The following is a 56,355-nucleotide window of genomic DNA, read 5'->3' as shown; positions in this document are numbered from 1 at the left end:
CAAGAATCAATGGCAGCCCGGATGGATCTGGTACGCTCGATGGATCCCTTGCCCTCCACACAGCGTGCGGAGAATTTAGCGAGCCAGGTCTGCATCTGCTCCATGGACTCGTACTGCCCGCGATCCCGCAGCATCTCCATCAGCTCCCCGCGGTCGAAATCCTGATAGACCTCCTCATGGATCAGGTATTTCTGCTGGTAGCGGCGGATGGGGGCCCGATTCAGCTGCTGCTCTGTGGCATAGCCGATGCAGAGGGTAACCACCGGTACCACGCCCGCCGGACAGCCCAAAGCGGCAGTGCGATCCTCAAAATGCTCCATGATATCTCCCAAATACACAGAGCTCAGGCCCAGAGTCTCTGCTGCCAATACCGCATTCTCAGCGGCGATGACTGTGTCAATTACGGCCAGCTGATACTCCCCCTCCTGGGGGCGGCGGTTGCTTTCTGTCATGCCGTCGAAGATGCGGCTCCAGCGGCGGTAATCCGCGCAGAACACCAGCACCATGGGCGCCCGCCGGATAGCAGGCTGTTTTGACAGCTTGGCCCGGATCTCCGGGTCAGAAACGGAAATGACGCTGTACATCATCATATTTTCCGTGGTGGGGGCGGCAAGAATCGCGTCATAGATGGCCTGGCGCTTTTCGGGCTCCACGTCCCGTTCAATAAAATCCCGGACGGATTTCCGATTCTTAATCAGCGCAAGGGCATTCGGATGCTCTTCATACATAGGGCTCTTTCCTCGCTTCGATTGATTTATAAATCGCCTGCCCCACCGGATGATACAGGCACAGGGCAAAAACGCTGTTGAGTCCAGTCTTTACCAGGTTATAGGGGATGATGTAGATCATGGAGGAGGATACCGCTGCAGGATCCATCCCATACTGCAGATGCAGGATGACGTAGTTCGCCGGGATCATAACCAGCGTGGCAGCCACAGCGCCCGCAAAGCAGCACAGGATCATCTGTACCTTTGAGGCAGACCGCAGCCTTCCCAGCAGAAACGTGGCGCAGCCCGCAAAGACGCAGGTAGCCAGCAGGTCGCTGAGGTGACCGTATGGGCTCCCTCCATGCACCAGAAAATACAAAATACACTTGACAATCGCACACTCCAGTGCTCCGGCGGGTCCCAGCAATAACCCGCATAGTAGGATGACGCCGCCGCTGGGTTCATATTTGAGATAAGTTGCCCCGGGGATGACGGAGATGCCAAAGCAAAGCATACACAGCATCGCGATGGATGCCAGCAGTGCAATGAACACCCTCCGCTTCAGCGGGGTGATTGGCAGCTTTTTCAAACCAAATGCCTCCTTTGTATAAAATTCCCCCGACGAAAAACAGCTCGCGGAGTTGATACCTTTTTAACACATTAAAAAATTTTTGTCAACACATGGAGGCATTGGTTTCTTATTTTTTAGAAAAGGCCTCCCCCTGAATTTGGTAAAGCTGCCGTTCCTTTGGCAGCCGGAGGTCGGCGGCATCAGTCTCCAGGAAGGAAGGTGCAAAGCCGCGCACCAGGACAGCGGGGATGCCTTCACTCCCCTGTCCCATGACCAGAGTTGCTGCGCCGGCGATTTCGTCCGCCACAGCCTCCTGCGTGCTGACCAGCTGTCGCCCGTCCCGATCAGCGGCTCCCGTATAACGACGGATAGGATCCAACCCGAAGCAGCCCACCGCCACACCGACAGTACCGCTGCGGAGAGCGCGGCCGTGGGTGTCGCAGATGACGACCGGGATCGGAAAGCCACACTGGGCAGTGAGGGATCTGCTGATATCTCTGGCTTGGGTGTCGCAGTCCTCCGGGAGCAGAACCACGGTGTCCCGTCCGCCGGCGTTAGAGGCGTCTACCCCGGCGTTGCAGCAGATCCAGCCGTCCCGGCGCTCTGCGATTAGAATCCCGCGGTCACAGGCATATACGGTGTCCGCGCAGGACAGGATCACCTCTGTCAAACGCGGGTCTTTCCCAACTCGTTCCGCAATTGCATAGGCCTGCTCGGAGGGGGTTACGGCAGATAAATTTCGAACCTGCCCAGCAGCCTTTGAAAGAATCTTATGGGTGACAACCAAAATATCCCCGGGCTGCGGAGTGACCTCGGAGACCGCCAGGGCATCCCAAAGAAGCTGCGGGAGACAGCAGCCTGTGGTCACATCGGGAATTCCCGACAATGGGTGAAACGAAAGCGTGTTCATGAAGCGCCGCTCCTTTAAAATAGATTTCCAACCAGTGGTTGGCGGATTCAAAAGCACAAATTTGTCTTAATTTCAAATATATTCCTGAAAATACAGGCAAAAATATCACCATTTTTGCGTCTATATTATAGAGTGTTTTTCTGCCTATTTCAATGACCTCCTTTTGTCCGGCAAAGAGCACTCTGTTTCCTTGTTCCTCATGGAAGCGGCGGGGCCCCGTCCTTGATGCGCGGTCTCAATTGAAGGTCCAGGTTTTCCGTGTTAGAATAAGCGGGACCGCTTCATATCTTTTTTAACTTTCACTGATTTTTCTGTTTCTGAAACATTTTTGATTCCCCAGTTGTATAGCATGCAGAACCGATAAGCTGCGATCCATTTGCAATACAGAAAGGAAGCAATTATGATGAAGAAGATTTTTTTAATGCTTTTGACCCTCTCCCTGACCTCCGCTTTGGCCGTTACGGCCCTGGCGGCTCCCATTGCCGCCCCCATTGCCGACGCAGAAAAGGCCGTCTCCACGGCAGCCGGCTCCTATACCGTTCAGGTAAACGGCAAGGACAGCGGCGCCGCGGCCTGCATCATGGTGCCTCTGCGCACCGTCGCTGAGTCCCTGGGCTTCACGGTGCAGTGGAACAACGGAACCGTTCTGGTAGATGATGGCGTCATGCACACGGAAATCGTCATCGGCAAGGACCTCTATACGGTTGTCACCAGTTCCGACAGCTTGGTCGGCATGAGCGCTCCCTTCTCCCTGGGCGTTCCCTCCTATGTGGCCGGCGGTGTGACCTATGTCCCTCTGGGGCTGTTTGACGCACTGCTGGGCAGCAAGGAAGGTACCGTCACCATCAACGGCGGCACCATTCAGATAGAGGCCGACCGCACCGCCGACAGCAACACAGAAATCCCCAACCCGTTCCAGAATTATGAAACTCTGGATACCGCCGCCCAGGCTGCCGGCTTTTCTCTGTCCGTACCCGAGACCGTACCCGGCTTCCAGCGGAGCGGCATCCAGGTGTTCAACAACGAGATGATCCAGGTCTTTTTCGGCAGCGGCGAGGATGAGATCCTGGTCCGCAAGGCCGCCGGCAGCGCGGACATCAGCGGCGATTACAACGTCTATGCCGAGACCGGCACTCTGACAGTGGGCCAGCTGGAGATCACTGTGAAGTGCAATGACGGCCTTGTCCACGTGGCCACCTGGACCGACGGCGGTTACAGCTACGCCGTGGACGCCAGCGCCGGTCTGAGCAAGGCCCCCTCTCCGCCCTGATTGCCGCCGTCCGCTGACGCACACCAGACCCCCCATTCCAATTTTAGGAGGAAGCATTTGTGGAGCTTCTTTTGATATCCCCTGTCTCCTGGCTCTGTTTTTTGCGGCGCCTTCTGCCGTCCGCCGGAATATTTCCGGCTGGTTCGCAGGAGAACGCCGCCCCCCGCTCCCCCGCTGAAACGGCCCGGGAGCGAAACCGGCAGGCAGAGCGGCTGTTGGATACCTACGGTAACCATATTCTGCGGCTGGCCTACTCCTATCTCCACAATTCGGGAGACGCGGAGGATGTCCTGCAGGATACGCTGATCCAGTTTTTAAAAGCGGAACCCATTTTTGAAAGCGGCATCCAGGAAAAAGCCTGGCTGCTGCGGGTGGCGGCCAATCTCAGCAAAAATCGCATCCGTTACAACAAGGTCCGGGATGCCGACCAGCTCCAAGAGACCCTCGCCGCCGAGGAACGGGCGGATCTCTCCTTTGTCTGGGAGGCTGTGAAATCTCTGCCCCAGCCCTATCGGGAGGTACTCCATCTCTTCTATTATGAGGGTTGTTCCAGCGCCGAGATTTCCTCCATCCTGGGGCTCAAGGAGGCCACTGTCCGCACCCATCTCCGACGGGGCCGGGCGCGGCTGAAGGACATTTTAAAGGAGGCCTATGATTTTGACGAATCCGTATGAGGAAATTATGGACCATATCCAGCTGACCCCGGAGATGCGCGCCCGGGTTCTGACACACATTGCGTCCACGGATCCAACTCCCCATCCCCGGGCAATCTGTTTCCCCGCCAAAAAGCTGTGGCTCTCCGCCGCATGTCTGGCCCTTCTGTTGGCCGGTGTCCGTTTTCTGCCGGGGACATGGGGGGGTCCCTCCGTGGACCAGCCGCAGCAGGTGATTCCGGACATTGTCACCTGCGACTCCGCAGAGGCCCTGTCCCAGGCAGTGGGTTTTTCCATTCAGGATATTGAAGCCCTTCCCTTCCAGCCGGAAACGCGCACATACACCGTCTACTGGAAGACGCTGGCGGAAATTTCCTACACCAGCAGCAGTGCTTCCGCCGACTACCGGAAGTCCCCCGGCAGCGAGGATAATTCCGGCGACTACACTGCCTATGCCGCTGAAACAGAGCTGGATGCAAACGGCTGCGCCGTCACATTGAAGGGCGACGGCGACACCTACGCGCTGGCCGTCTGGTCCGATGGGACCTACGCCTACTCCCTGCGCCTTTCCCCCGGTCTTTCAGCGGATGAATGGACACCCATTCTCTCCGAGCTTTGCGGAACGTAACCGTAGCCAATTGGGGGCATTCAAGGAGGCTTCCCTGGCTATATGTATTGTTTTGGATCAGGCAATTCCATTATTCAAGGACTTGTATCGGCCTTTCTGATCTGGGATACGGTTCGCCTTCAGCAGGAAATCGACATCCGTACCAAGCGGTATATCGCGGACGTATCCGTTCAACTGACAGACAGTATTAACAGCCTGCTCGATCATATCACTGTGGATTTAAAAACGTTGGGAGACACTTTGCTGCAGGCCACTATCCATGACCTGGAGACAATTCACGGGTATTTACAAGATAAGGCGTCCTTGCTCGGGTACTCCTCCTTTATTTTTGTGAGTCCTGATGGCAGCGTCTGCCAGTCGAACTCCGCAGTGGAGAACGTCCTCTCCCTGCCGGGAATTCAGGCATCCATGGCAGGTAAAAACGGCATCTCCTTCATGGGAGGACAAAATATTCTGTACAGCGTCGCCCTTTACCGAAGCGGTGAATTTGCCAGTGCTGGGCGGCATCCGGGACAAGGGCAATATGCAGTCTCTGATTCAGTCCGAAAGCTTCAGCGGCCAGAGTCTGACCTGTATTATCAATCAGTCGTAGCAGGTGGTTATCTCTCCAACGGACATTGCTCCCTTTCTGGAGCTTGACAGTATTTTCAAAGAAGATCCCACCAGCATGACCGTGCAGGATATTTTCCAAATGGAACGGGATATTGCAAATGGGAAGGCGGGACTTTTCCGATTTGACGGGGTCAGCGGGGACAATCTAATCCTCGCCTATAATCCGCTGGACAGCTATGGCTGGGTTTTGCTGACTCTGGTACCCAGCAATGTGGTCTCAGGAAAAATGGATCTTTATATTCGCGAGAGCTATCTGATTGTCGCCATTGTAATTGCATTATTGGGTTTCATTCTTGGATTGCTCTTTGCCTGTCTACTTTCCTATTCCCACAGAATGGAAAAGGCCGCTTTTGTGGACAGTGTGACAGGCGGGATGAACAACACTGCTTTTTGTCTCCGCTGTGAGGCCCTTCTGCCCCACGCTCCGCCAAACACCCATTCCATTATTTTGCTGAACATCAAAAAGTTCAAGCTGATTAATATGGACCTCAGCAGTGACATCGGCGATTTGGTCTTGAAGCGGCTGATGCATGTTCTTCAGGCACAAACGGCATGGATTGGCTTTGCTGGCCGTATGCATGCTGACATTTTTTATCTCTGCGTAAAAGAGACGGACCGAGACAGGCTTTTGGCGCTGGTTAAGGAGATTCAGCACGATGTGGCCACTGAGGTTCAGCAGGTCAGCCAGTACCGCAGTTCCCCGATGCCCTTCATTCTCCAGTCCGGCATTTACATTGTGGATGATCCCACCCCTAAAATCAGAGTCATGCAGGATCGGGCCAACGTCGCTTGTCAGAACGGCACCGAGGCGGAGGACGGTATCTGCAAGTTCTTTTAGGCGGATGTTCTCGTTCAGCTGGAGCGATAGCAGCTGCTGAACGGCAGCTTTGCAGCCTCCCTGGAGCAGCATCATTTTAAGGTTTATCTGCAGCCCAAAATCTGTCTGGCGGATGGTTGTGCCTGCGGTGCAGAGGCATTGGTTCGCTGGCAGCATCCGGAAAGGGGGCTAATTTGTCCGGACAAATTCATTTCGCTGTTTGAGAAAAATGGAAACATCTGCCGCTTGGATCTCTATGTGTTTGAGGAGGTCTGCAAACTGCTGCGGCGCAGAATGGATTCCGGACAGCTATTGTTTCCCATCTCGGTCAATCTCTCCCGGCAGCACTTCCAGGATCCCGATTTTCTAAATACCTATGAGGCTCTCGCCCGGCGGTATGGCATTCTCCGAGGGATAATTGAGCTGGAACTGACAGAGGCCGTCTTTTTCGATGACCGCGCCATTGAGAACGTCAAGCGGGAAATCAGGCGGATGCATGAGATGGGCTTTTCCTGCTTTCTGGATGACTTTGGATCCGGCTTCTCCTCCTTAGGGCTTTTGATGGAGTTTGATATTGACACCATCAAGCTGGACCGCAGGCTGACCAAAAATCTCTCCAATCAAAAGGCCCGCTGTGATATGGTACAGAGATACATCTATTCCAAGCCTTTGCCAATTCCGGCATTTGAGGAATGGATCCCGCAGCAAAACAAACTGCCGTAATAGCCGGCAGCTCTTGCCCTCCCCCATTGATAAAAAAGGCAGCTTCGCATATGCGAAGCTGCCTTTTTTATCAAATAAACGTGATTTGAAAGGACAACGGAAGTACAACCCGGCCGCAGCCGCATTAAACCGAAGGCGGTTCCTGCTCCATCCTTCTGGAGGATCTCCACCCCTGCCAAGCCGTACGCCATTGCAGCAGCCAGCTCGGCACCACATCCTTCGGGAAGAAGTAATTAATCCCCAGTGCCACCAAAACGCCTACCGCTGTATCCAGCGTGCGGTTCAGCGCATAGCTGATATAGGTATCCACCGGCGTGTTGAACAGTAAAATACACAGCACCACACCGCCCGGCTGTACACCGCCAACCCAGAAAATCTGGCAGAGCACAATCAGTAAAATGGTCCCAATAAATACCAGAAGGACCAGCAGCGGCGTATATCCTCCCTCTGGATAGAAGCACAGGTAAATGCGGAAGAGCACTATCCCTAAAAATCCCCCGATGGCCGTTCCAAATAGACGGTTTCCCCCGTTCAGGCGGGAATCCTCCATATCAGATCCCATCCCGAAAATGGCTCCAATACAAGCGAATGCAGGACTTCTTTCCCAATAGTAGTATATCAACGCACAAAGCGCGGCGGCTAACGCAGTTTTGATATTGCGCAGTCCAATGGTGGGACGGCGATGCATTGGCTTCCTTTCCATCAGTATAGGCTCCCCCGATTTTTTATTGAAAGTCCCGTTAAGAAAACGTTTGTGAATATTATATCATAGAAGCCCGTGAATGAAAAGCATCTTTCGCCATTTTTCTCGGTTTTTTGCAAAAATTCAAAAAAGTGCCGTATACCGGATGCATGTATCCTTTCTATCTTCTTCTATTTGCCCGCCTGAAAGCAGCCGGCAGCACTTTTCTGCAGGGGCGTCCGGCACAGTTGAACCAAAGTGAAACCGGCAGCTGTTTATGGTTTCCGGCAGATCGTTTTATCATATTATTTTAATATAACAGCAACATCAACTATGCACTTCCTTTTTCCCAAAAAAAGTGTATACTTGAACACCGTGGATAAAGAAATTTCTCGGAAAAGCGATTTGATCCGGGATCCGCGCATTCGGCTGCGGACAGTTTAAGCCTGAGATAGGAGAACATACCATGGAAAAGGATCTGACAGTGGGAGCCCCCCAAACCGTTCTTTGGAGATTTTGTCTGCCTCTGTTCGGCAGTATTGTCTTTCAGCAGCTGTATAATATTGCAGATAGTCTGGTGGCTGGAAAATTTGTAGGAGAAAACGCTCTGGCAGCTGTCGGCAACAGCTATGAGATTACGTTGATTTTTATCGCGTTTGCGTTTGGCTGCAATATCGGCTGCTCCGTCGTCGTGTCCCAGCTGTTCGGCGCCAAGAAGCTTGCCGACATGAAAACCTCCATCCATACCGCCCTGATTGCCTGTGCCGTCCTCTGTGCCGTTCTGATGGCAGCCGGGCTGCTGACCGGCGGACTGCTGCTGGAGGCCATCCATACCCCGCAGGAAGTCATGGAAGACTCCCTGCTGTATTTGAACATCTATGTCTACGGCCTGCCCTTTGTCTTTCTTTATAATGTCGCCACCGGCATTTTCTCTGCTCTGGGGGACTCCAAAACCCCGTTTCTCTTTTTGGCCTGCTCCTCCACCAGCAACATCGCCGTGGATATCCTGTTCGTCACGGTTTTCGACATGGGCGTAGCGGGCGTCGCCTGGGCAACCTTTTTGTGTCAGGGCATCAGCTGTCTGCTGGCTCTAACGGTGGTGTTTCTGCGGCTGCGGCGGATTGCCGCAGAGGGTCCTTCCCGGATGTTCTCTCTGCCTCTTTTGAAAAAGATTGCCACCGTGGCAGTCCCCAGCATTTTGCAGCAGAGCTTTATCTCCGTCGGCAACATTTTGATCCAGGGCGTCATCAACGGCTTTGGAACCGGCGTCATGGCTGGATACTCCGCATCAGTAAAGCTGAACAATCTGGTGGTCACTTCCTTCACAACGCTTGGAAACGGGATTTCCAACTACACTGCGCAAAATATCGGCGCCGGAAAACCCCATCGGATCAAGGCGGGATTCCGCGCCGGGCTGAAGCTGGTGTGGGTGCTGTGCATTCCTTTGGTACTGCTCTATCTGACTGCCGGCAGTTCCCTGGTCCGCTTTTTTATTGATACCCCCACCAAAACCGCTGTTCAGACGGGCACATTATTTCTGCGGATCCTCTCTCCCTTCTATTTTGTTGTCTCCGCCAAGCTGGTAGCCGATGGAGTTCTTCGGGGAGCCAGCCTCATGGGCCGCTTTATGGCCTCCACTTTTACGGATTTGATTCTGCGGGTGATCCTGGCCTATGGGCTCTCCGCGCTGCTGCAGTCCTCCATCGGCATCTGGCTGGCATGGCCCATCGGCTGGACAGTTTCCACCATGCTCTCCCTCCTCTTCTATTGCCGCGGCCCCTGGTCCGACGCCCGGGATGCAGACGATATCCCTGCTGCGGGAATGCAGCAGACTCATGATATTTAATCAAATGTCCGGCACTCCGTTTTTCGGAGTGCCGGACAGTTTACTCAGTTTTTTAATATTCCACAGACCCAGTATAAACCAGTTTGGCGTCGCCGGTAAGGGTAACCGCTTCGTCGGTGTAATTGACCACCAAATCGCCGCCGCGAACCTTCACTGTCACATCGCTGCCTTTTGTGCAAAGCCCATTGGCAACCGCGGCCACCACGGCCGCGCAGGCTCCGGTACCGCAGGCCAGTGTTTCGCCGCTGCCCCGCTCCCAGACCCGCATTTTAATGGTATTGGGATTTACCACCCGGATGAACTCCGTGTTGATGCGCTCCGGGAAACAGGATGCGTGTTCGAAGCTTGGACCCACCGCAGCCACATCCACGGCATCCACCCGTGGACAGAATACCACGCAGTGGGGGTTTCCCATGTCCACACAAGTGATGGACCAGACCCTTCCACCAATTTGAACCGGATAGTCCACCACCGTCTTTTCCGGAATATTCAGCTGCAGCGCTGTGGTATCCAGGGTCGCATATCCCATATCCACGCAGGCAGAGGTGACCTTTCCATTGGTGGTGTAGAGCCGGACGCGCTTCACGCCCTTATCTGTCTCAATGGTAAGGACGTCTTTTTTCATCAGGCCGTTGTCGTACAGGTACTTGCCCATGCACCGCAGGGCGTTGCCGGCCATGGTTCCCTCACTGCCGTCGCTGTTGAACATGCGCATTTTTGCATCGGCCTTTTGGGAGTACTCCATCAGCACAATGCCGTCAGCGCCGATGCCGTAATGCCGGTCGCAGAGGGTGATGCACAGGGATTCCGGACAGGTAATGGCCCCGTCGAAATTCTCCAGGAAGATATAGTCGTTTCCACAGGTCTGCATTTTGGAGAAGGACAGCTTCTGCCGCTCCGTCCGCAGATGGCAGATGTCAATCAGTTCCGTATTGGTCTGGTTATAGCGGGAGGCCAGAATATCCGTCAAGGCATTGGCCGTGTCCAGGGACGTCAGGCAGGGGATTCCAAGTTGGACGCAGCGGTGGTTCAGATGGATGAAGTCCCGGATGTAGCCGGGCTCCGTGGAACCAGTGAGTATCACATAGTCAATTTTGCCGGCCTCCAGCATCTGGAACACCCGGTTGTCCTGACCCAGCTTGCCCACCACCTCCACGTCGGTGCCCAGCTGGGAGATTTCATAGGCGGTGCGGTCGGTGGCGTAGAGCTTGTAGCCCATGTCATCCAGCTTCCGAGCAATCCCCACAATCTCCGGCTGATCCCGCCGGTTGACCGAGATCAGCACGCCGCCCCGGGTGGGCTTTTCCACCTTATAGCCTGCGGAAACCAAGCCCTTGAACATAGCCTCCTGCAGGTTTTTCCCAAGGCCCAGCACCTCGCCGGTGGATTTCATCTCCGGTGAGAGGGAAGCGTTGGCGTCGGTGATCTTCTCAAAGGAGAACACCGGAACCTTTACCGCCACATAGGGCGGCTGCTTGTAAAGGCCGGTTCCGTAGCCCAGGGATTTCAGACTCTGTCCCACCATGACCCGGGTGGCCAGATCCACCATGGGTACACCTGTGACCTTGGAAATATAGGGTACGGTACGGGAGGCCCGGGGGTTCACCTCGATAACGTACAGCTCTCCCTGGTAGATGAGGTACTGAATATTGATGAGACCCCGGGTACCCAGGGACAGCGCCAGCTTTTCGGAGCAGTCGATGATGACCTTCAGCATCTTGTCACCGATGGAGAAGGGCGGATACACGGCAATGGAGTCACCGGAGTGCACGCCGGTGCGCTCAATATGCTGCATGACGCCGGGAATCAGGACGTCGGTGCCGTCGGAGATGACATCCACCTCCAGCTCCTTGCCCATGAGGTATTGGTCCACCAGCACCGGATTTTCAATCTTTCCGGAGAGGATGACCTCCATATAGATGCGCACATCCTCGTCGTTGTGGGCAATGACCATGTTTTGGCCGCCGATGACATAGCTGGGGCGCAGCAGCACCGGATAGCCCAACTCATGGGCAGCATCCAGCGCCTCCTGCATGCCGGTGATGCCCCGGCCCTGGGGCCGCTTGATGGAGAACCGTTCCAGCAGCTCGTCAAACCGCTCCCGGTCTTCGGCCATGTCGATGGACTCGGCACTGGTACCCAGAATCTTCACCCCGTGGCTGTCCAGAAATTTGGTGAGCTTAATGGCCGTCTGGCCGCCGAAGGCCACCACCACGCCCACGGGCTTCTCCACGTCGATGATGTGCATGACATCCTCCGGGCACAGGGGCTCAAAGTACAGCCGGTCGGCGGTGTCGTAGTCTGTGGAGACGGTTTCGGGGTTGTTGTTGACGATGACCACCTCATAGCCCAGTTCCTTCAACGTCCAGACACAGTGGACGGAGGAGTAGTCAAACTCGATACCCTGGCCAATGCGGATGGGTCCGGAGCCCAGCACCATAATGACGGGCTTGCCGCTTCGGGGGAAGGTCCGGGATTCACAGAAGGAGTCAAAAGAGGAGTAGAAATAGGGCGTCTCGGCGTCGAACTCCGCGCCGCAGGTGTCCACCATTTTGTAGACGGCAGTCCTGGGCTTTCCAGGAAGCTTGTCCGCACCGGAGAGGCGCAGCAGCGTGTCGTCCGGATAGCCCAGGCGCTTGCCGGTTTCATAGCGCTCCGCTGTCAATCCGTCCTTCTCCAGCGCCTTTTCAAATTCCGCCAGCTTTTGAAGCTTGGCCAAAAACCAGCGGTCAATCTTTGTCAGATCAAAAATCTCGTCGATGGAGATACCAGTCTTCAGCGCCTCAAACACTGTGAAGAGCCGGTGGTCATCTACCCGGGCCAGCCGCTCCTGAACGGAGGCGTGATCCTCCGGATCCCGCCTGCGGTTCAGGCTGTCCTGGCTGATCTCCGCGCCGCGGACAGCCTTCATCAGAGCCATCTCAAAGCTGGGTCCGATGGCCATGACCTCTCCGGTGGCTTTCATCTGGGTGCCCAAGGTCCGGCTGGCGTCGGCGAACTTGTCAAAGGGCCACTTTGGCATCTTTACCACAATGTAGTCCAGTGTGGGCTCAAAGCAGGCGCAGGTCTTGCCGGTGATGTCGTTTTTAATCTCATCCAAGGTATAGCCCAAGGCAATTTTGGTGGTGATTTTGGCAATGGGATAGCCGGTGGCCTTGGAGGCCAGGGCGGAGGAGCGGGAAACCCGGGGGTTCACCTCGATGACCGCGTACTCAAAGCTTTCCGGATTCAGCGCCAGCTGGCAGTTGCAGCCGCCCACAATCCCCAGGTGCGTGATGATGTCCAAAGACGCCTTGCGGAGCATCTGGAACTCCTTGTCCGCCAAGGTCTGGGTGGGCGCCACCACGATGGAGTCTCCGGTATGGACGCCTACGGGGTCAAAGTTTTCCATGGAGCAGACGGCAATCACATTGCCCACGCTGTCCCGCATGGTCTCAAACTCAATTTCCTTCCAGCCGAAGATGGCCTTTTCCACCAGAATCTGCGTGATGGGAGAGGCGTCCAGCCCCGTCTGGGCGATGATCTTCAACTCTCCGGCGTCCTTGGCGGCGCCGCCGCCAGCACCGCCCAGCGTAAAGGCTGGACGGACAATGACCGGATAGCCGATGCGATCCGCCACAGCGAGGGCTTCCTCTATGGTCTCCGCAATGTCGGAGGCAATCACCGGCTGGCCAATTTCTGCCATAGCCTCCTTAAAGAGCTCCCGGTCCTCGGCCCGGGAGATGGCGGCAGCGTCAGTGCCCAGAAGGCGTACGCCGGCCTCCTGCAAAAACCCCTCCTGATCCAGCTGCATGGCCAGGGTCAGGCCGGTCTGGCCGCCCAGCCCCGCCAGAATGGAGTCGGGTTTCTCTTTTTTGATGATGCGCTTGATGGTCTCCACAGTCAGCGGTTCCAAATAAATTTCATCCGCCATGGCCTGGTCCGTCATGATGGTGGCGGGGTTGGAGTTGCAGAGGACAACCTCCACGCCGGCCTCCTTTAAAATCCGGCAGGCCTGGGCGCCGGCATAGTCAAACTCCGCCGCCTGGCCGATGACAATGGGGCCGGATCCAATGACCAGAACTTTTCGAATACTCTTATCCAATGGCATTACCGGTCACCGCCTTTCATAAATTCCAAAAACCGGTCAAAGAGGAAGGATGTATCCTTGGGACCAGTGCAGGCCTCCGGGTGGAACTGCACCGTGAACGCCCGCAGCTCCGGATAGTCGATACCCTCGCAGGTTCCGTCGTTGGCATTGGCGAACCGGACAACTCCTTTTTGAACCGTGCCGCTGTCCACCGCATAGCCGTGGTTCTGGCTGGTGATGTATGTCCGCACCCCCGCCAAATCCCGGACGGGCTGGTTGACACCCCGGTGGCCATACTTCAGCTTATAGGTGCTGCCGCCGGCAGCCAGCGCCGTCAACTGGTGTCCAAGGCAGATGCCGAACATGGGAACCTTTCCCAAAAGCTTTTGTATCTGGGCAATTTCAAATGTGTTCTCCGCCGGGTCGCCGGGGCCGTTGGAGAGCATGACTCCGTCCGGCTTTGCGGCCAGAATCTCCTCCGCAGCGGTGGAGGCCGGCAGTACCGTCACGGTGCAGCCCCGCTTCTGAAGCTCCCGGACGATGTTGCGCTTGGCACCGTAGTCAATGAGGGAGACTTTAAACCTCTCCCCCCCATCGGCCGGATGAACCGTGGGTTCCGCACAGGTGACGGCCTTCACCACGCCGGTGACTGCATAGGTCTCCACTGCCTCCAAATCTGCAGGCACCTCGTTGCAGATGCATGCGTTCATGACACCGTGCTCCCGAATGATACGGGTCAGTTCCCGGGTGTCCACGCCGTACAGGCCCGGCACATTCTGTTCTTTCAGGAAGGTGTCCAGATTACAGTCCGCGCGGAAGTTGGAGGGTGCGTCGCACTGCTCCCGGACCACATAGCCTTTCACGCAGCAGGCGCCTTCAAAGTCCTCCCGGATGATGCCGTAGTTGCCGATAAGCGGATAGGTCTGCAGGACAATCTGCCCCGCATAGCTGGGATCTGTCAATGTCTCAATATAGCCGCACATACCGGTGGTGAACACCAGCTCGCCAATGGTGTCTCTTTCCGCGCCAAAGCGGACGCCCTCAAACACCCGGCCGTCCTGCAACACCAAATATCCTTTTTTCATGATCTCCTCCCGCCGAAGACTCTGTATTTTTATACGTATTTATGTCATTATGATGGTTTTTTCCACAACAGTCAATCATTTCCTCTCAATTGGACTAGTAGAGTTTTCATGGTTCCAGAGATCTCTTTTTGTGCATTTCTTCAAAGGCCGACCTTTTTTCTCCTGCTGGGGTCCGCCAAGCACAAATTTTCCAGCTTTCCATTGCAAGACGGCACGAAGTCCCCTATAATGAAATTTATCAAACCGAGGGGGCCATGCCATGTCCAAGCGTCTGGATAAATTCACAAAACCCTTTCAGGGCAGCCGGATTCCCTTCCTTCTGGTTGAAGTCGTCACCGATGGAACGGGGCAGATGGTGGATTTGCTGTTCCGGTACGTCAATTTTCCCGCAGCTGTTCTCGTCGGCCTCCCAGCAGATACCCTGCAGGGTCAGCGTTTTACTCATCTATTTCCCGCGGACCGGCTGTCCGCACTTCGGCCATTTCAGGCAGTGGCTTTCTCCGGTTCCGCTGCCTTTTTTCCCTATACGACTCTGCTGGGGCATGAGATGACCATTACCTGCTATCAGCCAATGTACGGCCTGGTGGCCTGTATTTTGGACTCTCCCTGGGCAGAAAGCAGCCCGGCGGAGTCCGGAACAGCTCTGGTGGAAAATCTGCCCGGTGCGGTGGCCGTGCTGGAGCTGAGCCGCAGCGGGGTCCAGTTTCTCTCGTTCAACCAGCGTCTATGTAATCTCTGCCATTGGAGCAGAAAAGAGTTGCTGGACCGCTCGGCCGGCGATTTTGCATCCTTGGTGGCGCCGGCCGACTGGCCGGATTTGCTGCAGGAGCTGCTGGACGCCGGTCGGGATGGCCGGGACGCCAACCGCGATTTTCGGTTGCTGCGTGGGAGCGGAGACCCTCTCTGGGTCAATCTTCGGGCAAAGGTCCTGTCCGTCCGAAACGGAATCCGGACATTTTATGCCATTCTTTTGGATATCGATCAGCAGCGAAGAGCCCAGCTGCGGTTTGCTGAAACGCTCCGGCAGCTGGAAACTGCGCGTCAGCAGTTGAGTCAGCTGTTTGACAGTCTGCCGGTTGGCTGCTGCCTGCTTCAGGTACCTTTCGGGGACGGCAGCGCCGTGCCGCTGCACGTCAGCCGCGGCCTTTCTGAGTTGTTTGGATATTCCGCGCAGGAGTTTCTGCAGGATCTTACCGCAGATCCCCTGGGGCGGATTTACCCGGCGGATCGGGAGGCGTTATCGGCGGAGGCGCGCCAAGCCCGTGAAACCGGTGCGCCCCTGCAGTCTGTTTGCCGGGCCTATTCAAAAGCCGGCAGCATTCTTTGGATTTCCATCAAGGTGGTCTGGCAGCCTCAGCCGGACGGCAGCACGCTGCTGTATATCGCCTGCTCTGATGTCACCCGGGAAAAAGAGGCTGAGCTGGATCTCCAGATTCAATCCCGTCTGTGCGGGCTGCTGCTGGAACATTCCCGCACCGTCAGCTTTAACTATGATCTGAAGACCGATACTGCCTATCTGGATTTCTTCGCCGGGGGACGGCGAAGCACCCGTACCGTTCACGGATATTTGGATGACTTGAAAACCTCTGCCTTTGTCCACCCGGAGGACCGGCGAGCGCTGGCTGCCTCCGTGCGCCGCGCCGTGAACCGGCCCGGCACCGAAACGCTGGAGTACCGCGGAGATTATGACGGCAGCGGTTGGCGGTGGTACCAGATCTCCTGGGAAAGCCTTTTTGACGGGCGCGGCGACGTATACCGCCTGCTGGGCAAGGCAGAGGATATCACTTCCCACAAGGCTGCAGAGGTTCGTTTCCGGAATCTGATTCAGCATCAAAAACGGCTGTCTAAGCAAGCGCTTCTCTCTTTTCGGCTGGACCTTTCTGCCAATCAAATGATGGACTGCCATGCCAGGAGTTCCCGTTTGAATGCCGCGTTCTCCGGAAGTGCGGCGGATGTGTGCCTATGCAGCATTGCCTCCCGCCTCCCTGTCCCAGCAGAGCGGGAGCAGTTTCAAGCGCTTTTTCAGCGGGACGCTCTTTTGAACGCCTTCCGCTGCGGAACCATTCACTTTGGTCAGGAGCACCTTTTCGCGCCGGAAGGTACCGGCCGTATCTGGGCCCGGACTATGCTGGATCTGGCGGAGGATCCCGTCTCCCTGCATCTGACGGCTTTCTGCTGTATTCTGGATGTCGATGAGAGCTGTCAGCAATCCATGCTTTTGCAGACGCTTCTCCAACGGGATTATGAATTTGTGTTGACGGTGGATGTTGCCAGCGGCCGCTGCCGTGCCCATGGCAGAAATCGTGAAACCCTGCCGTCCAGCAGTACATACCGAGGCCTGCTGGCCACTTATATCTGTGCGCAGACCCCCTCGCGGGAACGAGCCGCTATTCGAAAAGCCATGCGCCTGGAAACCGTAACGGCCGCCTTGGAGAACACGGAATGCTATCAATACCAGTGCGCCCCAGAGTCAGAATCCGGGCAGCGGGCAAGCTGTCTGCGCTGGTCCTGGCTGGATCGGGAGCGGGGCCTTTTGCTTCTCACCGTCAGCCGTGACGGCTGACGGAAACTTTGAGCGGCAGGCATTACGCCTGCCGCTCTTTCTGTTCAAATGGCCAGGCAGAGCTCCCGCCTGTTTCAATGGTTTGCTGACCCGTATCACTCGTCCAATTTCAGGACGGCCAAAAATGCCTCCGTCGGAATCTGCACACTCCCAAGGCTGCGCATCTTCTTTTTGCCCTCTTTCTGCTTTTCCAGCAGCTTTTTCTTCCGGGTAATGTCACCACCATAACACTTGGCCAGCACATCCTTCCGCATGGCCTTGACAGTCTCCCGGGCGATGACCCGGCCGCCAATGGCCGCCTGGACCGGAACCTCAAACAACTGGCGGGGAATGTTCTCCTTCAGCTTCTCACACAGCCGCCGGGCCCGGGGATAGGCCTTATCCTTGTGGGCAATAAAGCTCAGTGCATCCACGGCATCGCCGTTGAGCTTCAGATCCACCTTCACCAGCTCGCTGGGCCGGTAGCCGGAGAGTTCATAGTCCAGGGAGGCGTAGCCCTTGGTGTTGGCCTTCAGGGTGTCGAAGAAGTCGTAGATAATTTCATTCAGCGGCATTTGATAGTGAAGTTCCACCAGATTGGTATCCAGATACTGCATATCCTTGAATTCGCCGCGGCGGTCCTGGCACATGGGCATGATATTGCCCACATATTCATTGGGGCTGATGATGGAGACCTTCACATAGGGCTCCTCCGCCCGCTCAATGGTGGCAGGGTCCGGATAGTTGTGGGGATTATCCACCAACACCTCGGTGCCGTCCGTCTTATAGACATGATAAATCACAGAGGGCAGCGTCGTCACCAGATCCAGATCAAACTCCCGCTCCAGCCGCTCCTGAATGACCTCCATGTGGAGCATGCCCAAAAAGCCGCACCGGAAGCCAAAGCCAAGGGCCACAGAAGACTCCGGCTCAAAGGAGAGGGAGGCGTCATTCAGCTGGAGCTTCTCCAGCGCATCCCGCAGATCCGGGTACTTGGATCCGTCCTCGGTATAAATGCCACAGTACACCATGGGCTGCACGGGCCGGTAGCCCGGCAGTGCCTCGGCCGTGGGCCTTGCGGCATCGGTGACGGTGTCGCCCACCCGGGTGTCCTGGACATTTTTGATGCTGGCGGTGAAATAACCCACCTCACCAGCCTCCAGCGCATCACAGGGTTCCATGCCAAGCGGCAGAAGATGTCCGCATTCGATGACGCTGTATGTGGCACCGGAAGCCATCATTTTCACCTGCTGTCCTACCCGGAGAGTGCCCTCCATAATACGGAAGTATACAATGACGCCCCGGTAGCTGTCATACTGGCTGTCAAAAATCAAGGCCTTCAGAGGGGCGCCGACATCGCCGGTGGGCGGCGGCACGTTTTTTACCACATCCTCCAGCACGGCGTCAATATTGATGCCCATTTTGGCGGAGATCTCCGGCGCGTCCATCGCGGGCAGGCCGATAATGTCCTCCACCTCGTGCTTGGCCTTTTCCGGATCCGCGGCAGGCAAATCGATTTTATTGAACACCGGCAGAATCTCCAGGTCATGCTCCATGGCAAGGTAGGTATTGGCCAGGGTCTGGGCTTCCACGCCCTGGGTGGAGTCCACCACCAGCACCGCCCCCTCACAGGCGGCAAGGGACCGGGAGACCTCGTAGTTGAAGTCCACGTGGCCCGGCGTGTCAATGAGGTTCAGCTCGTAGTCCTGCCCGTCCTGGGCATGGTAGGTCAGCCGGACGGCCCGGGCCTTGATGGTAATCCCCCGCTCACGCTCCAGATCCATGTTGTCCAGCAACTGGCTGGACATCTCCCGGGCGGAGACGGCATTGCACTTTTCCAGCAGCCGGTCCGCCAGCGTGGATTTACCGTGGTCAATGTGGGCAATGATGGAAAAGTTGCGGATATTCTGTTGTTTTGTCATAAGCAAACGCCTCCGTAAGGCAAGTCCGCGCAGAGCCCCGCACCGCAAGACAGCGCGCAACGCCATAAAATGAAATCAGATAACTCCCCCAAAAGCCGCTGGTTGGTTCCCTTCACCGGGAAATGCGCGGCTTTCCGGTCACACCGCCGGTTTCCAGACCACCGGGGCCCCGTGGTCAATATTCCACTTCCACCAGAAGGCGTCGGTCCAGAATTTGTCGTAGTCATAGTGTACCACAAACTCCCGCCAGTTGGCGAGGGTCTTCTCCCAACTTTCTGCGGTCAGCTCCATCTCCCCGGCCGCCATTTTCTGCAGAATCTCCGTACAGACCTGGCCGGAGTGGTGGACATAATCACAGTAATTGTCCAAATCCTCTGTAATCTCCCGGTCAAAGAGAAATCCGAACAGACGTACATTGTCATACCGGAGCAGTGTCCGGCAGGCCTGTTCCAGCGCCGCAAACACCGCGTCCGTGTGCCCCTGGCGAATGGTCTTATCCCAGTACAGCAGGCTGTACGGCGGAAAAAAGATGTCAAACTCCGTGTCCGGATGGGCGGCCAGCCATCCGGTGACCACCTGCAGATTCTCCTCCACCTGTCCCGCATAGGCCTCTGCCGCCAGCTGCTGCGTTGCAATCTCCGGGCGCTGATATTCCTCCAGGGCGGTCATGTGGTTCCACCAGATGTCCCCGTCCCAGGTGAATCCCTCGTCCAGGGTCTGCCCCTGCCCCCAGCGGTTGGCCATGAGGACGTAGAGGCTGTAATACAGGGTATCCTTGTTCAGGAGATATTTCACGTCATCCAGCGGATTTTCGTTATAGAGATAATCCGGCATGACGGCATCATGTCCGCCGTCCTCATCCCGCATCAGAATATTCGCATCCAGCCCGAACACCACCCGCTTTGGGTTCTGCTTTCGGTAAAGCGCCGTCATCACCTGGTCGAATTCGCTGAAGTATCCATCCGGAAGCGTGACCCGCACCGCCGGTCCGCCAAAGGTCCCCGCCACCTGGCCGGCGCGATAGTTGGCCACCATGGAGGTTCCCAGCACCACGGTATCCGCCAGGACATTGCGGACCAGGCCCGCCGCCTGATACCGCTCGCTGAAGAACACCGGGTCCCATGTTTCCGGCATCCGGTAATAGAGACAGGGGTCTACCGTATAAACCAGGGCGGCGCAGAAAGCCAGCAGCGCCAAGACCGCAGCCAGGAGGCCGCAGACCCAGCGTCGATATGCTTGTTTCATAAGGGCCTCCTATTAAAAGTTTGAATAGATGAAGGTGGCAATTCCCGTAAAGGAGAGCACGGACCAGACCATGCCCGCCACCAGCACCGCGCCCCGCCAGATCGTGGGTCGGAAGGTATCCATCCGGGCCACCGTGTTCCGAGGCCACAGCGCAGCCAGCAGTCCCACCCCATAAAGGATCACAACCCGCAGAATGTTCGTCCAGCTCCGCACTGCGGGAACCAGCATCTCCACGGCATTGATCTCCTTACCGTAAAGACCGGCCAGCAGCCATTCCTGGGGCTTGGCAAACCCTCCGGCCACCGCCCGCCCCAGCAGCTCCATCGCTCCGGACAGATTCGGTGCCCGGAAAAACACCCAGGCCGCGTTAACAAACAGGAAGGTCAATCCCCAGCGGATCCAGACCGGCAGCCGCTCCCGGCCCGGTCCCCAGGCGCGCTCCGCCGCCTGGGCCAGCCCGTGGAGGGCGCCCCAGACGAGAAATGTCCATCCGGCCCCGTGCCAGAAGCCGCTGACCAAAAAGACAACCAGGATGTTGAGATACGTCCTGGCCGCCCCCTTCCGGCTGCCGCCCAGAGGAATATAGAGGCACTCCCGGAGGAAGCTGGTCAGCGTGATGTGCCACCGCTTCCAGAACTCTCCCACGGAAAGGCTCCGGTAGGGGGAGTTGAAGTTCACCGGCAGGCGCAGCCCCAGCAGCCGGGCAGCGCCGGCGGCAATGTCGCAATAGCCGGAAAAGTCAAAGTACAGCTGCAGCGTATAGCCCAGCACCACCAGCCAGGCCGCCGGGGCGGACAGCTCTCCCAAACGTCCCCAGCCGTTGTTCACCACCACGCCGAAGGCGTCCGCCAGCAGCACCTTTTTCATCGTGCCGCAGCAAATCGCATATAATCCTGCCGCGATGTCCGCCCACTCCGGATGGAGAAACCGCCCCTCCCACAGCTGAGGAAAAAAGGCTTGAGGCTTCAAAATGGGGCCGGAGGTGACCGTAGGGAAGAAAAAGCTGTACAGCACCAGGCTGTCCTCCCGGGCGGGAACATACTGCCCGGTATACACCTCTTTCAAATACCAGAGCTGCTGAAAGGTGAAAAAGCTCAGGCCCACCGGGGCCCATCCCATAGACAGCACACCGCCGGTAAAAAAGCCGGTATACTTAAACACCGCCAGCACCGCAATGTGGTAGACACAGGCTGCCGCCAGTGCCGGGTGACGCCGGTCCGTATCGGCGATCCGCTCCGCCGCCCATTTCGTCACGCCGCAGCCCAGCAGTAAAATCAGCATCCCGGCAGCACCCCTTGGCGCCAGCAGGTAAAACACAGCCGAGGCCGCGCCCAGCAGGAGCATCCCCCGCCTGCGGCTGCTCCGCCCCGCGGTCAGGCATACCGCCGCGGTCAGGGCCAAAAAGGCCAAAAAAGCAATTGACTGGAAATTCATCGGCTCTGCTCCGATAGCGCGCTCAGCCGGGCATCCGCCGTGCTGAGCACCTGGGTCATGCTCTGGGATCGGCCGGGATAGGCTGCCGCTAGCGCCTCTGGCGACAGATCCGGAAACTCCGCCTTCTGGGAGACCTGTCCCCGCAGGGCCCTGGCATACGCCGTTTCCGCGATCTTTCGGTCCGCGTCCGCCATTCCCATGGTGCAGGCGGCAGGATCCAACGCAAAGTAGGCCTCATTGGCCCCTGCGGCCCGGTACAGGTGGCGGTACAGCTGATAGATGCCGCCGCCGAGGTAGGCCGCCGCCGCATTGATAGCGGCCTTGTCGTTCAGCTTTCCCAAAAGGCCGAACAGCACGCCGACGGCACCGGAGAGGAGCTTGCTCTGCAGCGTGGCCAGCACGCTGCCCTGCAGAACATTGCCCGGCTCGGCGGCGTTGAGCACCTCCTCGGAGGTCAGCATGCTGCCGTCCCGGGACAGGGTGCGGCCCAGAATAAAATCTGCCGAGACATGGTAGTAGTCGCAGGCCTTCACCACAAAGGAAAGGCCCGGTTCCCGGATGCCGTTTTCATAGTGGGACAGCAGCGCCTGGGAGATGCCCAAATCTCCGGCGGCAGTCCGCTGGGAAACGCCCCGCTCCTGCCGCAGCAGGGAGAGGGTGCGGGAAAATTCGGATGTGGAAGCCATGAAGTATTCTCTCCTCGTCTTTATATAAATACACGCCGTATAGTTTAGCAGAAACTATACGGCGTGTAAAGCTTATCATAGAATTTCTCTGCGGTTTTTTCAGTCCAGCCTTAAAACAACCCCACCTGGCCCTGCAGCATATCACCGCCGATGCTGCGCAACTGCTGGAGATTCTCCTCCCACAGCCGGTCTGTGACCGCCATCTTCCGGAGGATGTCCTTTACCGTGACGTCCAGGGCGGTACCCTCCCGGTAATCCGCGGGGAAGATAAAATCCACCCGACCCTTGACCAGCAAATCCTCTACACCCAGCCGGTTGCTCTCCTGATACACGGCGATGGCCTGGCCGCCATAGGCCCGCATCATCTTCATGCAGGGCACATCGGAAAGACCGTCTCCCATGTAAATCATATTGGTAAATGGGACCCGCTTGCTGTCGTCCGGCATGGAGGCGTTCAGATCCTTGTCGTTGGACACATCCAGCACGCCCTTGTTAATTCGGTAAACAAACTGGGTCTTGGCGGTAAAGTTGACCGCCAGCTTGGGCCAGACAGGAACACCGTCCTCATTGTAGTAAAACTCACTGGCATAGATCTCCTGAAAGGCACCGCTGATAGGAGATCCCTCAATAATCTCCCGCAGGCCGGAGGAGATGATATAGTGCTCCAGCTGAAGGCCCTGCTGCGCACCGAAGGCATTGATCCGCTCAAACCAGCTCTCCACCCCCGGAAAAAGGACAATGCCCTTTCCCTTTTCCACCAGATCTTCCCGGGTAAAGGGCAGGTGCTTTTTTTCCGCCTCCCGGATCATGGTGTACATATAGGCCAAAATGCCGTCAATCCGGTTGGCGCGGCCAAAGCCGTTGGCCTCCGCCCAGAACTCCGCCGGGGTCATCCCCAGGCTGGGAATAAAGGCGTAGTCCTGCATGTCGGTGGTGCAGAGCGTCTTGTCAAAGTCATACAAAAAGGCCACAATGGGCTGCTGTCTCTCCATAGCAGTTCCTCCGTGCTTTTAAGGAAAAAAGCGGCTCCCAGGAGCCGCTTTTCTCACATTCAATCCTTTTCGCCGGTATAATTGCGGCCAAACTTTAAATCGTTCAGATTGATGCGGCGGGTGGAGGTCATATCATCCTCTCCGCTGGCAAAGGGATCCCCCTCAGGGTAGTCCTCTGCGGAAGCCGCTTCTTCGTGCGCCGGCTCCCGCGTCTCCTTGATCTCCTGCTCTCCGAACGCAGCCATGACATGTTCTTCAATCTCACTGACCTTTTCATGCTCCGCCTCCGGCGCAGCCTCGGGAGCGGGCTGTTCCACCGGCAATTGGGGCAGCTGATCCAAGAACTGCAGCTCCCGGCCGCAGATGTCCCGGCTGGTAGCGATAAACCGCGCCAATTCCTGCTGACCCTGCCGCAGGCGTTCCTCAGCAGCAGAAACCTCCTGCTGCAGCCGGCCGATCTTGGCCTGGGCGTCCGCCTCCGCCTGACTTAAAATCTGATCCCGCTTGGACTCCGCCTCATGGACAATGGAGTCCGCCATCTTTTGGGCAGTCAGAAGCGTGGCGCGCATGGAATCCTCCGTGGCACGGTAATCCTCCACCTTTTCCACCAGAACCTTCATCTTCGCTTTCAGCGCCGCGTTCTCCTTATAGAGGGCGGTGTAATCATCCGTGAGTTCATCCAGGAACTCGTCAACCATAGCCATATTGTACCCGCCCATCACCGCTTTGGTGAAGGCGTGGGTGGAAACTTCCTGCGGTGTCAGCATAATGCGATGTACCCCCTATGTAATTCCTGCGGTATTCCCCAATTCAATACGAAATCTTATTCAAGCGAAGCGGCCGATATTCTCCGGCTTTTACGCAAGATTCCATCAGCTGGAAACCACCTTATCCGAAAGCGTTCTCCCAGCATGGCGCCAGCCGCTGGGACGCCGGGCAGAGGCCGGTTAAAAATAGAGGCCGTTGTTCTCCAGTTCGTCAATCAAATCGCCCTCAATATCCACATGGTAGGGCGTAATGATATAGGTATTGGCGGCAACCTTTTTAATCTTGCCCTCACCGGCATAGGCCACACCGGAGAGGAAATCAATCAGGCGCCGGGCAATATCCTTATTGGTAGACTCCAGATTCAGTACCACTGTCCGTTTGTCCTTCAGGTGATCGGCAATCTCAGAAGCATTTTCAAACCGCTCCGGCTTCACCAATACCACCTTCAGCTGGGTAGTGGCGTGGATGTTCACGACCTTGTTTCGGCGGTCTTCGATTTTGGCCTTCCGGTCCTCAAAGACGGGCTCCCGGTGAGACGATTCCTCAAAGTCATCGTACTCCTCGTCCTCATCCTCATAGGGATGCGTCCATTTCTTCAGTTCATCTAAAATGCTCATACGGCAAAGCCTCCTATCGGAGCAGCGCTCCGGCATTCATTCGTGATAGTGGCGGGCACCAAAAATAGCGGAACCCACCCGGACCATCGTGGCGCCGCAGCGGATGGCATCCGCATAGTCGCCGCTCATGCCCATGGACAGATATTCTAATTTATTATGGAACAATTTTGTATTGATGTCAACATAAAGTGCCTGAACTTCCTGAAAATACCGCATATTTTCCTCCCGGTCCGCATCTGCAGGGGGAATGGTCATGATACCCCGCACCCCGATATGGGATTTGGCCAAGGCCGCTTCCGCAGCGGCGGTCAAATTTTCAGAAAAAAAGCCGCTTTTGGCCTCCTCCCGGCCAATGTTCACCTCCAACAGAATGTCCTGTGTGAGTTCCCGGGCGGCGGCAACCTTTTCGATCTCCTCCAGCAGCTCCAAAGATCCCACAGACTGGATCAGCGCCACGCGGCCCACCACCTGCTTGACCTTGTTTCGCTGCAGATGGCCGATAAAATGCAGCGGAGCCCCTTCATAGGCGTTCTCCGCCAGTTTCTGGACCATCTCCTGCACCCGGTTCTCCCCCAGTGCGTCAATTCCAGCGGCGACAGCCTCCCGGCAGGCAGCGGTATCGTTCATCTTGCTGGCGCCCACCAGCAGGATGTCATCGGGATTCCGGCCGCTCTCCCGGGCGGCCTCGGCCATGTTCGCCCTTACTCTGGCAATGTTTTCTGCAATGGACATATGCTTTCCGACTTCCTTTTCTTGATTTTCTCTCGGGCCCCGCCGAATTCTTCGGGCGGAGACTCTGCATTTTACGCAGCTGGTCAGGCAAAGCCGCTTCAGCTCAAGGGTTTTCCCCGCCGGCAAAACGGCTGCTGAATTCCCCGTATAGTTCTCCCCCAGCTGCCTGTTTATCCCACAACTTTTCCGTCATACAAGTCGTTGGCTGTGATAATCACCTCGTCGCCGGGGCGAAGGCGGGTCTTTTCCTGGACGGCGGTGATATCCGCCAAATCCTCCAGCGTGGATCGTACCAGGACAAAGCCATCGCCGTTATACAGTACCTTCACCGGCTTAAACCGAGCCTCGGCGCCAACCACACAGTAGATGCCGGTTTGTTCGGTTACCGTACGGCTGCCATCCTCGTTGATACTGACCTTCTCCGCCCGCAGTGCTTCCTTCGGCACCCGGATTCCCTCAATTTCCCGCAGGATAATCTCGGCGCTCTGCTGGCGCAGCAGAGTCAGCTGCGGGAGGTACGTCTTTCCGCGAAACACCGTCACCACCTGGCCGTTTTCCTCTGGTCCCACTGCGGAGACAGCAACAGACAGATCACGCTCCACGCTCTTGGAAAACCGCAGCGTCAGCTGCCCCTGCTCCTGCAGAAGCGCCGCCTCTTCTGCATCCATTGCCACAGCATAATACCATGCATCTCCAAGAATCAGTTTCCCGGCCTCGGATCGTACCGCCTCGTCCGGCGTCAGTGCATCAAGCTGGCTGGGCGTCAAGGTTTCCAGGGTGGCCGGCGTCAGCACAGTCTCATACCCATCCACCACTGCGGAATACAGCCCGGATTTCGGTGCCGTAATCCGGCGGGTGGAGGCAGCAGCCTGGGACTGCAGTGTCTTCAGCTGCGTTTGCAGTTCGGTAATTTGTCCCGTTAAATCCGCCGTGTCCGTATAAGTATAGTCCCGTTTCAGGACAAGGGAGCGGAGCGTTGAACCATGCGCTTCCGCCCTGTCCAGGCGGTCCGCCGTCAGATCGCTTCGAAAATCCAGAATGCTCTGCATAATCTGGTTGTCCAGCTTGAGCGACACTTCTGATCCCAGCGCCGCTTCCTCCGCATATTGAAGCTGCTCAATCCGGGTCTGCAGTGCATCCATCTCATTCTGCCGGTCCAGGGACGCCTGGTCTGCATAGACCGTGGCCACCACGCCCCCGGCACTGATACGCTCCCCCTCCGTCCTCTGCAGACGCAGCAGGCCGCTGGTGCTGTCATCCGGCAGCACCTGCTCGTCCCGCACCACATAGCCGGAGAGGTCCACACTCTCTTCCACCTGATACGAATACGCCAGCGTTGTGGTCAGCGGGTCGCCGAAGTAGCGCAGCCCCTGCATCCCGAAATACGCCAGGATTGCCAGGGTCACCGCCGCCAGCAGAAGCTTTGTTCCAATGGAGCTGTTTTTCATGGGATACCTCTTCTATCTCTTCTGTATCTGTCTCCATAGTCCAGGATGTATACGGTCCGGACAGGATGCAGGCAAGCTCACGCCTCTTCCAGGCTCACCGGCCGCACCGGCGCAATTGTTGAAATGGCGTGCTTGTATATGATTTGCTGCCTACCTTCGCTGTCCAGCACCACCACAAAGGCGTCAAACCCCGTAATTGTGCCCCGCATCTGGAACCCGTTCATTAAAAACATGGTGACGGGCAGCTTATCCCGTTTTGCCCGGAGGAGAAACAGGTCCTGTAAGTTTGCTTTTGTTTGCATGATTCGTCCGCTCCTTTATGTCTTTTCGGTCGGACGATATCTATTCCTGCCGCCCGCCTAGCGTAAGGATACGCCAGCATTGGCCAGGATTTCCGTCGAAATCTGTAGGGCCCGCGCAAAATTACGGTCTTTTTCCCACCAGAGCCAATGGACATCCGGATTTCTTCGCAGCCAGGTCAACTGCCGCTTGGCGTACTGTCGGGATCGAAGCTTTACTTCTTCAATGGCCTCTTCCTCTGTGGAGGCACCCTCCAGCACGCTCAGAAATTCTTTATATCCAATGGCCTGCAGGGCCGTGGCGTTTCGGGGCAGGCCCTTTTGAAGAAGTTCCCGTACCTCTGCCAGCAGCCCATCCCCCACCATTTGATCCACCCGCCGATCAATCAGGGCTTTCATATCAGCCCGATCCGCAAACTGCAGGCCAATCCACACCGCGTCATACCGCGGCGGCAGCTCCCGGGTCTCCCGGTTGTGTTCCGTGATGGTCTTCCCCGTCTCCCGGTAGACCTCCAGCGCCCGGAGAATTCTCTTTTCATCCGCCGGATGAAGGCGGGCCGCCGCCGCTGGATCCACCTGGCGCAATTCGGAAAGCAGCGGTTCCATTCCCTCCTGCTCCAGGCGGCGCTGCAATTCCTGCCGGACAGCTCCGCCGGCGTGTCCGGCTGCAAAGCCGTGGCCACGGACCACCGCGTCCAGCCAGAGCCCGGTGCCACCCACCAGGATGGGCAGTTTTCCCCGGGCCAAAATGTCATCCACAATTGGAATGGCGGCCTGGGCATACCGGGCGGCAGACCACTGCTCTGCCGGATCCGCCACACCCACCATGTGGTGGGGAATCCCGTCCATCTCCTCCGGCCTTGGGGCAGCGGTGCCGATTACCATCCCGCGGTAAATCTGCATGGAGTCTGCAGAGACAATCTCGCCGTTGTATTTCTGCGCCAGCAGAACCCCCAGTTTCGTTTTTCCGCAGGCCGTAGGGCCTACCACACAGACAATCTTCGGTGCCATGGACGCCTCCATTCCATCAGAGCGCTTCTGCAAGCCGGCTGGCCCGCCGGCAGGCAGCTGCCACCAGCTCCTCCGCTTTCCCGGGATCCAAATCCAGCCCGCTGGCAAACACATCATCAAACCGCGGAATGCCGAACATGGAGCTAAGCTGTTTCCAGTGCAGAATCCCCAGGCTCTCCGCCTGCTCCGCATCGCCGCCGGAGGTCAGATACGTCAGCGTGGCGGCTCTGCAGTCCCCATGGCAGCCCTCCGCATCATAGTGATAGGTCAGCCCAACAACGGAGATGTGTTCGATGTAAATCCGCAGCATGGCCGGAAAGCTCAGATCCCAGAAGGGCGCCGCCACCAGAACGGCGTCAGCTTCCCGGAATTGGCGGGCCAGATCAAATACCGGCGCGCGAAAATCCCCGGCCTTGGCAAGCGCCGCCCGCTCGTTCAGCATCCGCTCGTCAAACGGCTGCAGGTTCATCTGTTCCAACGCCACACGCTCTACTTGGGCGCCCGGGTGCGTCTCCAAAAAAGTCTCCAGAAATGCATTCGCCAGCGCGCGGGTGCGGGACTGGTCTCCCCGCTGGCTGATGCAGCTGTCCACAAATAGCAATCTCATGATTTACTCCTCGTCAAAAATCTCGGTAATGACCGGCTTTCCCTCCCGATCCAGCAGAGGCGTCAGGCCGCAGCCCACATTGCCGTATGACTGAAGGAAGTAATTGACGCCGGTCTCCCGATCCACCCAGATCTCACTGACATCGCCCCACTGAGACTCTTTGAGAATACGAACAAACCGCTTTCCATCCTTCATATAAACACGCCTTCTTTTATTCAAGTGTTCAAGCAAAATTTACGCCCGCTTGAACATCTTCTCCAGCTCGTGCTTTGTCAGCTTCACCGCCACCGGGCGGCCGTGGGGGCAGTACTTCACCTCTCCGCTCTGCACCTTGTCCACCAGTACCCGCAACTCCGCCGGATCGCTGGTCCAGCCGCCCTTGATGGCGGCCTTGCACGCCATGGTGTGCAGCAGGTTTTCCCGCCGCTCCGAGAGGGAGCGGCCTGTCCGCAGATCCTCTGCAATTTCCTCCAGCGTGGCCGCCGTATCCGCAGCGTCAATGTCCGCCGGGATCTCCCGCACCAAAACAGTGCCGTCGCCAAAATCCTCGCAGGCAAAACCGAACTGCTCCAAAAGCGGCAGGCTCTCCAGCAGCAGCGCCGCATCCTCCCGGCCCAGCTCCGCCGCCACCGGCTGCAGCAGGGTCTGCCGCATGGGGGGCTCCTGGGCCGCCTGAAGCCGGTCAAAATTGACTCGTTCATGGGCGGCGTGTTTATCAATCAGCCATACGGCGGCATCCTCTGCCTCGCAGACGATGTAGGTATGCAAAATTTCCCCCGCAATCCGCCAGGGCGCCTCCTGTGGCGGCTGAATCGTTTGCTGCTCCGGCAAATCCAGCGCCGCCTGGGGCAGCGGAATCGCCGGGACAAAGGGACGCTCAGGCTTCGGCACTTCCGCAGCCGCCGGAGAGGCAACCGCAAAGGCCGGCGGCGCCGTCCTCGGCGGCATCTCCCGCCGTTCCTGGTAAAAAGCCGCCGCAGGTACGCTGTCCGCCACCTTCGCATGGGTTTTCCACTCTGTATTCCAGCCGGAAGATGCGGGTGTGTCAGACTTGGGCGGTGCGGGCCTGGACGCAGGGGGAACAGGTGCCGGGGCGGTTCCCTGCCGCTGTCGGAAGGTTCCGACATCCATGGTCTGAAAAAAGTCCTGCCGCACCTTCCCTGTCTCCGCCGCCTTCGGCGTCGTCTGCGGCACCCGGTCGGCATCCAGTGCGTCCAGCACCGTGTGGTACACCGCTTCAAACACATCATGTTCTCTGGCAAATTTCACCACAGTCTTCGCCGGATGGACATTTACATCCACCGCCGTCACCGGCACGGTGACGGACAGGACGCAGCCGGGGAATTTCCCCTTCATCATCTGGTTGCGGTACCCCTCCTCCAGAGCCGCCGTCAGCAGCTGGGACTTGATATACCGGCCGTTGACGAAAAAGGTCTGCATGGATCGGGATCCCCGGCCCATCAGGGGGGCCGTCACAAAGCCGGAGACCGCCACCTCGCCGCCCCGGCCGTCCACAGCCACCAGCCCCCGGGCAAACTCCCGGCCCAGGGCCGCATAAACCGCGGAAACCAATTTCCCGTCGCCGGGGGTGTGGAGTGCTTCCACTCCATCTTTGATAAATTTAAAGGAGATATCCGGATGGCTGAGGGCCAGGTGCTGCATCAGCCCGTTGACCGCCGCCGTCTCTGCCGTGTCCTTCTTCATGAACTTCAGCCGGGCAGGCGTGTTGTAAAACAGATCCCGCACGATGATCGTGGTCCCCTCCGGGGCGCCGGCCTCCTCCACCGGACCGGGGACGCCGCCTTCCAGATGGAGGGCTGCCCCTGTGGAAGCCGCAGCCGTACGGGTCAGGATGTCCGTGCGGCTGACAGCGGAGATGGCTGCCAATGCCTCACCCCGGAACCCAAGGGTTCCGATTTTCCCCAAATCCGCCTCCGTGCGGAGTTTAGAGGTGGCGTGGCGGAGAAAGGCAGTGGGCAGCTCCGGCGCGGCAATGCCGCAGCCGTTGTCCGTCAGCCGAATCAGTCCCATGCCGCCCCGCTGGATTTCCACCACCACAGCGGTGGCTCCGGCGTCCACAGCATTTTCCACCAGTTCCTTCACCACACTGGCGGGCCGCTCCACCACCTCGCCGGCAGCAATGAGATCGGCAACATGAGATTCTAGTTGTTGGATATGGGGCATGGTTCCCTTCCTTTCTGTGAAGCAGCCGGTGTGCCGGGCGCACTGGCATAGTAGTACATCGTCAAGCTCTTAACGCCTGTGGAATCGCTCCGGGCAATTCCCACCCCAGGCTCCCGGCAAACGGCACAGGCTGGGGGGTATTATTCTTCCGTCCACTGGCTGCCATAGCCCAGTGCAATCACCAGTGCCCGCAACTGCCGGGCAGCGCGCGCCGCATCCTCGCCCTCCGTCAGGGCGCGGAGCAGCTGATTTTTTCCCGTGGTTTCGATATTCACTGTCCAGCCCTTGCCCGCATGCCCCAGCGCATCCCGATTGGGCCAGCAGTGAACCATTTTAATGGTGCTGCGGGGGATGACAGTCTGCCCCAGCGTCAGCGTGTCCGGCGTCACCGTCCAGGTCAAAGCCTGACTTTTTTGCTGTGGAAAAGCCTTAAAAAACACTGGGTAGAGCAGCCGGAACAGGACATATGCCGTCAGCGCCGCGACAACCGCCAGTGTCAGTCCCTCCATGGACAGGCGGGACACCATGAGAAATGTGAGGCCCACGGACAGGGCAATGCTTCCCACCAAGGCAAACAGGGTCCGCCCCCAGCTGCCGTTCTCTAAAATCAATTCACCTGACATTGCAGTGTCTCCTTATATCATGGTCCATACGCTGATGGCATTGGCAGCCGCATGGAGGCCGATAGAGGCCCACAGCGTCCCACTGTAATCATAGGCCCAGGCCAACACCAATCCCGGCACCAGGTATTGAAGCATCAGCAGAAAATAGGTGATGTCCTGCTTCACCACTGCGAACTGCCACACATGCAGCAGGGCAAACAGCAGGCAGCTGGCTGCATATGCCACCGCCCGGCTTTTGGGCCGGAGGTTTCCGAACACCAGCCCCCGGAAAAGCACCTCTTCCACAAAGGGCGCCAAAAAGATCACGATCAGCAGGGTCATGTGGGGCGCATCGTCAATCTGCGCGGAGATGGTGGTGTCATTCAAATTTGTCTGGTTTGCAACCATTAGCTTTGTCAGCCGGTACACCAGCTCGTTGAGGCCGTACAGGGCGATGAGGCCAACGGCCACTGCCCGGCAGGCCGTGCCGAGATTGTCTGCAAACTGCCGGGAGGTGCGGCCCAGAAAGCCGTGAAAAATGATAATGCTGACGGCAAACAGCACATAGTAGTAGAGAATGTTCTGCAGGCCGGAACTGATGTTCACGCCCAGCAGCGTGCCGATCAGGCGGAACAGCGGAGTGGTCACAAAGGGCAGCACCACAAGATAAATTACAAAAAAGACAGTGCCGGCAATCTGCTCTCCCGGGGACATATAGGCAGTGGATTTTTTTCTGGGCATTCCTTCACCTTCTGCAAAAAATTAAAATCATATGCGCCGCTGCCGACACTTCAACTCAGTTTTTGTTTCAGCTCGTACAGCAGACTCATCGCCTCAATCGGCGTCAGCGTATCCGGCTGGCAGCGGCGGAGGGCGTCCAGCACCTCTCCCTCGCTGATGGAGCCCAGGGAGACCTGCTCCGTCTCCTTCCGGGCCGCCACGTACTGGACGCCGTTTTCGCTCTCCAGCTCCGTCAGCACGGTCTTAGCCCGCTGCACCACCTTGTCCGGCAGGCCCGCCAGCTTGGCGACCTCGATGCCGTAGCTCCGGTCCGCGCCGCCGGCGACAATCTTCCGCAGAAAGATGATGTCCTCTCCCCTGGTTTTGACGGCAATGTTGTAATTCACCGTGCCCGGCAGGGTGTTCTCCAGCTCTGTCAGCTCGTGATAGTGGGTGGCGAACAGGGTTTTTGCGCCCAGCAGCTTTTTATCCGCACAGTACTCCAGCACCGCCCGGGCGATGGACATGCCGTCAAAGGTGCTGGTCCCCCGGCCGATTTCGTCCAGAATCAGCAGGGAGTTTCTTGTGGCGTGGTGCAGGATCTCCGCCACCTCCGTCATCTCCACCATGAAGGTGGACTGCCCGGCGGAGAGGTCGTCGCTGGCGCCGATACGGGTGAAAATCCGATCCACCACACCGATGCGGGCATGGGACGCCGGGACGAAGCTGCCCATCTGGGCCATCAGGACAATGAGAGCCACCTGGCGCATGTAGGTGGACTTGCCCGCCATGTTGGGGCCGGTGATGATGGCCACCCGCTCCTCCTTCTCCCCCATAAAGGTGTCGTTGGGGACGAAGAGGTTGTTCTTGAGAACCTGCTCCACCACCGGATGGCGGCCCTCCCGGATTTCAATCACGCCGGACTCGTCCACATCCGGGCGGCAGTAGCGGTTCCGCACGGCGACGGCCGCAAAGGACGCCAGGGCGTCCACCTCGGCCACGGCGGCGGCCGTTTTCTGGATACGGGCCGCGGCGGCGGAGACCTCCTCCCGGAGCTTGCCGAACAGCTCGTACTCCAGGGCCACCACCCGCTCTGAGGCGGTGAGAATCTCATGCTCCAGATTTTTCAGCTCTTCCGTAATAAACCGCTCGCCGTTGACCAGGGTCTGCTTGCGGATGTACTCCGGCGGCACCAGCTCCTTAAAGGAATTGGAGACCTCGATGTAATAGCCGAAGACCTTGTTATAGCCGATTTTCAGCGTCCGGATGCCGGTGCGCTCCTTCTCCCGGGCCTCCATCTCCGCGATGACGCCCTTGCCGCCCTTTAAAATGCCCCGCAGGCGGTCCACCTCGCCGTCAAACCCCGGGCGGATGAAGCCCCCCTCCCGGATGGAGAAGGGCGGGTCGTCGTCAATGGCGGAGGCAATGGTCCCGCCCACATCGTCCAGGGTATCCAGCTCCCGGCGCAGTTCGCTCAGCCGCCGGTCCGTGAAGGCGCCCAGCTGGGTTTCGATGGCGGGCAGCCGCTCAATGGCCGCCCGGAGGGAGTTCATGTCCTTGCCGCCGGCGGTGCCGTAGACAATGCGGCCAATCAGCCGCTCCATGTCTCCCAGGCCCGTCATGGCGGCAATCAGCTCCTCCCGGGCCATGGTGCTTTCCACCAGGGCGCCCACGGCGGCATTCCGCTTGGTGATGGCGGTGACGGACAGCAGCGGCCGCTCCAGAAAGCTTCGCAGGCAACGGGCGCCCATGGGGGTTTTCGTCTTGTCCAGCACCCACAAAAGGCTTCCCTTCTTCTCCTTGCCCCGGAGCGTCTCCGTCAGCTCCAGGTTCCGCCGGGCCGTCAGGTCCAGCTCCATGAACCGGCCCTGCTCGTAATAGTCCAGGTCGCGGATGTGGGAGAGGTCTGTCTTCTGGGTCTCATACAGATAGCTCAAAAGGCCGCCCAGCGCCATGGCCGCCGCCGGATTTCCGGCGGGCAGACGGGAGAAGGCCTCGTCCCCGTACTGGGCGCGGATGTTCCGCTCCGCCTCCGGCAGAAGGAAGCGGCGGGCGCCGCCGTTTTCCACGCGGCAGGAGAACTTCTCCCGCAGGGCATCTGTCAGAGGGCCTTCCGCGTAAGCGCCGTCGCTTAAAATGGCCTCCGCCGGGGAAAAGCGCCCCAGCTCGTTGATGACGTGCTCCACCCGCTCCTTGCCCGTGAAGGCGGTCAGATGGGTCTTGCCGGTGGAGATGTCGCAGAAGGCCACACCGGCGCTGCGCTCGTCCAGATAAATCCCGCAGAGGAAGTTTGCGGCCTTGTCGTCCAGGCAGGCGGCGTCAATCACCGTGCCGGGGGTCACCACCCGGATAATGTCCCGCTTCACAAGGCCCTTTGCCAGCGCCGGATCCTCCAGCTGTTCGCAGATGGCCACCTTGTACCCCTTGGCAATCAGGCGGGCGATATAGGACTCGCTGGCGTGATAGGGGATGCCGCACATGGGGATTTTCTCCTCGGCGGATTTGTTGGGGTCCTTGTCCCGGGAGGTCAGGGTCAAATCCAGCTCCTGGGAGGCGGTGCGGGCGTCGTCGGCAAACATCTCGTAAAAATCGCCCAGCCGGAAAAACAAAATAGAGTCCGGATTGTCCTTCTTAATCTCCAGGTACTGCTTCATCATGGGGGTCAATTCTGCCAAGGGTGTCACCTCATTGTTCGTTGTTCTCTGTCTCTTCCGCCCGGGGGAAAGGCCTGGTGCGGGGACGGGGCGTATGGCCGATCAGCTCGTCCACACTGATGCCGTAAAAATCCGCCAGGGCCACCAGGGTGGAGAGCCCCGGTTCCCGCTCCCCATACTCATAACGCTGATAGACCCGCACAACAACGCCGGCCGCTTTGGCCACATCCTTTTGCAGCAGGCCGTTTTTTGTTCTCAATGTCAAAAGATGCTCTGAAAACGTCATCAAACCTAGCTCCCGCCTCTTGACATGACCGTTTGAGCATGTTATACTTTTCATCATAAGACGACCGTTCGGACATGTCAATTTATTTTTTCAATGCCTGCCCTGTCAGATCTCCGCCACGCTTCCGCCGGTCATGGGGCGCAGCCGCTCCCCCAAAACGGCGGAGAGCCGCTCATAGGCATACGCCCCCGTGCAGTGGCCGGTGTAGTACATGGTTTTCCCGGGCAGCAGCGCCTCGCCGGTGGCGTCGATCAGGGCGTCGGCGGCCGGATCCCCCGCCGCCAGCTCGAACAGGTGGAACCCGCCGAAAAGGGCGTCCGGATCCTTTCCCAGCCGCCTGCGGGCCTCCGCCAGAATATTGACCGCGCCCCGGTGGGCGCAGCCCGCCACCAGCACGGACTTCCCCGCCGCCTGAATCAACAGGCTCTGCTCGTGGCGGAACGCATCGGGCAGCAGCTCGCCGCCCACCTTCTCCCCCAGCTTGGCGCTGGCGGAGCCAATGTCAAACACCGCCGCGGGGTTGGCGAACAGGGTCAGCTCCCGGTCAATCACCGTCTCCTCCCCGGTGAGGACAAAGCGGTCCCGGAACTCCTCCAGCCCCAGGGGCAGGCCGATGTACCGCAGTGCGCCGTCCGCCTCCCGGGCGTAATAGGCGCCGAAGGCGGCCCTGTGGAGATAGATCTGCGCCCGGCTGTTCAGGCGGCAGAAGGCGGCCAGGCCGCCCCCGTGGTCATAGTGGCCGTGGGACAGCACCGCCAGATCCACCGCCGCCAGATCCACGCCCAGCGCTTTTGCGTTGGCCAGAAAATCATCGTTTGGCCCCATGTCGAAGAGGATCTTGTGCCGGGGCGTCTCGATATAGAGGGACAGGCCGTGGGCATGGCAGAGATCCTCCCGGCAGGCGGTGTTCTCCAGCAGGGTGGTCACCCGGATGCACCGCTTCCGCCCCACCAGCTCGTCCAGGGGCAGGTCGTAAAAATCGGCCAGGGCCGTCAGGGCTGTCAACTGCGGTTCCCGCAGGCCCCGCTCGTAATTTTGATACGCACGCAGGCTGAGTCCCGCTCCATCAGCAACTTCCTGCTGCTTCATGGAGTTTTTATGGCGCAGCCGCAGCAAATTTTCGTGGAAATACATAGTGCCCCTTTCTATTGACAGGCACATACGGGTATGTTATATTATACATACCCAAACGTACTTGTCAATTTTGTTTTTAGGTGGTGCTTATGGACGATTACATCACGGTTCTTCTGAATCACTTAACCGAGCACAGCCCGTCCGCCAACTGGGAATACCTTGCCCGGCAGACCCGGCAGCACCAGGCGGGGGAAGCGCTGCGGAACACCCTGTCTCCGGAGCAGCGCAGGCTGTTCCTCCGCTATGAGGAGGCCAGCAACGCCCTTGCCTCCGTCAGCGAGGAGATCTTTGCCCGGCAGGCTTTTTTGCTGGCCAGGGAGATTTTCCGCTGATCCCGGCCTCTCTCAAACCGCCTCGGCGTACAGTGCCCAGGTGTTGCTGGCAGTGACGCGCACCTGGGCAAACTGCCCGATGAGGGCCTTGTCCCCCTTCAGCCGCACCAGGCGGTTGCCCTCCGTCCGGGAGGAGAGGGGATAGTCCGGATCGTCGCTTTCGCCGTCCACCAGCACCCGGACCGTCCTTCCGATATAGGCGGCGTGAAGCGCTGCGGACATGCGGTTCTGCACCTCCAGGAGCTTATCGAACCACTTCTGTTTCTCCGCCCGGGTGGCGGGGTCCGGCATGGCCGCCGCTTTGGTGCCGGGCCGGGGGGAGTAGATAAACGTGAAGAGGGCGTCAAAGCCCACCTCCTCCACCAGCGACACGGTGTCCATGGCCTCGGCCTCGGTCTCGCCGGGAAAGCCGATGATCACATCGGAGGTCAGAACCAGGCCCGGCATCTTCTCCTTGGCGTAATTCACCAGCTCCAGATACTGCGACCGGGTGTACCGGCGGTTCATCTCCCTCAGCACCCGGTCGTTGCCGGACTGGAAGGGCAGGTGCAGCTGCCTGGCCACGTGGCCGCAGCGCGCCATGGTGTCAAAGAGCTTTTTCGTGGCGTCCTTGGGATGGCTGGACATAAAGCGGATCCAATACTCGCCGGGGATGCGGTCAATCTCCGCCAGCAGATCCGCAAAGTCATATCCGATTTCCAAATCGTTTCCATAGGAGTTGACGTTCTGGCCCAGCAGGGTGATGTCCTTGTAGCCGGCGGCCACCAGCTCCCGGACCTCGGCGAGCACCGCCTCCGGATCCCGGCTCCGCTCCCGGCCCCGGACATAGGGCACGATGCAGTACGAGCAGAAGTTGTTGCACCCGTACATGATGGAGACCCAGGCCTTCACGCCCTTCTCCCGCACCACGGGGATTCCCTCGGCAATCGTGCCGTGCTCGTCGTCCACGGCGAAAACCCGCCTGCGGCTGTCGTACACCTGCCAGAGAAGCTCCGGAAATTTCCACAGGGCATGGGGGCCGAACACCAAATCCACATGGCGGTAGGACTCCTTCACCCGTTTTGCCACCCGCTCCTCCTGCGCCATGCAGCCGCACAAAGCCACCACCTGCTCCGGATTCTCCCGCTTTGTGTGGGTCAGAATGCCAAGGTTCCCGAACACCCGCTGCTCCGCGTGCTCCCGGACGGCGCAGGTGTTCAAAATCACCAGATCCGCCTCCTTGGGATCCTCCGTAAAGGTAAAGCCGCACGCCTCCAGCATACCCATCAGCTTCTGGCCGTCGGCCACGTTCTGCTGGCAGCCGAAGGTATCCACGCAGGCCACGGGATGGGCCTGGCGGGCGGCGAACATGGTCTTGATCTTCTCTTCAAAGTCCCGCTGGCGGGCAAGGTCCGCCCCGGAGACCAATACGTTTTCGCGTTCCAACTTTGTTCCTCCAAATACAGATACTTCAACTAGATTATCATAGCATAACCCGCGAAAAAGCACAAGGCGGAATCCAAACGCCCCCGCAGGATTTTGACAATTTTTGTATGGATTCAAGCTTGCCGCTCCGGCCGCTGTGTGCTACAATCAGGGCAATTCCAAAAGGAGTGATGCCCTGTGATCATCCGGCTTGCCGCCCCGGCCGACGCTCCTGCGCTGCTGCGGATTTACGGCCAATATATGGATACCCCCATTACGTTTGAATACACGCTTCCCACAGAGGAGGCGTTTGCCCGGCGGATTGCCGACATCTCCGGGGGGTACCCCTATCTGGTCTGCGAGGAGGACGGCCGCATCACGGGCTATGCCTACGCCCACCGGCAGGCGGAGCGGGCGGCCTATCAGTGGAACGCGGAGCTGTCCGTCTATCTGGACCGCGCCTGCACCTCCCGGGGACTGGGAAGGCAGCTGTACACGGCGCTGATAGAGCTTTTGAAGCTTCAGGGCATCCGCACGGTCTACGGCTGCGTCACTGTGCCCAACGAAAAGAGTGAGCGCCTTCACGAATCCCTAGGCTTCCGGCGCATCGGCACCTACCGCCTGGCGGGGTTCAAGGCCGGGGCCTGGCACGATGTGGCCTGGTTTGAAAAGCCCATTGCCCCCTATGATCAAGACCCCATTCCCCTTCTCCCCTTTCCGGCGGTGCCCCGGGATGAGACCGACGCGGTGCTGCGCCGCTTTTCGCAGCCCCGCCGTTTGTCCCCGCGCTGAATGTTCAAATGAATGCGCCCGGCCGGGCGCGGGAGGAGAGCTTTATGACGGAAAAAGAAAAAATGCTGGCGGGAAAGCTCTATCTTGCGGATGTCCTGCAGCTGTCAACGGAACGGATGGCGGCCAAGGATCTCTGCCATGCGTTCAACCAGCTGCCGCCCTCCCGCGCAGAGGAGCAGGAGGAGATTTTGAAAACCCTGCTGGGCCGCATGGGGGCTTCCTGCTCCATTATGCCGCCCTTCTGGTGTGACTACGGATACAACATCACCGTGGGCAGCCACTTTTTCGCCAACCACAACTGCGTGATTCTGGACTGCGCCCCCGTGATCTTCGGGGACTTTGTGTTCATCGCGCCCAACTGCGGATTTTATACCGCCACACACCCCATCGACAGCGTGCGCCGGGACTGGGGCCTGGAATATGCCCGGCCCATTACCGTGGGCGATCACGTGTGGTTCGGCGGCGGGGTGCAGGTGCTGCCCGGCGTCACCATCGGCAGCAATGTGGTCATCGGAGGCGGCAGCGTGGTGACCCGCGACATTCCGGACGGCGTGGTGGCCGTGGGCAATCCCTGCCGGGTGCTCCGCCCCATTACAAAGGAGGACGAGGAAATTACCATCGGCCTTGAAATTTGACACAGGCGGGGCATACTATTTCCCGTCAATACAACGAAGGAGGACGCAACATGCATCTCTGGCACGACGTCAATCCCGCCCACATGCAGCCGGAGGACTTCTGGGCTGTCATTGAAATTCAGAAGGGCTCCAAGAACAAATACGAGCTGGACAAGGAGACCGGCGCGCTACGGCTGGACCGGATTCTCTATACCTCCACCCACTATCCCGCCAACTACGGCCTTCTGCCCCTGACCCTGGCGGAGGACGGCGACCCGCTGGATGTGCTGGTGCTGTGCAGCGAGCCCATTTTGCCCATGAGCATTGTCCGGTGCTATCCCATCGGCGTCATCATCATGACGGATGACGGCGAGCGGGACGAGAAAATTCTGGCCATTCCCTTTGAGGACCCGGCCTACCGGGAGTTTTCCGACATTGTGGAGCTTCCCGTCCATATCTCCGAGGAGATGCGCCACTTTTTCGCGGTCTACAAGGGGCTGGAGGGAAAGTACACCGTCATCGGCGACGCCAAGGGCCGGGAGGCCGCCATCTCCATCATTCAGGAGGCGTTGGACAAATACCGGCAGGTCTACGGGGCCTGAGCGAAAACCGGGAGAGCGTCTGCTCTCCCGGTTTTTTTACGTCTCCCCAAGCTCCCGGAGGAGTTCCGCCAGCTCCGCCGGCGTGCGGGCCACGGCGTCCGGCGGGATGGAAAACTCCGGCTCTGCGCCCGCCTCCCACCGGACGGCCACGCAGGTGACGGCAGCTTTCGCCCCCCGCTCCCGCAGGATGCGCTCCGCCGCCCTGCCGAAGGCCACATCCCCGGGGTGGTCCCCGATATACACAAACTGTCCGCCGGTCAGGCCCAGCCGCTCCAGGCAGAGCAGGAAGGCCGCCGGGTTAGGCTTCTGGGCCGAATAGGGCACGTCGTCATTGCCCACCACGGCGGCAAAGCACTCCCCCACCCCGTGGCGCGCCAGAGCGGCGCGGATATTGTCCGCGCTGTTTTGGGAGCAGATGCCCATGGGAACGCCGCGCAGCTGCCGCAGCACCTCCCTCAGTCCGCCGAAAAGGGGCGGCAGCGTCTCATCCGCCTGCTGGCAGGGCGCCCACAGGCGGCCCGCCTCGTCCAGGCGCGCCTCCGGCACGCCGCAGGCGTGGGCGTACAGCTCCCGCCAGTTCTTCCAGCGGTAATTGGCCGCCCGATAGTCCTCCAGAGAGGACAGCGCCTCCGGCGGCGGGTTCAGCAGGGCCGGATCCAGCCGCTGAAACACCGCCCGGGTCACCGCCAGGTTTTTTACCATCGTATCGGCCAGCGTGCCGTCGTAGTCCCAGAGAACCGCGTCCAGCATCAAAAGGGCCCTCCCTGCCGCCTGTCAGCGCGGCCCACCAGATAATCCAGGCTGACGCCGTAAAGATCCGCCAGCCGAATCAGCATGTCGATGGGGATGTTGATTTTCCCGTTTTCATAATCAGAATACGTTCCCTGGTTAACACCAAGGTACTTTGCAATCTCAATTTGCTTCATATCTCTGTCCGTGCGAAGTTCACCAATTCTCCGAAAATACATTGTATCACCTCTTGGTAATACAATAGCGTATCGGTAATTCCGATATTGACAAATATGGTTCTCACCGATATTATTTTTTATGGAGGTGATGAACATGCCCCTTTATGAGAAGCGGGACGACGTGTACTGCGGCGGCTGCGGCCATTTTATCCGCCATTACATCTGGTACCGCACCCAATTTATGCCCCTGAGCGTGGGACACTGCACCTTTCCCCGGGTCAAGGACCGGCAGGAGGGCCAGTCCTGCCCCCTTTGGGTCCCGGCGGAGCCGGGGCACAATCCCCTCTGCCCCGCAGAAAAAGGCCGCTGACCGCGGCCTTCTCTCCTGTTTTGGCGCCGGCTGTTACCGCCGGGCTTCCAGCTTCTTGAGCTGGGCCTGGAATTCCTCCGGCAGGCCGCAGGCAAGCTCCACCAGCGCCCCGGTGCGGGGATGGACAAACGAAAGGCCCACCGCGTGAAGGCACTGGCCCTGCAGGCCGGGGACCGGCTTTTTGTTCCCATATACCGTGTCCCCCAGAATCGGGTGGCCGATGTGGGCCATGTGAACCCGGATTTGATGGGTGCGCCCCGTCTCCAGCCGGCACTCCACATAGGTGAAGCCCGGAAACCGCTCCAATACCTTCCAGTGGGTGACGGCGCGCCGTCCGCCGGCCGTCACGGCCATCTTCTTCCGGTCCGCCGGGTGACGCCCAATCGGCGCGTCCACGGTGCCGGCATCCTCCCGCAGGCTGCCCGTCACAATGCACCGGTAAATCCGGGCCAGGGTGTGGTCCTGCAGCTGGGCTGCCAGCTTCTGGTGGGCGTAATCGTTTTTGGCCGCGATGATAAGCCCCGAGGTATCCCGGTCAATCCGGTGGACAATGCCGGGCCGCAGCTCCCCGCCAATGCCAGACAGGGACTCCCCGCAGTGGTACAGCAGCGCATTCACCAGCGTGCCGTCCGGATGGCCGGGAGCCGGGTGGACCACCAGCCCCTTGGGCTTGTTCACCACAATCACATCCCCGTCCTCGTACACCACGTCCAGGGGGATGTCCTGGGGCCGCACATCCACAGGCTCCGGGTCCGGGAGCGTAACTGTCAGCGTCTCCGTCCCGGTCAGCTTGTGGTTCTTCCCCAGGGCCTTTTCGCCGCAGACCACCCGCCCCTCCCCGCACAGCCGGGCCGCGGCGGAGCGGGTCACCCCCTCCAGACAGGAGGCGAGGTACGCGTCAGCCCGCCGCCCCGCATCCTCTTTATTGACTTGGAGTGTCAGAAGCTCCATGGGCGCCGCCCTTCCCGTCGTATTTGTCGTAGAACCACAGATAGTACATACACCCCAGCACCGCGCCGGAGACAATCCAGATGTCCGCCAGGTTGAACACCGGATAGGAGGGCCAGAACTGGAAGTGGAACATATCCACCACATATCCCAGCCGGACCCGGTCGATGATATTGCCCAGGCCGCCGGAGAGCACCAGGCAGCCGGCCGCCATTCCCAGCGGGTGGCGGACCACGCCCTTTGCCAGCAGCACCGCCACGCCCAGCACAATCACCCCGGTGACTGCCACCAGCAGCCATCGCATCCCGGAAAAGCTGGACCAGGCGGCGCCGTAATTATGCACCCGCGTCAGCTCCACCACGCCCGGCAGCAGGGGTCTTGCCGCGTCAGCCGTGGCATAGAGGTTCGGCGGCACCGGGGCGGCAAAGTTCGCCGCCGTCCACCACTTTATCCACTGGTCCAGCGCCAGCAGCACCGCCGCCAGCGCCAGAAACAGCGGCAACGTACCCTTTCTTGAATCCTTCATACCCGTGACTGCTCCTTCCTCTTCGGGTTTTGGGGAAACCAGCCCTTTTTCACCCGCTCCTCCTGCTCCCGGACCTCTCCGATTCCCCACAGGGCGGAGAAGCCGAACAAGGCCACTCCCACGCTGGCGAAGGTGTTTTCCAGCAGCAGCGAGGCAATCACACATGCCGCGCCCACCACGGCGAACACCGGGATGCAGACGTTTTTTCCAAAGTAATATTCCCCTTTGATGACAATGGGGTGCCACACCCCAATGATGCAAAAGGACACGATGCCCAGCAAAATGCCCTGAATATTCATAAGGCCCTCTACCCCCTCTGTTTTTCCGGCACCTTCCGCCGGGAAGTTTATTTTCAGTGTACCCGATTTGACGGGGATTTGCAACGGCGTTGTCACAGCCTTCCGGCCCGCCCCTGCTGGGAAAAAGGCCCGGAAGCGGATGCTTCCGGGCCTTTTACACCGTTTACCGTTCGCTTCAGAACTGGGGCAGATTCTTCACCACCGCAGCGCAGCGGGGGCACAATGTGGGATGGTCGGCATCCTCGCCCACGCGGGTGGAGTGCATCCAGCAGCGCTCACACTTGCCGCCCTTGGCCTCACTGACCTCCACGGTGAGGCCCGGGAAGGCGGTGCCCCGGCCTGTCACGGAGCTCTCGGCAGGGGCGGCACCGGAAACCGCGCAGTCGGAGACGATGAAGATCTCCGCCAGGTTCAGTCCGGACACCTGCATCAGGGCAGCGGCCGTCTCGTCGTCCCCGGCATGGAGAGCCACATGGGCCTCCAGGGCCTTGCCGATCTTCTTGTCGGCGCGGGCGGTTTCCAGCACGGCGTTGACATCGTCCCGCATACGGACGGCCACATCCCACTTGGCCATGGCGGCCTCGTCCAGGGCGTAGTCGGCAAAGGGCTTGTTCATCTCGTTGAACACCACGTTGCGATGGTCGTCCCCGGCGCGGTGGGGCATGGCCTGCCAGATCTCATCGCAGGTGAAGGCCAGGATGGGAGCCATGATTTTGGTCATGGTGTCCAGGATCAGGAACAGGGCGGTCTGGGCGCTGCGGCGAAGGGCGCCGTCCTTCTCCTCGCAGTACAGGCGGTCCTTGATAATGTCCAGGTAGAAGTTGCTCATCTCCACCACGCAGAAATCGTTCACCGCGTGGGTGACCACCAGGAATTCGTAATCGTCATAGGCGGCAAAGCACTTCTCAATCAGTGCGTTCAGCCGGGTGACAGCCCAGCGGTCCAACTCCTCCATCTGGGAGGCGGGAACCAGGTCGCCCGCGTCAAAGCCGTCCAGGTTGCCCAGGCAGTACCGGGCGGTGTTGCGGAACTTCAGATAATTCTGGGAGAGCTGCTTGAAGATGGCGTCGGAGCAGCGGACGTCCGCGTGGTAGTCGGCACTGGCCGCCCACAGCCGCAGCAAATCGGCGCCGTACTTATTGAAAATCTCATAGGGGTCCATGCCGTTACCCAGGGACTTGTGCATGGCCTTGCCCTCACCATCCACGGTCCAGCCGTGGGTGACGCACTCCTTGAAGGGCGCACCCATGCCCAGAGCGCCCACGGCAGTGAGCAGGGAGCTCTGGAACCAGCCGCGGTACTGGTCCAGCCCCTCCAGATACATGTCGGCAGGCCAGAAGCCCTGGTCCTTCTTCATGGATGCGAAGTGGGTGGAGCCGGAGTCGAACCAGCCGTCCAGGGTGTCCTCCTCCTTGGTAAAACCGCTCTTGGCGCCGCAGTGGGGGCAGGCGAAGCCCTCCGGCAGAATTTCCTCCGCCTCCCTGGCAAACCAGGCGTTGGAGCCCTCCTTCTCAAACAGCGCGGAGATGGCGGCAATCGTCTCATCGTTGCAGATGGGCTTGCCGCAGTCCTTGCAGTATACCACCGGAATGGGCAGGCCCCACTTCCGCTGGCGGGAGATGCACCAGTCGTTACGCTCCCGGATCATGGACTTCATCCGGTCAATGCCCCAGCCGGGCACCCAGCGCACGTCGTCGCAGGCAGTACAAGCCTCGTCCTTGAAGGCATCTACGGAACAGAACCACTGGGGCGTGGCCCGGAAGATGATGGGGCCCTTGCAGCGCCAGCAGTGGGGGTAGCTGTGAACGATGTCCTCAGAGGCAAAGAGGGCGCCGCTCTCCTTCATGTCGTTCAAAATGACGGGGTTGGACTCCTCCGTCTTCATGCCGGCGTACTTTCCGGCATAGTCGGTGTGGCGGCCCTGGTCGTCCACAGGCACCACCATCTCCATGCCGTAGCGGCGGCAGGTCTGATAGTCGTCCGCGCCGAAGCCGGGAGCGGTGTGGACGCAGCCGGTACCGGAGTCCATGGTGACATAGTCCGCCAGCAGCAGGCGGCTGGTTTTGGGCAGGAAGGGGTGATCCGCCAGCATGTTCTCAAAGAACGCGCCGGGATGGGTCTCCACAATCTCATAGCTCTCAAAGCCACCGATGCGCATCACCTTATCGGTAAGGGCCTCAGCCATGATGAACACGTCGCCGGAGGGGACCTTCACCAGGGCGTAGGACTCGTCGGGATGCAGGGCGATGGCCAGGTTGCCCGGCAGCGTCCAGATGGTGGTGGTCCAAATCACAAAGCAGAGGCGGCTCTTGTCATAGCCGGAGAGCTTCCCCAAATCGTCGTGCATGGGGAATTTCACATACACGGTGGTGCAGGGGTCGTCCTGATACTCAATCTCCGCCTCCGCCAGGGCGGTCTCGTCCTTGGGACACCAGTACACAGGCTTGAGGCCCTTGTAGATATAGCCCTTCTTGTACATCTCGCCGAAGACCTTGACCTCCTCAGCCTCAAAGCCGGGGTCCATGGTCTTGTAGGGGTGCTCCCAGTCGGCGATGACGCCCATCCGCTGGAAGCCCTCCATCTGCACGTCGATATAGTGCTGGGCAAACTCATGGCAGGCGGAGCGGAAGTCCGGCACGCTCATGGCCTTGCGGTTGAGCTTATTCTGCTTGATGATGGCGGACTCGATGGGCATGCCGTGGTTGTCCCAGCCGGGGATATAGGGGGTGTAATAGCCCCGCATGGCATAGGACCGGGTGATAAAGTCCTTGATGGACTTATTCAGCGCGTGGCCCATGTGCAGCGCGCCGTTGGAAAACGGCGGGCCGTCGTGGAGGGAAAAGCGGGGCTTGCCCTCGTTCTTTTTCAAAAGCTCATTGTATACGTCCTGCTCCTGCCAGCGTTTGAGCATGTCCGGCTCCCGCTTGGGCAGACCCGCCCGCATGGGGAAGTCGGTCTTCGGCAGATTGATGGTCTTGTTATAGTCCATTCCGATGCGCTCCTTTTATTTTTAAAAAGTGATTCATAACACAAAAAACGCCTCTGTCTCCAAAGAGACAGAAGCGTTGTAAGCAAACTTCTGCGGTACCACTCTCAGTTGCCGTCCCCTCACGGGGCGCGGCCGCTCACAGCCTGCAAAAAAACAGGCCGATGCTGTAACGGGCATCACACGTCCACACCTACTCGCGTCGTCTTTCAGCAGGAGGCTCCAAGGTGATTTTCGTCCCGCGTCCCTCTCCGCCTTGCACCAAACGGCAGCTCTCTTCGCAGGGAACAGGGGAATACTCGTCCTTATCCACGCCAAACTATCCAATTCCTCACCTATCTTATCACGTTTCGCCGGTTTGTCAACCGCATTTTCCGTAAAAAGTGCCGAAAAGCCATCAAATCCTACTGGTAGCGATAGCGCTGCCTGGCATACTCATCCACTGCATGGATAAACATCTCCCAGCTGCGGAATTCCAGCGGCTGGCTCTCCTCCACCTCGTGAAAGGACACCACCCGTCTTCTGGTATCCACCCACATCCGCCAAACGGCCTCTCCCTGTTTCTCCGCCATTGTTCCGCCTCCTTCCCGCCCCTCCATATTATGCGATTTTCGCATAAAAATCAATATGCATTTTTTGCATATCATACAATCAGTAAAAAACAGGAGGGTCGCCTATGTACCGTCGGCTGCGTGATCTTCGGGAGGACCGCGATTTGAACCAGCAGGCCGTGGCCGCTGTGCTCCATGTTTCTCAGGCGACGTATTCCCGCTATGAAAGCGGCGCTCTGGATATTCCCAGCGCAGCCCTGATTGCCCTGGCACAGTTTTACGGCACCAGCACGGATTACCTGCTGGGTCTCACCAGCAATCCCGCACCATATCCCCTTTGAAAACAGAAACAAAAAGGACGCCGTACGGCGTCCTTTTTTCAGGCCAATACCAGATAGCCCATGCACAGGGCCACTGCGCTTAAAATGTAATGGCATGCCGGCAGCCACTCCCGGTCCCGGCAGGAGACAATCACGTTTGCCGCGCCAAACACGGCCACTGCCAGCACCATGGGCAGCCAGGTAAACATCCCCCGGATAAAAATAAATTCCAACACTGTTAAAAAGCCAACTGCCAGATAGGCAATCTGCAGGCCGTGTTTCCACGTCATCTTGGGTTCACTCTTTCTTTTATTTATTGGTAGCGGTATTGCCGGCCGGTGTACTGGTCCACGCAGTTCAAAAACATCTCGTGGCTTCGGAACTCCAGCAGCTGGCAGCCCTCCTCCTCGTGGAAGGAGACAATCCGCCGCTTGGTGTCGACCCAGATGCGCCACAGGTTTCCAATCGCTGTATTCTGTTCCATAAGGAAAGCTCCCTTCTTTGCGTCCGCACACATGCAAAATTTCTGATACTATATAGACGATTCAGAATGCCGATTTGTTTCATAAAAGTAAGAAAAAATTTTTACATTGTTTGCCGTCGGATCGCCCGTACCGCTTGCCTGTCAGGAATCCGCCTGCCGCTCCAGCTCCGCCGCCACGTCGGTGCGGAACCGGTCCCAGGCCTCCGGATGTTCCACATAGTATTTGGGGCAGTCCTTCCCCGTCACATCATAGTGGCGAATAACATCTGTTTCCGGGTCCAGATCAAATTCCCGGCACAGCCAGGCGGTCAGCTCCACCGTCCGGCGGTAAGTAACATCGGAAAACTCCCCGGCGTCATCCGGGTGGCAGACCTCCACGGACACGGTGTCGTCATTGCGGGTGTTGGAGGCATAGGCAATCTCCGTCAGGGGAATGCACTGAATCACCTCTCCCTCCAGCCCCACCACGAAGTGGCTGCTGGCATACACCCCTTCCTCGCCGGAGGCCAGGGACGCGAAGTAATTCCGGTTGGCCTCAGCGGTGGTGCCGGGATTCCCCACGTAGTGAATCACCACGCCGTCAATCCGTTCCAGCGCCGTGCCGGGGCGGGACCACTCGTTCACGGGCAGCGCATCCTGCTCCACATACTCGGGAGGCCGAACACCCTCTCCCGGAAGCCCCCGGCCCGCGTTCCACAGCCACAGGGCCGCGGCGGCCAGCACAAACAAAACCACCAGGCACAGGGCCGCAAACCGGGGGTTGATTTTTCGTTTTCTCTTTCGCGACGCCATGGGTCAGGTGTTCGCCTCCTGCGGGGTCCGCTCCTCCGTAGGCACCATCAGCACCTGCTCCCCCGTGTCGGGGTTCTCATAAACCACCGTGCCGGAGACATCCGGCGGCACCCGGCCCGCCTCAGCCGCAGCGCTGTAATTCTCCGTGGCCTCCAGCCCCGGAAGCTGGCCGCCCGTCTCGGAAATCTCATGCACCTCGCCCTGGGTCAGCAGGGGACGACTCTCCGTGGCGATGCCCAGCCGTTTCAGCGCGGCCACCGTCTCCGTATACTCTGGGGTAAAGGAGATCTGCACACTGAAGCGCTCCTCATTGTCCTCTCCCCGATAGCGGAAGAGAAGGTCGTTTTGATACACCTGATTCCAGCCGGCCTTCCGGAAAATGGTGCGGCCGCCCCGCCCGGCGTCGATGTCCCGCAGAAGCGCCGCCAGCACCTCCCGCGCCACAGACTCCTCAAAGGGATAGGTGCTTCCCTCCCAGCCCTCGCCGTTGCTGTAAATCCGCTGGACATAGTCCATCTGCCCGGAGGACAGGTGCTCCTCCAGGTCCTGCACCGTCACATCGTCCCAGTCGCTCATCAAACCGGCCCGCTGCACCGTGGGGTCGCTGGCCAGGGCCGCTGCCCTGGACACCAGGCTGTCCGGCTTTTCCAATTCCTCATAGACATAGGTCAGGCTGTAGCTGCGCCGCAGGGTATTGCCATCCAGATCATAGGTCAAATCCACCCAGCCGCTGTCGTGAGTCTCCCCCGCCGGTTCGGCATCATTGAAGCGGTAATAATCCTTCCGGCGCAGTTCCTCGTCCTTCCCGTCAATCAGCGCCTGGTGGAGATCCAAAAACTTTTGGATCGTCTCCCGATCGGTGACCGTGGCGGAGACGCTGTTGCTGCAGCCAATGCGGACGGAGAGTTCTTTGATTTCTCCAATCTCCGGCACCCGGGTTTCCACGCCGGTGACGTCCAGCCCCACGCCCACGCCCAGCGCCACCACAATGGCAGCGGTGAGAACGGCGCCCTTCCAGCCGGAGCGGAACACCCGGAAGGACTTGCACAGCAGCATCTCTGCCCCGTAAAAGCCCACAAGGCCCAGCGCCACCATACAGAGGATCGCCAGCGTCAGCACGTGAAGCCCCGTGTCCGCGTAAAAGAACTGATCCCAGATCAGTTGGTACAGCCACTGGCCGAAGGTCATGGCGGCGCACAGTCCCACACCGAAGCGGAACAGCTGCCGTGCCCACCGGATGGACACAGTGTCCCCTGCCGTCTCGCTGCGTCGGAGTTTATAAACCACCAGGGCACCCACGGCAAATGCCACGCCCGCCAGGGCGTAAATCCCGAGCGTACCAAGCCCCTCCACATCGTGGTTCACTCTGCAGCGCAGGGCCTCGTTCCACTCGCTGGTGGTCCGCAGGCGGCTTTCCAGCTGGTAGATGGGGGTCAGCCACTGCACCCAGCCGGGGGTGCCGCCGCCCTCATAGCCGTAGAGAAACAGCCCCGCAAAGCTCTGCACAGATGCGTCAAGCACATAAGCCACAGCGTTCCAGGCAACGTAAAATGCCGGGGCCGCCAGCATCTGGCCGGTAAACATGGCGCAGAACACGGCAAAGGCATAGAAAAACAGCATCTGCCCCGCTGCGCAGAGGAACCACAATCCGAGATTCCGCCAGTCCAGCATGCCGGCCGCAGCCTGAACGGCGGCGGTCAGCAGGGCGCTGACAACCAGCGTGGTGAGAAAGACCACGCAGCCCGTCAGGAAGTTGGTGAGAAACAGGCACTCCCGCCGGAGAGGAAAGCTGTGCATCATCCCCACGCTCCGGGCGGTGTACAGATAGGAATACAGGGCCATGGCGAACAGGCAGCCGAAGAGCACTGCCATCCACAGGCCGAATTCCGTCCCCGTCTCCAGCAGGGCTGCGGCGGACCGGTCCGCCAGCTGGGCGGCAGAGTCCACATACCGGGCAGTGACGCCGAAGAGCGTCAAGAACTGATAAACCGGCGCCGCCAGCGTCCAGATGGCCGCGTACAGCACCCACAGGGGCCAGAACCGGGTCAGATTTTTGCGGAGCAGGGTCCCATTCAGGCACTTAAAGCACGATGTCTTTGACTGCATAGTCCGCACCTCCCAGTTCGTAAATAAAAATCTCCTCCAGCGTCAGGGGCACCGCGTCCACCAGCAGCGGGCTGTACGCCGCCACCTTTGCCTCAGCCTCCTCGGCACTCATCCGCATGATCAGGGTGTGAATCCGGCCCACCCGGGAAGTATGAAGCACCGGCAGGTCCGCCGGAACCTCCGCCACACCGTCGGGAAACACCACCTGCAGCTTGACCATGTTGTCCTGCAGCTGGGCCAGGCTCCGCTCCAGCAGCACCTTGCCGTGGTCCATAATGCCCACATGGTCACACACGTCCTCCAGTTCCCGCAGGTTGTGGGAGGACACCAGCACCGTAGTGCCCCGCTGGGCCACGTCGCTCATCACCAGGGACCACACCTGCCGCCGCATCACCGGATCCAGGCCGTCCACCGGCTCATCCAGAATTAAGTAGTCCGGCATACAGGAGAGTGTCAGCCAGAAGGCCACCTGCTTCTGCATGCCCTTGGAGAGGCGGCGGATGGTCCGCTTCTCGTCAATGGCAAAGACCTCTTTCAGCTTTTCATACCGCTCCATGGAAAAGGCGGGATAAAAGCCCCGGTAAAAGCGCATCATATCCCGGACTGTGGACTGGAGGAAATAATACCAGTCATCCGGAATGGCGGCCACCCGGGCCTTCAGGGCGGCATTTTCCCAGACGTTCTCACCGCCGATGCGGATGCTGCCTCCGTCCTGACGGTAAATCCCCGTCAGGTGCCGGATCAGGGTGGACTTGCCGGCGCCGTTGGGGCCCACCAGCCCGTAAACACTGCCGGCCGGCACTGACAGCGTGGCCCCATCCAGAGCCGCAAAGCCGTCAAAAAGCTTGACGGCACCATTCACCTCAATCATACGCACACCTCCTTCATCAGATCCAGCAGCTCCTGCTGGCTGACACCCAGATACCGCAGCTCCGCCAAAAGCTCCCGGATCTTTGCCAGCAGCTCCTGCTTTCTGGCCGCATCCGCGCCGCTGTTTCCAGCGGCAAAGCTGCCCTTGCCTGGGACGGAGTAGATGTACCCCTCGCTCTCCAGATCGTTATAGGCCCGCTGGATGGTATTGGGGTTGATGGCCAGCTGGGTGGCCAGCGCCCGCACAGACGGAATTTTATCGTCCGCCTTGATGGCTCCCGTGACAATCAGCTTTCGCAGTCCGTCCTTGATCTGCTCGTAAATGGGGCGGGAGTCCCGGTAGTTCAGGCTGATCATCGTCCTCACCTTCCCTTCTGCGGCAGATGGATTCTGCCTGCCACAACTGTATTAACTGTACTAATACAGACAGAGTAGCATAGGTTTCTTTACCTGTCAATCCCTTTCTTTGGAAACTCCGCCCGGAAATTTTTCTTGACTTTGGGCGGTGTGGGACGGATGATAATACCAAATATATACATTTTTATGATCCGTTTTTCAGCAGGTCCCCGTACAGCCCATTGGACAGGAAAAGGAGCTCTTCATGGACAACCGCCCTATTTTAAAAAAACGCACCTTTCTCTACCTGACGGAATTTTTCTCCGGCGTAGCTGTCATGGCGGTGGAGCTGGGTGCCAGCCGCCTGCTGGCCCCCTATTTCAGCTCTTCCCAAATTGTCTGGACCATTATTATCGGCACGATTATGATTGCCATGGCTCTGGGCAATATTTACGGCGGCCGGGAGGCGGACAAACACCCCAACCCGGATCGTCTGTACCGGCGGATTTTAATTGCCGCCATTTGGATCGCGCTGATTCCGGTGGTTGGAAAATACGTGATTCTGGCCGTTTCGGCCCTGCTGATTTTTACAGTCAGCACCAACTTCCTCATTGCCGCGGCCTTTGCCGCCTGCATGATCATTTTTGTGTTTCCGCTGTTTCTGCTGGGCACCGTCACCCCCTCTCTGGTGAAGTACACCACCAAATCCCTGGAGGACAACGGACGCATTGTGGGGAATATGGAGGCCTTTAACACGGTGGGCAGTATTTTGGGTACATTCCTGCCTACCTTTGTCACCATTCCCGCGGTGGGGACCTCTGTCACGTTTTTGATTTTTGCGGGCATTCTCCTTGCCTTGGCATTGGTGTATTTTTTAAGCGGGCGAACGCATCTGCGGACCTGCGCGGCCGCCGTCGCCGCCGTCGTACTCTGCGCTGTGTTCGGCCATACGGACAGCTTTGCCTTCTGGGAGAGCGATCTCCTCTATGAGGGAGAGTCCGTGTACAACTACCTTCAGGTCAAAGAGACGGACCGCTCCGTCATTCTCTCTACCAACGTGCTCTTCGGCGTCCAATCTGTCAAACAAAAGGGCGGCGGTCTTACCGGCATGTATTACGATACCGCTCTGGCGGCCCCGTTGATGGCGGATATTCAGAAGAAGCCCCAATTTGACATCCTGATTCTGGGCATGGGCAGCGGTACATACGCAACGCAGTGCGGGGAGTTTTTCCCTTCTTCTCCCGACCGCAATCTGTCCGTCGAAGGCGTGGAAATCGACCGGTCCATTACAGATTTGGCCCGCACGTACTTTGATCTTCCGGAGGACGTAGCGGTAGCCACTTACGACGGGCGGGCCTACCTGCAGGCGGTAGACAAGCAGTACGACGTGATTCTGGTGGACGCCTATCAGGACATCACCATCCCCTTTCAGATGTCCACAGCGGAGTTTTTCACGCTGGTCCGTGACCACCTGAAGGAGGACGGCGTCATGGCAGTGAACATGAACATGCACTCCGACGGAGCGGACAGCATCAACGCCCATTTGGCAGACACCATTGCCTCCGCGTTTTCCCATGTCTACACTGCCGATGTGCCCCACACCACCAACCGGGAGCTCTTCGCCTGGAACTGCAGCGATGTCCTGGAGACCTTTTCCGCCAACACGGACACGGTGGAATCCCCCGAGCTGCGGCGGCTGATGGAGACGGTTTTGGAAGATCGCCTGGTCCCCTACCAGGCCGGGGATCTGCTGCTGACAGACGACTGCGCCCCTGTGGAGCTACTGGGAATCCATGTAATTGATACCCTGATTCAGAATGAAGTGGCGGCATACCGGGAAGTATACGAGCAGGAAGGCGTTCAGGGCCTGATGGACCGCCTTTTGTAAAAGGGGTCCACGGCGGTTTTGGGGCACTCAGCCCACCGCCCGCAAAAAAATGTTTCCCTGCGCAAGTTTTTCTTTACAACCAAATGCTTCTATGATATAGTTCATTAGGTATGCAAATGCATACAAATATTGCCCCAGCGCTTCGTTTTGCGGACTTTCACCGATCCCAAGGCGCAGTCCTGCGGGTGCTATTATCAGAAAGGTGGAACTTTACTATGCTGCGCAAAGAACAGAAAACTGCCATCATCGACGCAAACCGTACCCACGAAAACGACACCGGCTCTCCCGAGGTCCAGGTCGCCATTCTGACCGAGCGGATCAACGTGCTGACCGAGCACATGCGGGCCAATCCTCAGGACAAGCACTCCAACCGCGGATTGCTGCAGATGGTCGGTAAGCGCCGCCGTCTGCTGGACTACCTGCAGAAAAAGGACATCGAGCGCTACCGCGCCCTGATTGCCAAGCTGGGTATCCGGAAGTAAGTTTGAAACGGGGTGGTGTAGGATCTCCTTCACCACCCTTCTTTCACATCTATGCGCCGCGGACGCGGCGTACCCGTCTTTCGTCTTTTCACCAGGAGCCGCTGTCTTTTTGTGTTTGAAAGTGTGCCTGAATCCACCGGCCGCCGGACGGTAATCGTCTCGGACATGCTTTCAAATGCGAAAAGAGCCTCTCCTGAGTCATTTGTAAAGGAGCAACATTATGTCAACTATTATTACCAAGCGGCAATTCTCCAACTACCACAAGTACGAAATGGAGCTGGCCGGCCGGCCCCTGACTCTGGAAGTGGGCAAGCTGGCAGAGCTTGCCAACGCCGCCGTCATGGTGGGTTATGGCGACACCCGCGTGCTCTGCTGCGCCACCGCTTCCGCCCGTCCCCGGGACGGCATCGACTTCTTCCCCCTGAGCGTGGACTTCGAGGAGAAGATGTATTCTGTGGGCCGCATTCCCGGCAGTTTTAACCGCCGGGAGGGCCGGCCCGGCGAGAAGGGCGTTTTGACCAGCCGTGTCATCGACCGCCCCATCCGCCCCCTGTTCCCCTATGATTTCCGCAACGACGTCTCCATTATGTGCACGGTCATGAGCGTGGATCACGACTGCTCTCCCGAGATCGCGGCTTTGATCGGCACCTCCGCCGCCCTGGCCATCTCCGATATTCCCTGGAACGGCCCTGTGGGAGCCCTGAAGGTCGGCCTGGTGGATGGCAAGCTGGTCTTCAACCCCAACAGCGAGCAGCGGAAGGTCAGCGACCTGGACGTGACTGTGGTTTCCACCGATAAGAAGGTGGTTATGATTGAGGCCGGCGCCAACGAAGTTTCCAACGATGTCATGTTTGAGGCCATCAAGTCCGCCCATGCGGAAAACCAGAAGGTCATCACCCTGATCCATCAGATGGTCAGCGAGATCGGCAAGCCCAAGTTCGACTATCCCCATGCCGACTTTAACCAGGAGCTGTTCGACGATATTGTGGCCAACTTCATGGACGAGGCCAAGGCCGCCATGGACACCGACGACAAGAACGTCCGGGAGGCCCGCTGGAACGCCATGATCGAGCACTGGCATGAGAAGTACCTGGAGCAGTATCCGGATATGGACAAGTATCTGGAGGAGTTCACCTATAAGTTCCAGAAGAAGATCGTCAAGGCCTGGCTGCTGGAAGGCCACCGCGTAGACGGCCGCCAGAAGAACGAGATCCGTCCTCTGGCCGCCGAGGTGGGCGTGCTGCCCCGTGCCCATGGCTCCGGCCTGTTCACCCGCGGACAGACCCAGGTTCTGTCTGCCTGCACCCTGGATACCCTCTCCGCCAACCAGAAGCTGGACACCATCTGGGAAGAGACGGAGAAACGCTATATGCACCACTACAACTTCCCCGGCTATTCTGTCGGCGAGGCCAAGCCCGCCCGCAGTCCCGGCCGGCGTGAGATCGGCCACGGCGCCTTGGCAGAGCGGGCCCTGCTGCCCGTGCTGCCCTCCGTGGAGGAGTTCCCCTATGCCATCCGGGTTGTCTCCGAGGTGCTCAGCTCCAACGGCTCCACCTCTCAGGGCTCCATCTGCGGCTCCACCCTGGCGCTGATGGATGCCGGCGTGCCCATCAAGGCCCCTGTGGCCGGCATCTCCTGCGGCCTGATTCAGGATGACGACGGCTCCTTCACCACTTTTATCGACATCCAGGGCGTGGAGGATTTCCACGGCGAGATGGACTTCAAGGTGGGCGGCACCAAGAAGGGCATCACCGCCATTCAGATGGACCTGAAGAACGACGGCCTGACCATGGAGATCATCAAAGAGGCTCTGGACACCACCTATGACGCCCGCTGCCAGATTCTGGACCAGATCATGCTGCCCGCCATCGCAGAGCCCCGGAAGGAAGTCAGCCAGTACGCACCCAAGATGATTACCATGCACATCGATCCCTCCCGCATCCGGGAGGTCATCGGCTCCGGCGGCAAGGTCATCCAGAAGATCGTGGCCGACACCGGCGCGAAAATTGACATCAACGACGACGGCTCCATCTTCATCGCCGGCGTGGACGCCGCCAGCTGCGACGCCGCCAAGAAGTGCATTGACGACATTGTGTTTGTGCCTGAGGTGGGCGCCCTGTACTACGGCCGGGTTGTGCGATTGATGACCTTCGGCGCCTTTGTGGAGCTGGCCCCCGGCAAGGACGGCCTGGTGCACATCTCCAAGCTGGCCGACCACCGCATTGAGAAGGTGGAGGACGCCTGCAAGATCGGCGACATGATGTGGGTCAAGGTCACGGAAATCGACGA

At 58.8% G+C, this 56,355-nt stretch carries 56 protein-coding genes (1 of these 56 only partly in view); 17 read left to right on the top strand and 39 right to left on the bottom strand.

Features of this window, described 5'->3' with window-relative positions:
* The 3 genes from BMZ81_RS06335 to cofE all read right to left on the bottom strand — a co-directional run.
* Window positions 1–728, bottom strand: partial view of a nitroreductase family protein gene (locus tag BMZ81_RS06335; protein ID WP_091129955.1) — the 5' portion only. The gene continues 19 nt to the left of window position 1, outside the view; 728 of the gene's 747 nt are visible here — the first part of the coding sequence; the start codon lies at window positions 726–728; its stop codon lies beyond the left edge, outside the window.
* Window positions 721–1,296: an ECF transporter S component gene (locus BMZ81_RS06330; RefSeq protein ID WP_091129953.1), complete on the bottom strand. Its 576-nt coding sequence runs from the start codon at window positions 1,294–1,296 to the stop codon at window positions 721–723. The genes BMZ81_RS06335 and BMZ81_RS06330 overlap by 8 nt, the downstream gene beginning before the upstream one ends.
* A gap of 109 nt (window positions 1,297–1,405) precedes the next feature.
* The gene (gene cofE, locus BMZ81_RS06325) at window positions 1,406–2,188 is read right to left on the bottom strand and encodes a coenzyme F420-0:L-glutamate ligase (RefSeq protein WP_091129951.1); all 783 of its coding nucleotides are present in this window, start codon (window positions 2,186–2,188) and stop codon (window positions 1,406–1,408) included.
* Window positions 2,189–2,588: 400 nt separating this feature from the next.
* Between cofE and BMZ81_RS06320 the strand changes: the two genes are divergently transcribed.
* Genes BMZ81_RS06320 through BMZ81_RS06295 form a run of 6 tightly spaced genes read left to right on the top strand, consistent with a single transcriptional unit; the run spans window position 2,589 to window position 6,891 of the window.
* Window positions 2,589–3,458, top strand: a complete 870-nt coding sequence (locus tag BMZ81_RS06320) for a copper amine oxidase N-terminal domain-containing protein (RefSeq protein ID WP_091129948.1) — start codon at window positions 2,589–2,591, stop codon at window positions 3,456–3,458.
* A 59-nt stretch (window positions 3,459–3,517) separates the two neighbouring features.
* On the top strand, window positions 3,518–4,132 hold the full coding sequence (locus BMZ81_RS06315; RefSeq protein WP_242942579.1) for an RNA polymerase sigma factor: 615 nt from the start codon (window positions 3,518–3,520) through the stop codon (window positions 4,130–4,132).
* Window positions 4,116–4,739, top strand: coding sequence for a hypothetical protein (locus BMZ81_RS06310; protein WP_143072745.1), 624 nt, complete (start codon window positions 4,116–4,118; stop codon window positions 4,737–4,739). Before BMZ81_RS06315 ends, BMZ81_RS06310 begins: the two co-directional genes overlap by 17 nt.
* A 42-nt stretch (window positions 4,740–4,781) precedes the next feature.
* The gene (locus BMZ81_RS06305) at window positions 4,782–5,378 is read left to right on the top strand and encodes a hypothetical protein (RefSeq protein WP_091129944.1); all 597 of its coding nucleotides are present in this window, start codon (window positions 4,782–4,784) and stop codon (window positions 5,376–5,378) included.
* A 52-nt stretch (window positions 5,379–5,430) separates the two neighbouring features.
* Window positions 5,431–6,189 carry a sensor domain-containing diguanylate cyclase gene (locus BMZ81_RS06300; protein WP_177187224.1) on the top strand — a complete coding sequence of 253 codons (759 nt, stop codon included), beginning with the start codon at window positions 5,431–5,433 and terminating at the stop codon, window positions 6,187–6,189.
* Window positions 6,190–6,222: 33 nt separating this feature from the next.
* Complete coding sequence (locus BMZ81_RS06295; RefSeq protein WP_091129940.1) at window positions 6,223–6,891, top strand: EAL domain-containing protein; 669 nt, start codon at window positions 6,223–6,225, stop codon at window positions 6,889–6,891.
* Between the two features lie 124 nt (window positions 6,892–7,015).
* Here BMZ81_RS06295 and BMZ81_RS06290 read toward each other — a convergent pair whose 3' ends face one another.
* Window positions 7,016–7,579, bottom strand: a complete 564-nt coding sequence (locus tag BMZ81_RS06290) for an FUSC family protein (protein WP_242942580.1) — start codon at window positions 7,577–7,579, stop codon at window positions 7,016–7,018.
* 460 nt (window positions 7,580–8,039) lie between these two features.
* Between BMZ81_RS06290 and BMZ81_RS06285 the strand changes: the two genes are divergently transcribed.
* On the top strand, window positions 8,040–9,419 hold the full coding sequence (locus BMZ81_RS06285; RefSeq protein ID WP_091129934.1) for an MATE family efflux transporter: 1,380 nt from the start codon (window positions 8,040–8,042) through the stop codon (window positions 9,417–9,419).
* A 52-nt stretch (window positions 9,420–9,471) separates the two neighbouring features.
* Here the strand turns inward: BMZ81_RS06285 and carB are convergent, their stop codons facing one another.
* Window positions 9,472–13,509 (bottom strand): carbamoyl-phosphate synthase large subunit, encoded by a 4,038-nt coding sequence (gene carB, locus BMZ81_RS06280; protein WP_091129932.1) that lies wholly within the window; start codon window positions 13,507–13,509, stop codon window positions 9,472–9,474.
* Entirely contained in the window at window positions 13,509–14,573 is a 1,065-nt protein-coding gene (locus BMZ81_RS06275) for a carbamoyl phosphate synthase small subunit (protein WP_091129929.1), read from the bottom strand. Before BMZ81_RS06275 ends, carB begins: the two co-directional genes overlap by 1 nt.
* 259 nt (window positions 14,574–14,832) lie before the next feature.
* On the opposite strand from BMZ81_RS06275, the gene BMZ81_RS06270 reads away from it, so the two are divergent.
* Window positions 14,833–17,136, top strand: a complete 2,304-nt coding sequence (locus BMZ81_RS06270; RefSeq protein WP_091129928.1) for a PAS domain-containing protein — start codon at window positions 14,833–14,835, stop codon at window positions 17,134–17,136.
* Window positions 17,137–17,231: 95 nt separating this feature from the next.
* Here the strand turns inward: BMZ81_RS06270 and lepA are convergent, their stop codons facing one another.
* The 19 genes from lepA to BMZ81_RS06175 all read right to left on the bottom strand — a co-directional run bounded on the left by lepA (window position 17,232) and on the right by BMZ81_RS06175 (window position 36,456).
* Window positions 17,232–19,037, bottom strand: coding sequence for a translation elongation factor 4 (gene lepA, locus BMZ81_RS06265; RefSeq protein WP_091129925.1), 1,806 nt, complete (start codon window positions 19,035–19,037; stop codon window positions 17,232–17,234).
* 138 nt (window positions 19,038–19,175) lie between these two features.
* Window positions 19,176–20,282, bottom strand: coding sequence for a hypothetical protein (locus tag BMZ81_RS06260; RefSeq protein WP_091129923.1), 1,107 nt, complete (start codon window positions 20,280–20,282; stop codon window positions 19,176–19,178).
* 12 nt (window positions 20,283–20,294) lie between these two features.
* Window positions 20,295–21,716 (bottom strand): MBOAT family O-acyltransferase, encoded by a 1,422-nt coding sequence (locus tag BMZ81_RS06255; protein ID WP_091129919.1) that lies wholly within the window; start codon window positions 21,714–21,716, stop codon window positions 20,295–20,297.
* Entirely contained in the window at window positions 21,713–22,402 is a 690-nt protein-coding gene (locus BMZ81_RS06250) for a helix-turn-helix domain-containing protein (protein WP_091129916.1), read from the bottom strand. The genes BMZ81_RS06255 and BMZ81_RS06250 overlap by 4 nt, the downstream gene beginning before the upstream one ends.
* A 110-nt stretch (window positions 22,403–22,512) precedes the next feature.
* Entirely contained in the window at window positions 22,513–23,394 is an 882-nt protein-coding gene (locus BMZ81_RS06245) for an HAD family hydrolase (RefSeq protein WP_091129914.1), read from the bottom strand.
* 59 nt (window positions 23,395–23,453) lie between these two features.
* Window positions 23,454–24,161: a DivIVA domain-containing protein gene (locus tag BMZ81_RS06240; RefSeq protein ID WP_091129912.1), complete on the bottom strand. Its 708-nt coding sequence runs from the start codon at window positions 24,159–24,161 to the stop codon at window positions 23,454–23,456.
* Between the two features lie 180 nt (window positions 24,162–24,341).
* Window positions 24,342–24,779, bottom strand: coding sequence for a cell division protein SepF (locus BMZ81_RS06235; RefSeq protein WP_091129909.1), 438 nt, complete (start codon window positions 24,777–24,779; stop codon window positions 24,342–24,344).
* A 36-nt stretch (window positions 24,780–24,815) separates the two neighbouring features.
* Window positions 24,816–25,511 carry a YggS family pyridoxal phosphate-dependent enzyme gene (locus BMZ81_RS06230; protein WP_091129908.1) on the bottom strand — a complete coding sequence of 232 codons (696 nt, stop codon included), beginning with the start codon at window positions 25,509–25,511 and terminating at the stop codon, window positions 24,816–24,818.
* A 170-nt stretch (window positions 25,512–25,681) separates the two neighbouring features.
* Window positions 25,682–26,959 (bottom strand): biotin/lipoyl attachment domain-containing protein, encoded by a 1,278-nt coding sequence (locus tag BMZ81_RS06225; RefSeq protein WP_091129905.1) that lies wholly within the window; start codon window positions 26,957–26,959, stop codon window positions 25,682–25,684.
* 77 nt (window positions 26,960–27,036) lie between these two features.
* Window positions 27,037–27,264, bottom strand: coding sequence for an RNA chaperone Hfq (gene hfq, locus BMZ81_RS06220; protein ID WP_207645614.1), 228 nt, complete (start codon window positions 27,262–27,264; stop codon window positions 27,037–27,039).
* A gap of 54 nt (window positions 27,265–27,318) precedes the next feature.
* A complete protein-coding gene (miaA, locus tag BMZ81_RS06215) occupies window positions 27,319–28,269 on the bottom strand; it encodes a tRNA (adenosine(37)-N6)-dimethylallyltransferase MiaA (protein WP_091129900.1) in 951 nt (316 codons plus the stop codon).
* Window positions 28,270–28,285: 16 nt separating this feature from the next.
* A complete protein-coding gene (locus BMZ81_RS06210) occupies window positions 28,286–28,876 on the bottom strand; it encodes an NAD(P)H-dependent oxidoreductase (protein ID WP_091129897.1) in 591 nt (196 codons plus the stop codon).
* Window positions 28,877–28,879: 3 nt separating this feature from the next.
* Entirely contained in the window at window positions 28,880–29,071 is a 192-nt protein-coding gene (locus BMZ81_RS06205; protein ID WP_091129894.1) for a DUF6440 family protein, read from the bottom strand.
* A gap of 39 nt (window positions 29,072–29,110) precedes the next feature.
* Entirely contained in the window at window positions 29,111–31,060 is a 1,950-nt protein-coding gene (mutL, locus tag BMZ81_RS06200; protein WP_091129892.1) for a DNA mismatch repair endonuclease MutL, read from the bottom strand.
* Between the two features lie 140 nt (window positions 31,061–31,200).
* Window positions 31,201–31,683, bottom strand: a complete 483-nt coding sequence (locus BMZ81_RS06195; protein WP_091129890.1) for a hypothetical protein — start codon at window positions 31,681–31,683, stop codon at window positions 31,201–31,203.
* A gap of 12 nt (window positions 31,684–31,695) precedes the next feature.
* Window positions 31,696–32,403: a CPBP family intramembrane glutamic endopeptidase gene (locus BMZ81_RS06190; RefSeq protein ID WP_091129888.1), complete on the bottom strand. Its 708-nt coding sequence runs from the start codon at window positions 32,401–32,403 to the stop codon at window positions 31,696–31,698.
* Window positions 32,404–32,453: 50 nt separating this feature from the next.
* Entirely contained in the window at window positions 32,454–35,057 is a 2,604-nt protein-coding gene (mutS, locus tag BMZ81_RS06185; RefSeq protein WP_177187223.1) for a DNA mismatch repair protein MutS, read from the bottom strand.
* A gap of 10 nt (window positions 35,058–35,067) precedes the next feature.
* Entirely contained in the window at window positions 35,068–35,322 is a 255-nt protein-coding gene (locus BMZ81_RS06180; protein ID WP_177187222.1) for a helix-turn-helix domain-containing protein, read from the bottom strand.
* A gap of 105 nt (window positions 35,323–35,427) precedes the next feature.
* Entirely contained in the window at window positions 35,428–36,456 is a 1,029-nt protein-coding gene (locus tag BMZ81_RS06175; protein WP_177187221.1) for an MBL fold metallo-hydrolase, read from the bottom strand.
* A gap of 89 nt (window positions 36,457–36,545) precedes the next feature.
* Here BMZ81_RS06175 and BMZ81_RS06170 point away from each other — a divergent pair, with 89 nt between their 5' ends.
* On the top strand, window positions 36,546–36,788 hold the full coding sequence (locus BMZ81_RS06170) for a hypothetical protein (RefSeq protein WP_091129881.1): 243 nt from the start codon (window positions 36,546–36,548) through the stop codon (window positions 36,786–36,788).
* Between the two features lie 12 nt (window positions 36,789–36,800).
* On the opposite strand, the gene miaB is transcribed toward BMZ81_RS06170, so the two are convergent.
* Window positions 36,801–38,213 carry a tRNA (N6-isopentenyl adenosine(37)-C2)-methylthiotransferase MiaB gene (miaB, locus tag BMZ81_RS06165; RefSeq protein ID WP_091129879.1) on the bottom strand — a complete coding sequence of 471 codons (1,413 nt, stop codon included), beginning with the start codon at window positions 38,211–38,213 and terminating at the stop codon, window positions 36,801–36,803.
* Between the two features lie 177 nt (window positions 38,214–38,390).
* Here miaB and BMZ81_RS06160 point away from each other — a divergent pair, with 177 nt between their 5' ends.
* Genes BMZ81_RS06160 through BMZ81_RS06150 form a run of 3 tightly spaced genes read left to right on the top strand, consistent with a single transcriptional unit; the run spans window position 38,391 to window position 40,200 of the window.
* Window positions 38,391–38,984: a GNAT family N-acetyltransferase gene (locus tag BMZ81_RS06160; RefSeq protein ID WP_091129877.1), complete on the top strand. Its 594-nt coding sequence runs from the start codon at window positions 38,391–38,393 to the stop codon at window positions 38,982–38,984.
* 44 nt (window positions 38,985–39,028) lie between these two features.
* Window positions 39,029–39,619: a sugar O-acetyltransferase gene (locus BMZ81_RS06155; protein WP_091129874.1), complete on the top strand. Its 591-nt coding sequence runs from the start codon at window positions 39,029–39,031 to the stop codon at window positions 39,617–39,619.
* Window positions 39,620–39,669: 50 nt separating this feature from the next.
* Window positions 39,670–40,200 (top strand): inorganic diphosphatase, encoded by a 531-nt coding sequence (locus BMZ81_RS06150; protein ID WP_091129873.1) that lies wholly within the window; start codon window positions 39,670–39,672, stop codon window positions 40,198–40,200.
* A gap of 36 nt (window positions 40,201–40,236) precedes the next feature.
* Here the strand turns inward: BMZ81_RS06150 and BMZ81_RS06145 are convergent, their stop codons facing one another.
* On the bottom strand, window positions 40,237–40,950 hold the full coding sequence (locus tag BMZ81_RS06145; RefSeq protein WP_091129871.1) for an HAD family hydrolase: 714 nt from the start codon (window positions 40,948–40,950) through the stop codon (window positions 40,237–40,239).
* Window positions 40,950–41,168, bottom strand: coding sequence for a helix-turn-helix domain-containing protein (locus BMZ81_RS06140; RefSeq protein ID WP_091129869.1), 219 nt, complete (start codon window positions 41,166–41,168; stop codon window positions 40,950–40,952). Before BMZ81_RS06140 ends, BMZ81_RS06145 begins: the two co-directional genes overlap by 1 nt.
* A gap of 94 nt (window positions 41,169–41,262) precedes the next feature.
* Between BMZ81_RS06140 and BMZ81_RS06135 the strand changes: the two genes are divergently transcribed.
* Entirely contained in the window at window positions 41,263–41,478 is a 216-nt protein-coding gene (locus BMZ81_RS06135) for a hypothetical protein (RefSeq protein WP_091129867.1), read from the top strand.
* 33 nt (window positions 41,479–41,511) lie between these two features.
* On the opposite strand, the gene BMZ81_RS06130 is transcribed toward BMZ81_RS06135, so the two are convergent.
* The 5 genes from BMZ81_RS06130 to BMZ81_RS14015 all read right to left on the bottom strand — a co-directional run bounded on the left by BMZ81_RS06130 (window position 41,512) and on the right by BMZ81_RS14015 (window position 46,809).
* Entirely contained in the window at window positions 41,512–42,429 is a 918-nt protein-coding gene (locus BMZ81_RS06130) for an RluA family pseudouridine synthase (protein ID WP_091129866.1), read from the bottom strand.
* Window positions 42,401–42,952 (bottom strand): signal peptidase II, encoded by a 552-nt coding sequence (gene lspA, locus BMZ81_RS06125; protein ID WP_091130127.1) that lies wholly within the window; start codon window positions 42,950–42,952, stop codon window positions 42,401–42,403. The genes BMZ81_RS06130 and lspA overlap by 29 nt, the downstream gene beginning before the upstream one ends.
* Window positions 42,949–43,251: a DUF4491 family protein gene (locus tag BMZ81_RS06120; protein ID WP_091129863.1), complete on the bottom strand. Its 303-nt coding sequence runs from the start codon at window positions 43,249–43,251 to the stop codon at window positions 42,949–42,951. The genes lspA and BMZ81_RS06120 overlap by 4 nt, the downstream gene beginning before the upstream one ends.
* A gap of 175 nt (window positions 43,252–43,426) precedes the next feature.
* Window positions 43,427–46,240 carry an isoleucine--tRNA ligase gene (gene ileS, locus BMZ81_RS06115; RefSeq protein WP_091129862.1) on the bottom strand — a complete coding sequence of 938 codons (2,814 nt, stop codon included), beginning with the start codon at window positions 46,238–46,240 and terminating at the stop codon, window positions 43,427–43,429.
* A gap of 401 nt (window positions 46,241–46,641) precedes the next feature.
* Entirely contained in the window at window positions 46,642–46,809 is a 168-nt protein-coding gene (locus BMZ81_RS14015; protein WP_177187220.1) for a hypothetical protein, read from the bottom strand.
* A gap of 104 nt (window positions 46,810–46,913) precedes the next feature.
* Between BMZ81_RS14015 and BMZ81_RS06110 the strand changes: the two genes are divergently transcribed.
* On the top strand, window positions 46,914–47,129 hold the full coding sequence (locus BMZ81_RS06110; protein WP_091129860.1) for a helix-turn-helix domain-containing protein: 216 nt from the start codon (window positions 46,914–46,916) through the stop codon (window positions 47,127–47,129).
* Between the two features lie 38 nt (window positions 47,130–47,167).
* Here BMZ81_RS06110 and BMZ81_RS06105 read toward each other — a convergent pair whose 3' ends face one another.
* The 6 genes from BMZ81_RS06105 to BMZ81_RS06085 form a co-directional block, all read right to left on the bottom strand.
* Window positions 47,168–47,398 carry a hypothetical protein gene (locus BMZ81_RS06105; protein WP_091129859.1) on the bottom strand — a complete coding sequence of 77 codons (231 nt, stop codon included), beginning with the start codon at window positions 47,396–47,398 and terminating at the stop codon, window positions 47,168–47,170.
* Window positions 47,399–47,421: 23 nt separating this feature from the next.
* Window positions 47,422–47,592: a hypothetical protein gene (locus tag BMZ81_RS14010; protein ID WP_177187219.1), complete on the bottom strand. Its 171-nt coding sequence runs from the start codon at window positions 47,590–47,592 to the stop codon at window positions 47,422–47,424.
* A gap of 141 nt (window positions 47,593–47,733) precedes the next feature.
* Window positions 47,734–48,384 (bottom strand): peptidoglycan recognition protein family protein, encoded by a 651-nt coding sequence (locus tag BMZ81_RS06100; protein ID WP_091129857.1) that lies wholly within the window; start codon window positions 48,382–48,384, stop codon window positions 47,734–47,736.
* 3 nt (window positions 48,385–48,387) lie between these two features.
* Window positions 48,388–50,490, bottom strand: a complete 2,103-nt coding sequence (locus BMZ81_RS06095; protein WP_091129855.1) for an ABC transporter permease — start codon at window positions 50,488–50,490, stop codon at window positions 48,388–48,390.
* Window positions 50,465–51,361, bottom strand: coding sequence for an ABC transporter ATP-binding protein (locus BMZ81_RS06090; protein WP_091129852.1), 897 nt, complete (start codon window positions 51,359–51,361; stop codon window positions 50,465–50,467). Before BMZ81_RS06090 ends, BMZ81_RS06095 begins: the two co-directional genes overlap by 26 nt.
* Window positions 51,358–51,717, bottom strand: a complete 360-nt coding sequence (locus BMZ81_RS06085) for a GntR family transcriptional regulator (protein ID WP_091129849.1) — start codon at window positions 51,715–51,717, stop codon at window positions 51,358–51,360. The genes BMZ81_RS06090 and BMZ81_RS06085 overlap by 4 nt, the downstream gene beginning before the upstream one ends.
* A gap of 244 nt (window positions 51,718–51,961) precedes the next feature.
* Here BMZ81_RS06085 and BMZ81_RS06080 point away from each other — a divergent pair, with 244 nt between their 5' ends.
* The 3 genes from BMZ81_RS06080 to BMZ81_RS06070 all read left to right on the top strand — a co-directional run.
* Window positions 51,962–53,584 carry a spermidine synthase gene (locus tag BMZ81_RS06080; RefSeq protein WP_091129847.1) on the top strand — a complete coding sequence of 541 codons (1,623 nt, stop codon included), beginning with the start codon at window positions 51,962–51,964 and terminating at the stop codon, window positions 53,582–53,584.
* A 215-nt stretch (window positions 53,585–53,799) separates the two neighbouring features.
* A complete protein-coding gene (rpsO, locus tag BMZ81_RS06075) occupies window positions 53,800–54,066 on the top strand; it encodes a 30S ribosomal protein S15 (protein WP_091129845.1) in 267 nt (88 codons plus the stop codon).
* Window positions 54,067–54,286: 220 nt separating this feature from the next.
* A partial coding sequence (locus BMZ81_RS06070; RefSeq protein WP_091129842.1) for a polyribonucleotide nucleotidyltransferase occupies window positions 54,287–56,355 on the top strand: 2,069 nt, incomplete at its 3' end.

The sequence above is a fragment of the Oscillibacter sp. PC13 genome (assembly GCF_900115635.1).
Classification (GTDB): Bacteria; Bacillota; Clostridia; order Oscillospirales; family Oscillospiraceae; genus Oscillibacter.
This window is presented reverse-complemented; position numbering and strand designations above follow the sequence as displayed.

Excerpts from the sequence above, each read along its gene's own strand:
- cofE (WP_091129951.1), bottom strand. The coding sequence starts at position 2,188 with ATGAACACGCTTTCGTTTCACCCATTGTCGGGAATTCCCGATGTGACC.
- BMZ81_RS06320 (WP_091129948.1), top strand. The coding sequence starts at position 2,589 with ATGATGAAGAAGATTTTTTTAATGCTTTTGACCCTCTCCCTGACCTCC.
- BMZ81_RS06305 (WP_091129944.1), top strand. The coding sequence starts at position 4,782 with ATGTATTGTTTTGGATCAGGCAATTCCATTATTCAAGGACTTGTATCG.
- BMZ81_RS06300 (WP_177187224.1), top strand. The coding sequence starts at position 5,431 with ATGGAACGGGATATTGCAAATGGGAAGGCGGGACTTTTCCGATTTGAC.
- BMZ81_RS06290 (WP_242942580.1), bottom strand. The coding sequence starts at position 7,579 with ATGCATCGCCGTCCCACCATTGGACTGCGCAATATCAAAACTGCGTTA.
- BMZ81_RS06285 (WP_091129934.1), top strand. The coding sequence starts at position 8,040 with ATGGAAAAGGATCTGACAGTGGGAGCCCCCCAAACCGTTCTTTGGAGA.
- carB (WP_091129932.1), bottom strand. The coding sequence starts at position 13,509 with ATGCCATTGGATAAGAGTATTCGAAAAGTTCTGGTCATTGGATCCGGC.
- BMZ81_RS06275 (WP_091129929.1), bottom strand. The coding sequence starts at position 14,573 with ATGAAAAAAGGATATTTGGTGTTGCAGGACGGCCGGGTGTTTGAGGGC.
- BMZ81_RS06270 (WP_091129928.1), top strand. The coding sequence starts at position 14,833 with ATGTCCAAGCGTCTGGATAAATTCACAAAACCCTTTCAGGGCAGCCGG.
- lepA (WP_091129925.1), bottom strand. The coding sequence starts at position 19,037 with ATGACAAAACAACAGAATATCCGCAACTTTTCCATCATTGCCCACATT.
- BMZ81_RS06260 (WP_091129923.1), bottom strand. The coding sequence starts at position 20,282 with ATGAAACAAGCATATCGACGCTGGGTCTGCGGCCTCCTGGCTGCGGTC.
- BMZ81_RS06255 (WP_091129919.1), bottom strand. The coding sequence starts at position 21,716 with ATGAATTTCCAGTCAATTGCTTTTTTGGCCTTTTTGGCCCTGACCGCG.
- BMZ81_RS06250 (WP_091129916.1), bottom strand. The coding sequence starts at position 22,402 with ATGGCTTCCACATCCGAATTTTCCCGCACCCTCTCCCTGCTGCGGCAG.
- BMZ81_RS06245 (WP_091129914.1), bottom strand. The coding sequence starts at position 23,394 with ATGGAGAGACAGCAGCCCATTGTGGCCTTTTTGTATGACTTTGACAAG.
- BMZ81_RS06240 (WP_091129912.1), bottom strand. The coding sequence starts at position 24,161 with ATGCTGACACCGCAGGAAGTTTCCACCCACGCCTTCACCAAAGCGGTG.
- BMZ81_RS06235 (WP_091129909.1), bottom strand. The coding sequence starts at position 24,779 with ATGAGCATTTTAGATGAACTGAAGAAATGGACGCATCCCTATGAGGAT.
- BMZ81_RS06230 (WP_091129908.1), bottom strand. The coding sequence starts at position 25,511 with ATGTCCATTGCAGAAAACATTGCCAGAGTAAGGGCGAACATGGCCGAG.
- BMZ81_RS06225 (WP_091129905.1), bottom strand. The coding sequence starts at position 26,959 with ATGAAAAACAGCTCCATTGGAACAAAGCTTCTGCTGGCGGCGGTGACC.
- miaA (WP_091129900.1), bottom strand. The coding sequence starts at position 28,269 with ATGGCACCGAAGATTGTCTGTGTGGTAGGCCCTACGGCCTGCGGAAAA.
- BMZ81_RS06210 (WP_091129897.1), bottom strand. The coding sequence starts at position 28,876 with ATGAGATTGCTATTTGTGGACAGCTGCATCAGCCAGCGGGGAGACCAG.
- BMZ81_RS06205 (WP_091129894.1), bottom strand. The coding sequence starts at position 29,071 with ATGAAGGATGGAAAGCGGTTTGTTCGTATTCTCAAAGAGTCTCAGTGG.
- mutL (WP_091129892.1), bottom strand. The coding sequence starts at position 31,060 with ATGCCCCATATCCAACAACTAGAATCTCATGTTGCCGATCTCATTGCT.
- BMZ81_RS06195 (WP_091129890.1), bottom strand. The coding sequence starts at position 31,683 with ATGTCAGGTGAATTGATTTTAGAGAACGGCAGCTGGGGGCGGACCCTG.
- BMZ81_RS06190 (WP_091129888.1), bottom strand. The coding sequence starts at position 32,403 with ATGCCCAGAAAAAAATCCACTGCCTATATGTCCCCGGGAGAGCAGATT.
- BMZ81_RS06180 (WP_177187222.1), bottom strand. The coding sequence starts at position 35,322 with ATGACGTTTTCAGAGCATCTTTTGACATTGAGAACAAAAAACGGCCTG.
- BMZ81_RS06175 (WP_177187221.1), bottom strand. The coding sequence starts at position 36,456 with ATGTATTTCCACGAAAATTTGCTGCGGCTGCGCCATAAAAACTCCATG.
- BMZ81_RS06170 (WP_091129881.1), top strand. The coding sequence starts at position 36,546 with ATGGACGATTACATCACGGTTCTTCTGAATCACTTAACCGAGCACAGC.
- BMZ81_RS06155 (WP_091129874.1), top strand. The coding sequence starts at position 39,029 with ATGACGGAAAAAGAAAAAATGCTGGCGGGAAAGCTCTATCTTGCGGAT.
- BMZ81_RS06150 (WP_091129873.1), top strand. The coding sequence starts at position 39,670 with ATGCATCTCTGGCACGACGTCAATCCCGCCCACATGCAGCCGGAGGAC.
- BMZ81_RS06145 (WP_091129871.1), bottom strand. The coding sequence starts at position 40,950 with ATGCTGGACGCGGTTCTCTGGGACTACGACGGCACGCTGGCCGATACG.
- BMZ81_RS06140 (WP_091129869.1), bottom strand. The coding sequence starts at position 41,168 with ATGTATTTTCGGAGAATTGGTGAACTTCGCACGGACAGAGATATGAAG.
- BMZ81_RS06135 (WP_091129867.1), top strand. The coding sequence starts at position 41,263 with ATGCCCCTTTATGAGAAGCGGGACGACGTGTACTGCGGCGGCTGCGGC.
- BMZ81_RS06130 (WP_091129866.1), bottom strand. The coding sequence starts at position 42,429 with ATGGAGCTTCTGACACTCCAAGTCAATAAAGAGGATGCGGGGCGGCGG.
- lspA (WP_091130127.1), bottom strand. The coding sequence starts at position 42,952 with ATGAAGGATTCAAGAAAGGGTACGTTGCCGCTGTTTCTGGCGCTGGCG.
- BMZ81_RS06120 (WP_091129863.1), bottom strand. The coding sequence starts at position 43,251 with ATGAATATTCAGGGCATTTTGCTGGGCATCGTGTCCTTTTGCATCATT.
- ileS (WP_091129862.1), bottom strand. The coding sequence starts at position 46,240 with ATGGACTATAACAAGACCATCAATCTGCCGAAGACCGACTTCCCCATG.
- BMZ81_RS14015 (WP_177187220.1), bottom strand. The coding sequence starts at position 46,809 with ATGGCGGAGAAACAGGGAGAGGCCGTTTGGCGGATGTGGGTGGATACC.
- BMZ81_RS06110 (WP_091129860.1), top strand. The coding sequence starts at position 46,914 with ATGTACCGTCGGCTGCGTGATCTTCGGGAGGACCGCGATTTGAACCAG.
- BMZ81_RS06105 (WP_091129859.1), bottom strand. The coding sequence starts at position 47,398 with ATGACGTGGAAACACGGCCTGCAGATTGCCTATCTGGCAGTTGGCTTT.
- BMZ81_RS14010 (WP_177187219.1), bottom strand. The coding sequence starts at position 47,592 with ATGGAACAGAATACAGCGATTGGAAACCTGTGGCGCATCTGGGTCGAC.
- BMZ81_RS06100 (WP_091129857.1), bottom strand. The coding sequence starts at position 48,384 with ATGGCGTCGCGAAAGAGAAAACGAAAAATCAACCCCCGGTTTGCGGCC.
- BMZ81_RS06095 (WP_091129855.1), bottom strand. The coding sequence starts at position 50,490 with ATGCAGTCAAAGACATCGTGCTTTAAGTGCCTGAATGGGACCCTGCTC.
- BMZ81_RS06090 (WP_091129852.1), bottom strand. The coding sequence starts at position 51,361 with ATGATTGAGGTGAATGGTGCCGTCAAGCTTTTTGACGGCTTTGCGGCT.
- BMZ81_RS06085 (WP_091129849.1), bottom strand. The coding sequence starts at position 51,717 with ATGATCAGCCTGAACTACCGGGACTCCCGCCCCATTTACGAGCAGATC.
- BMZ81_RS06080 (WP_091129847.1), top strand. The coding sequence starts at position 51,962 with ATGGACAACCGCCCTATTTTAAAAAAACGCACCTTTCTCTACCTGACG.
- rpsO (WP_091129845.1), top strand. The coding sequence starts at position 53,800 with ATGCTGCGCAAAGAACAGAAAACTGCCATCATCGACGCAAACCGTACC.